43 protein-coding genes are annotated in these 45,241 nt (G+C 72.3%); 20 read left to right on the forward strand and 23 right to left on the reverse strand.

Annotated features, from left to right (window positions below):
* Positions 1–415: 415 nt before the first annotated feature.
* A complete protein-coding gene (locus tag AB0912_RS29820; protein ID WP_366705251.1) occupies positions 416–1,873 on the forward strand; it encodes an FG-GAP and VCBS repeat-containing protein in 1,458 nt (485 codons plus the stop codon).
* Between the two features lie 49 nt (positions 1,874–1,922).
* Here the strand turns inward: AB0912_RS29820 and AB0912_RS29825 are convergent, their stop codons facing one another.
* Together AB0912_RS29825 and AB0912_RS29830 are read right to left on the reverse strand one after the other, a co-directional pair.
* Positions 1,923–2,351 carry a pyridoxamine 5'-phosphate oxidase family protein gene (locus AB0912_RS29825; RefSeq protein ID WP_366705253.1) on the reverse strand — a complete coding sequence of 143 codons (429 nt, stop codon included), beginning with the start codon at positions 2,349–2,351 and terminating at the stop codon, positions 1,923–1,925.
* Between the two features lie 125 nt (positions 2,352–2,476).
* Positions 2,477–3,406, reverse strand: coding sequence for an aldo/keto reductase (locus tag AB0912_RS29830; RefSeq protein ID WP_366705333.1), 930 nt, complete (start codon positions 3,404–3,406; stop codon positions 2,477–2,479).
* A gap of 94 nt (positions 3,407–3,500) precedes the next feature.
* Between AB0912_RS29830 and AB0912_RS29835 the strand changes: the two genes are divergently transcribed.
* A complete protein-coding gene (locus tag AB0912_RS29835; protein WP_366705255.1) occupies positions 3,501–4,121 on the forward strand; it encodes a TetR/AcrR family transcriptional regulator in 621 nt (206 codons plus the stop codon).
* Positions 4,122–4,181: 60 nt separating this feature from the next.
* Here AB0912_RS29835 and AB0912_RS29840 read toward each other — a convergent pair whose 3' ends face one another.
* From AB0912_RS29840 to AB0912_RS29865, 6 genes are all read right to left on the reverse strand, one after another.
* Positions 4,182–4,826 carry a dihydrofolate reductase family protein gene (locus AB0912_RS29840; protein WP_366705257.1) on the reverse strand — a complete coding sequence of 215 codons (645 nt, stop codon included), beginning with the start codon at positions 4,824–4,826 and terminating at the stop codon, positions 4,182–4,184.
* Between the two features lie 200 nt (positions 4,827–5,026).
* Positions 5,027–5,230 (reverse strand): cold-shock protein, encoded by a 204-nt coding sequence (locus AB0912_RS29845; RefSeq protein WP_366705259.1) that lies wholly within the window; start codon positions 5,228–5,230, stop codon positions 5,027–5,029.
* 102 nt (positions 5,231–5,332) lie between these two features.
* The gene (gene thpR / locus AB0912_RS29850; protein WP_366705261.1) at positions 5,333–5,947 is read right to left on the reverse strand and encodes an RNA 2',3'-cyclic phosphodiesterase; all 615 of its coding nucleotides are present in this window, start codon (positions 5,945–5,947) and stop codon (positions 5,333–5,335) included.
* Positions 5,948–6,050: 103 nt separating this feature from the next.
* Positions 6,051–7,589: a cryptochrome/photolyase family protein gene (locus AB0912_RS29855; protein WP_366705264.1), complete on the reverse strand. Its 1,539-nt coding sequence runs from the start codon at positions 7,587–7,589 to the stop codon at positions 6,051–6,053.
* 462 nt (positions 7,590–8,051) lie between these two features.
* Complete coding sequence (locus tag AB0912_RS29860; RefSeq protein WP_366705266.1) at positions 8,052–8,948, reverse strand: NAD-dependent protein deacetylase; 897 nt, start codon at positions 8,946–8,948, stop codon at positions 8,052–8,054.
* A 25-nt stretch (positions 8,949–8,973) separates the two neighbouring features.
* Positions 8,974–9,585 (reverse strand): TetR/AcrR family transcriptional regulator C-terminal domain-containing protein, encoded by a 612-nt coding sequence (locus AB0912_RS29865; RefSeq protein ID WP_366705268.1) that lies wholly within the window; start codon positions 9,583–9,585, stop codon positions 8,974–8,976.
* A gap of 157 nt (positions 9,586–9,742) precedes the next feature.
* On the opposite strand from AB0912_RS29865, the gene AB0912_RS29870 reads away from it, so the two are divergent.
* On the forward strand, positions 9,743–11,257 hold the full coding sequence (locus AB0912_RS29870) for an APC family permease (RefSeq protein ID WP_366705270.1): 1,515 nt from the start codon (positions 9,743–9,745) through the stop codon (positions 11,255–11,257).
* 53 nt (positions 11,258–11,310) lie between these two features.
* Entirely contained in the window at positions 11,311–12,888 is a 1,578-nt protein-coding gene (locus AB0912_RS29875; RefSeq protein ID WP_366705272.1) for an amidohydrolase, read from the forward strand.
* A gap of 7 nt (positions 12,889–12,895) precedes the next feature.
* On the opposite strand, the gene AB0912_RS29880 is transcribed toward AB0912_RS29875, so the two are convergent.
* The 4 genes from AB0912_RS29880 to AB0912_RS29895 all read right to left on the reverse strand — a co-directional run bounded on the left by AB0912_RS29880 (position 12,896) and on the right by AB0912_RS29895 (position 18,942).
* Positions 12,896–14,326 carry a sulfatase-like hydrolase/transferase gene (locus AB0912_RS29880; RefSeq protein ID WP_366705274.1) on the reverse strand — a complete coding sequence of 477 codons (1,431 nt, stop codon included), beginning with the start codon at positions 14,324–14,326 and terminating at the stop codon, positions 12,896–12,898.
* A 574-nt stretch (positions 14,327–14,900) separates the two neighbouring features.
* Positions 14,901–16,109 (reverse strand): S8 family peptidase, encoded by a 1,209-nt coding sequence (locus tag AB0912_RS29885; protein WP_366705276.1) that lies wholly within the window; start codon positions 16,107–16,109, stop codon positions 14,901–14,903.
* Positions 16,110–16,444: 335 nt separating this feature from the next.
* The gene (locus AB0912_RS29890) at positions 16,445–17,845 is read right to left on the reverse strand and encodes an NtaA/DmoA family FMN-dependent monooxygenase (RefSeq protein WP_366705278.1); all 1,401 of its coding nucleotides are present in this window, start codon (positions 17,843–17,845) and stop codon (positions 16,445–16,447) included.
* Positions 17,842–18,942: an LLM class flavin-dependent oxidoreductase gene (locus AB0912_RS29895; protein ID WP_366705280.1), complete on the reverse strand. Its 1,101-nt coding sequence runs from the start codon at positions 18,940–18,942 to the stop codon at positions 17,842–17,844. The genes AB0912_RS29890 and AB0912_RS29895 overlap by 4 nt, the downstream gene beginning before the upstream one ends.
* A 429-nt stretch (positions 18,943–19,371) precedes the next feature.
* On the opposite strand from AB0912_RS29895, the gene AB0912_RS29900 reads away from it, so the two are divergent.
* The gene (locus tag AB0912_RS29900) at positions 19,372–19,848 is read left to right on the forward strand and encodes an AAA family ATPase (protein WP_366705282.1); all 477 of its coding nucleotides are present in this window, start codon (positions 19,372–19,374) and stop codon (positions 19,846–19,848) included.
* Positions 19,849–19,898: 50 nt separating this feature from the next.
* Here the strand turns inward: AB0912_RS29900 and AB0912_RS29905 are convergent, their stop codons facing one another.
* On the reverse strand, positions 19,899–20,807 hold the full coding sequence (locus tag AB0912_RS29905; protein WP_366705284.1) for an NmrA/HSCARG family protein: 909 nt from the start codon (positions 20,805–20,807) through the stop codon (positions 19,899–19,901).
* A 104-nt stretch (positions 20,808–20,911) separates the two neighbouring features.
* Between AB0912_RS29905 and AB0912_RS29910 the strand changes: the two genes are divergently transcribed.
* Positions 20,912–21,472 (forward strand): TetR/AcrR family transcriptional regulator, encoded by a 561-nt coding sequence (locus AB0912_RS29910; protein WP_366705286.1) that lies wholly within the window; start codon positions 20,912–20,914, stop codon positions 21,470–21,472.
* A 105-nt stretch (positions 21,473–21,577) separates the two neighbouring features.
* Here AB0912_RS29910 and AB0912_RS29915 read toward each other — a convergent pair whose 3' ends face one another.
* Positions 21,578–22,414, reverse strand: coding sequence for a helix-turn-helix transcriptional regulator (locus AB0912_RS29915; RefSeq protein ID WP_366705288.1), 837 nt, complete (start codon positions 22,412–22,414; stop codon positions 21,578–21,580).
* A 113-nt stretch (positions 22,415–22,527) separates the two neighbouring features.
* Between AB0912_RS29915 and AB0912_RS29920 the strand changes: the two genes are divergently transcribed.
* From AB0912_RS29920 to AB0912_RS29930, 3 genes are all read left to right on the forward strand, one after another.
* Positions 22,528–23,124 (forward strand): NAD(P)H-dependent oxidoreductase, encoded by a 597-nt coding sequence (locus tag AB0912_RS29920; RefSeq protein WP_366705290.1) that lies wholly within the window; start codon positions 22,528–22,530, stop codon positions 23,122–23,124.
* Between the two features lie 274 nt (positions 23,125–23,398).
* Positions 23,399–25,006: a hypothetical protein gene (locus AB0912_RS29925; RefSeq protein WP_366705292.1), complete on the forward strand. Its 1,608-nt coding sequence runs from the start codon at positions 23,399–23,401 to the stop codon at positions 25,004–25,006.
* Between the two features lie 61 nt (positions 25,007–25,067).
* Positions 25,068–25,793 (forward strand): SDR family oxidoreductase, encoded by a 726-nt coding sequence (locus AB0912_RS29930; protein WP_366705294.1) that lies wholly within the window; start codon positions 25,068–25,070, stop codon positions 25,791–25,793.
* Positions 25,794–25,926: 133 nt separating this feature from the next.
* Here AB0912_RS29930 and AB0912_RS29935 read toward each other — a convergent pair whose 3' ends face one another.
* On the reverse strand, positions 25,927–26,889 hold the full coding sequence (locus AB0912_RS29935; protein WP_366705296.1) for a zinc-binding dehydrogenase: 963 nt from the start codon (positions 26,887–26,889) through the stop codon (positions 25,927–25,929).
* A gap of 243 nt (positions 26,890–27,132) precedes the next feature.
* Here AB0912_RS29935 and AB0912_RS29940 point away from each other — a divergent pair, with 243 nt between their 5' ends.
* Together AB0912_RS29940 and AB0912_RS29945 are read left to right on the forward strand one after the other, a co-directional pair.
* Positions 27,133–27,777, forward strand: coding sequence for a TetR family transcriptional regulator (locus tag AB0912_RS29940; RefSeq protein ID WP_366705298.1), 645 nt, complete (start codon positions 27,133–27,135; stop codon positions 27,775–27,777).
* A 110-nt stretch (positions 27,778–27,887) separates the two neighbouring features.
* Positions 27,888–29,375, forward strand: coding sequence for an Hsp70 family protein (locus AB0912_RS29945; protein ID WP_366705300.1), 1,488 nt, complete (start codon positions 27,888–27,890; stop codon positions 29,373–29,375).
* Between the two features lie 145 nt (positions 29,376–29,520).
* Here the strand turns inward: AB0912_RS29945 and AB0912_RS29950 are convergent, their stop codons facing one another.
* Positions 29,521–30,192: a response regulator transcription factor gene (locus tag AB0912_RS29950; protein WP_366705335.1), complete on the reverse strand. Its 672-nt coding sequence runs from the start codon at positions 30,190–30,192 to the stop codon at positions 29,521–29,523.
* A gap of 4 nt (positions 30,193–30,196) precedes the next feature.
* On the reverse strand, positions 30,197–31,351 hold the full coding sequence (locus AB0912_RS29955; RefSeq protein WP_366705302.1) for a HAMP domain-containing sensor histidine kinase: 1,155 nt from the start codon (positions 31,349–31,351) through the stop codon (positions 30,197–30,199).
* Positions 31,352–31,462: 111 nt separating this feature from the next.
* Between AB0912_RS29955 and AB0912_RS29960 the strand changes: the two genes are divergently transcribed.
* The gene (locus tag AB0912_RS29960) at positions 31,463–32,983 is read left to right on the forward strand and encodes a hypothetical protein (RefSeq protein WP_366705304.1); all 1,521 of its coding nucleotides are present in this window, start codon (positions 31,463–31,465) and stop codon (positions 32,981–32,983) included.
* Positions 32,984–33,108: 125 nt separating this feature from the next.
* Complete coding sequence (locus AB0912_RS29965) at positions 33,109–33,453, forward strand: hypothetical protein (protein WP_366705305.1); 345 nt, start codon at positions 33,109–33,111, stop codon at positions 33,451–33,453.
* On the opposite strand, the gene AB0912_RS29970 is transcribed toward AB0912_RS29965, so the two are convergent.
* On the reverse strand, positions 33,428–34,522 hold the full coding sequence (locus AB0912_RS29970; protein ID WP_366705307.1) for an AI-2E family transporter: 1,095 nt from the start codon (positions 34,520–34,522) through the stop codon (positions 33,428–33,430). The genes AB0912_RS29965 and AB0912_RS29970 overlap by 26 nt on opposite strands.
* 192 nt (positions 34,523–34,714) lie before the next feature.
* On the opposite strand from AB0912_RS29970, the gene AB0912_RS29975 reads away from it, so the two are divergent.
* The gene (locus AB0912_RS29975; protein WP_366705309.1) at positions 34,715–35,110 is read left to right on the forward strand and encodes a hypothetical protein; all 396 of its coding nucleotides are present in this window, start codon (positions 34,715–34,717) and stop codon (positions 35,108–35,110) included.
* Positions 35,111–35,275: 165 nt separating this feature from the next.
* Here the strand turns inward: AB0912_RS29975 and AB0912_RS29980 are convergent, their stop codons facing one another.
* Together AB0912_RS29980 and AB0912_RS29985 are read right to left on the reverse strand one after the other, a co-directional pair.
* Positions 35,276–35,995, reverse strand: a complete 720-nt coding sequence (locus AB0912_RS29980; protein WP_366705311.1) for a DUF4142 domain-containing protein — start codon at positions 35,993–35,995, stop codon at positions 35,276–35,278.
* Between the two features lie 238 nt (positions 35,996–36,233).
* Positions 36,234–37,757, reverse strand: a complete 1,524-nt coding sequence (locus AB0912_RS29985) for an MFS transporter (RefSeq protein WP_366705313.1) — start codon at positions 37,755–37,757, stop codon at positions 36,234–36,236.
* Between the two features lie 125 nt (positions 37,758–37,882).
* On the opposite strand from AB0912_RS29985, the gene AB0912_RS29990 reads away from it, so the two are divergent.
* Entirely contained in the window at positions 37,883–38,371 is a 489-nt protein-coding gene (locus tag AB0912_RS29990) for a MarR family winged helix-turn-helix transcriptional regulator (RefSeq protein WP_366705315.1), read from the forward strand.
* A gap of 184 nt (positions 38,372–38,555) precedes the next feature.
* Here the strand turns inward: AB0912_RS29990 and AB0912_RS29995 are convergent, their stop codons facing one another.
* Positions 38,556–39,119: a GNAT family N-acetyltransferase gene (locus tag AB0912_RS29995; protein ID WP_366705317.1), complete on the reverse strand. Its 564-nt coding sequence runs from the start codon at positions 39,117–39,119 to the stop codon at positions 38,556–38,558.
* 273 nt (positions 39,120–39,392) lie between these two features.
* Here AB0912_RS29995 and AB0912_RS30000 point away from each other — a divergent pair, with 273 nt between their 5' ends.
* The gene (locus AB0912_RS30000) at positions 39,393–40,115 is read left to right on the forward strand and encodes an alpha/beta hydrolase (protein ID WP_366705319.1); all 723 of its coding nucleotides are present in this window, start codon (positions 39,393–39,395) and stop codon (positions 40,113–40,115) included.
* 222 nt (positions 40,116–40,337) lie between these two features.
* Entirely contained in the window at positions 40,338–41,492 is a 1,155-nt protein-coding gene (locus tag AB0912_RS30005) for an FAD-dependent oxidoreductase (RefSeq protein ID WP_366705321.1), read from the forward strand.
* A gap of 107 nt (positions 41,493–41,599) precedes the next feature.
* On the opposite strand, the gene AB0912_RS30010 is transcribed toward AB0912_RS30005, so the two are convergent.
* Positions 41,600–42,184, reverse strand: a complete 585-nt coding sequence (locus AB0912_RS30010; RefSeq protein WP_366705323.1) for a GNAT family N-acetyltransferase — start codon at positions 42,182–42,184, stop codon at positions 41,600–41,602.
* 229 nt (positions 42,185–42,413) lie between these two features.
* Positions 42,414–42,992: a TetR/AcrR family transcriptional regulator gene (locus tag AB0912_RS30015; protein WP_366705325.1), complete on the reverse strand. Its 579-nt coding sequence runs from the start codon at positions 42,990–42,992 to the stop codon at positions 42,414–42,416.
* Positions 42,993–43,082: 90 nt separating this feature from the next.
* Between AB0912_RS30015 and AB0912_RS30020 the strand changes: the two genes are divergently transcribed.
* The 3 genes from AB0912_RS30020 to AB0912_RS30030 form a co-directional block, all read left to right on the forward strand.
* A complete protein-coding gene (locus AB0912_RS30020) occupies positions 43,083–43,529 on the forward strand; it encodes a DUF1772 domain-containing protein (RefSeq protein ID WP_366705327.1) in 447 nt (148 codons plus the stop codon).
* Positions 43,530–43,961: 432 nt separating this feature from the next.
* On the forward strand, positions 43,962–44,699 hold the full coding sequence (locus tag AB0912_RS30025; RefSeq protein WP_366705329.1) for a helix-turn-helix domain-containing protein: 738 nt from the start codon (positions 43,962–43,964) through the stop codon (positions 44,697–44,699).
* 198 nt (positions 44,700–44,897) lie between these two features.
* On the forward strand, positions 44,898–45,241 hold a 344-nt coding region (locus AB0912_RS30030; protein WP_366705331.1), incomplete at its 3' end, for a hypothetical protein.

The following is a 45,241-nucleotide window of genomic DNA, read 5'->3' on the forward strand; positions in this document are numbered from 1 at the left end:
TCCGCCTTGCAGCTGCACGCACCCTGCCCCGCTCGGCCCAGCCGACAAGGCGCCGCACTCCGGCGCCACCTGATCCAAACGACACGCCCTAGCCGCCACGCCGGGAACGCCCAGGAAGCCCGCGAGGCCCGGAACGCCCGGCCGCGTGACCGCGAGACCGCGACACCCCGGGACCGCGACACCCCGGGACCGCGATGCCGCGAACCGGCGGCGACCGGCGGCGACCGGCGGCGAAGGCCAACGGACAGGCGCCGAAGCGACACCGACCGGAGGTGAAGGGGCATGGACCGGCGGAGACGAAAGCCCATGGACCGGAGGTGAACCCCGGCCCAACGCCCGCACAACCTCGGCCCCCGCTCGGCTGTCACACGAGTGCCCCTTGTATCCGCGTTACAGCAACCGAGTTGGAGCCCTCGTGCGCATACGGACGTACGCCATCGCCGTGACGGTCGCCGCCGCGGCCACCGCGGGCCTGCCCCTGGCCGTGCCCGCGACCGCGGCCACCCCGGCACCGTCCGTCAGCGACTTCAACGGGGACGGTTTCGCGGACCTCGCCGTGGGCGTGCCGGACGCCGCGGTCGGCGGCCAGGCCAAGGCCGGCTACCTGGACGTGGTCTGGGGCGGCCGCAAAGGGCTCGGCGCGAGCGGGAACACCCGGATCACCCAGGCGCGCCCCGGTGTCCCCGGCACCCCTGAGAAGGGCGACCGGTTCGGCGCGGCGGTGAGCGTGGCCGATGTGAACGGGGACGGTACGGCGGACCTGGTCATCGGCGCCCCGGGCGAGGACGTGAAGGGCTCGGGCGCCGACGCGGGCACCGTCGCCGTCGTGTACGGAGCCCGGGGCGGCCTGGGCACCGGCGCCACCGTCCTGAACGGTCCCTCGTCCTCGGCCGCGTACGGAAAATCCCTGGCCGCCGCCGACTTCACCGGCGACGGCCGCACGGACGTCGCGATCGGCGCCACGGACAAGGTCGTGCTGAAGCGGGCCGGCGGTCCGGCGGCCACCGTGTTCACCGGGGCGATGGGCGGACGCGCGCCCGGCCTGACGACCGGCGACCTCGACGGCAGCGACGACGGCGTCCCCGAACTCGCCGTGGGGTACTGGTCGACGGCCCCCTTCACCCAGTCGCACGTACGGCTGTGGACCTGGTCCCCCGAGGAGAAGTCGCTCCTCAACTTCTGGAACACCGACAACGCCGGCGTCTCCGCGCTGGCCACCGGTGACTTCGACGGCGACGGTCACGACGACCTGGCCCTCGGCGAGTGCCGGGAGATCGCCGACGAGAACATCGACGACCCCTGCGGCCCCGAGGAACTCGCCCGGGGCGGCGGCATCCACGTCCACTACGGCGCCGGGATCCCCTGGAACTTCGGCTACCGCCGGCAGACCCTCAACCAGGACACCCCCGGCGTCAGGGGCGTCGCCGAGACCGCCGACCACTTCGGCGCGGCCCTGGCCACGGCCGACGTCAACGGCGACGGCCGCGACGACCTGATCGCGGGCGCGCCCGGCGAGGCCATCGGCAGCCGCGCACGGGCGGGCGCCGCGACCGTCCTGCTGGGCGGGCCGACCGGCCTGGTGGACGCGGACGGTGCGGGCCGCTCGGTGGCCTTCCAGCAGAACACCCCGGGCGTTCCCGGCGTCGCGGAAGCGGGCGACGCGTTCGGCGCCGCCGTCGCGACAGGGGACTACGACCACGACGGAGCGCCGGACATCGAGGTCGGATCGCCCGGCGAGAACACCGGATCGGGCGGGGTCTGGTTCCTCCCCGCGGCCTCCGCCGCCGGCTCCTCCGCCCTCACCCCCGCCAGGCTCGGCCTGCCCGCACCGTCGAGCGCCCTGAAGTACGGCGGAACACTCGGCAGCCGCTGACCCGAGCGGGCCCGCGGCCCGGCCGGCCCGGCCCCGGAACCTGTGGCGGTCAGCCCAGGGAACCGAGGTCGGCGCCGGTCCAGTGCGCCGGACGCATACGGACCACCACATGGTCGTCGAGCTGGGTCTCGGCCCAGGCGGTGTACCGCTCCAGCGGTTCACCGGACAGATAGCGGGCGGCGAGAGCCCGGTGGACGCCCGCGGCCGGTTCGGTGATCTCCGCGACCGGCCCCTCGACCGACACGTACCGGGGGGTGGGTTCGGTGCGCTGCACGAGGAGGCTGAAGGAGCCGGCCTCCTTGATCAGCTTGATCTTGCGGGACTCCGCGCCGGTGAGGATCCAGGGCGAGCCGCCGGGCTCGTAGCCGTACCAGATCGGGACCAGCAGCGGTCCGCGGTCCTCGCCGGCGGCCACGCCGAGTGTGGCGACGTGCGGCTGGGCCAGAAAGGCTTCGCGTTCTTCACGTGGGAGTGCCATGCGTCCGACTGTAGGTCGGCACTACGGCCCTGTCTCCGCGACGTGCGGGACCCGCGGCGAGGGGTGGGACGACGGAACGCGCCCGACCCGTGTGACGGCGGAACGCGCCCGCCCCGGGTGACGGGTCAGCCTGCCGTGACGGCGTCGAGCGCCGCGAGGGCGTCGGCGTCGAGGACCACGGAGCCCGCGGCGACGTTCGCTTCGAGGTGCGAGGCGTCGGCCGTGCCGGGGATGAGGAGGGTGTTGGGGGTGTGGTGCAGCAGCCAGGCCAGCCCGACCTGGGCGGCTGTGGCGTCCAGCGACTCGGCGATCTCCTTGACCACGGGGTGTTCGGAGACCTTGGGAAGCCCGGGGAACGCGCTGCCCAGCGGGAAGTACGGCACCCAGGCGATGTCCCGCTCGGCACAGGCCCGCAGCAGTTCCTCGTCTTCACGGGCCAGCAGGCTGTACGCGTTCTGCACACAGGCGATCCCCGCCGGGAGCGCCCGGTTCAGGTCGTCCAGGCCCACGGTGCTCAGCCCGATGGCGCCGATCTTGCCCTGGTCGCGCAGCTCGGTCATGACCGCGAGCTGGTCGTCCAGGTCGACGATCTGATCGGGCGTGACGGGGAGACCGAAGCCGCTCATGGTCGGGCGGCGCAGGTTGACGAGGGGGATGCTGTCGAGCCCGAGGCTCTTGAGGTTGGCCTCGACGTCGGCGCGCAGCTCGTCGGGGTGCTGGGCGTACCGCAGCGGGAACTCGCCGCCCGAGTCGGGCGTGGCGCCGACCTTGCTGACGACCGTGACACCGTCCTCGGGCCGGATCGCCTCACGGATCAGTTCGTTGGAGTAGCCGTCCCCGTAGAACTGGGCGGTGTCGATGTGGTCGACGCCCAGCTCTACCACCCGGCGCAGCAGGGCGAGGGCGCCGGCGCGGTCGTCGCGCAGCCGGGGGAGCTGCATCGCTCCGAAGCCGACGCGGGAGACGGCACGGTTGCCGAGCCGGCCGGGGCCGCCGGCCCGCTGGGCGCCGGTGGCCGTGGTGGGGGACGAGGAGAGGGGGGCGGGAGAGGTCATGGGGTGTCCGTCCTCGGAGAGGCGTGAGAGCATGGTCTAAGTGGAGGAATCCTCCGCCATAACGACCGTAACACATGCGGAGGGTTCCTCCACTTTGCCTGCACGCGCTTCATCCGCCGACCAGAACCCCGCCACGTCCGGACCCGGGGCGCCGCGCGCACCCCGGGCCGACGCGCGCCGCAACCGCGAGAAGATCATCGAGGCGGCCCGGGCCGCGTTCGCGTCCGCCACGCGGCCGGTGGCGCTGGAGACCGTCGCCAAACAGGCGGGGGTGGGCATCGGCACGCTCTACCGCAACTTCCCCACCCGTGACGCGCTGCTGGAGGCGGTCTACGGGACCGAGCTGGACCAGGTCGCCGCCGAGGCGGTCCGGCTGCTGGAGGAACTGCCCCCGCCGGCCGCGCTACGCGCCTGGATGGACCGCTACATCGCCTTCTCCGCGACCAAGCACGCCATGTACCGGGACCCGCGCACCGGCCCCACGGCGGGAAGGATGCCCGTGATCCCCACCCGCGAGCGCATCGTCGAAGCGGTGGGGACCCTGCTGACGGCCGGCGCGGGCGACGGCTCGCTCCGCGCCGACGTCACGCCGGACGACGTCACCACCCTGCTGCTCGGCGTCGCGCTCGCCGCCGTCTCGGGCATCCCGCCCGAGCAGACCGCACGTCATCTCGACCTCGTCGCCGACGCCCTGCGCCCGTCGGCCCGCCCCTGACCGCCGGCCGGCGGTCCGCCCCTGACCGCCGGCCGCCGGCGCCCTCCCGGAGGCCTGCGCTCACCTCCGCCAGAACAGGTGGTGCGTCACGCCGCTCGGGCTGGGCACCACCTCCAGGTGGAACCGGTCGAGCAGGTCCTCGGGCGACTCCCACAGGCGCAGGCCCGACCCGAGCTTCACCGGCGTGACCGCCACGTGCAGGGTGTCGACGAGGCCGGCGTCGAGGAACTGCCGGATGGTGGTGACCCCGCCGCCGAGCCGGACGTCCTTGCCCTCGGCCGCCTCCCGCGCCCGTTCGAGGACGGTGACCGGGTCGCCGCCGACAAAGTGGAACGTGGTGTCGGAGAGCGTGATCGAGGGCCGCTCGTGGTGGGTCATGACGAACACCGGGGTGCGGAACGGGGGTTCGTCACCCCACCAGCCGCGCCACTCGTGGTCGTTCCAGGGCCCGCGCTGGGGGCCGAACTTGTTGCGGCCCATGATCTCGGCGCCGATGTTGTGGGCGAAGTCGCGGGTGAAGTAGTCGTCCAGCCCCCGGCTGCCGCCCGGCTCGGTGCGCATCGGCCAGCTCGCCGTGGCGCCCGCCCAGCCGAACAGCCGCTCCGGATGATCGAGGCCGAAGGGGCGTTCGAGGCTCTGCCGCTCCCCGGCGCCGATCCCGTCGCCGGAGACGTTGAAGTTCATGACTTTCAGTAGCTGGCCCATCGGTCGTCCTCGTCGTTTCCTGTCGCGTCCTCGTGCGGCGGAATGCCGCACACCTGGGCGTCGAACGGGCCACGCCGGAATCGACATGGCGCCGGGAAATCGACATCGCGCCGCCGAATGGGTGAGGGCCACTCGCCTCCGGCGGGCGGCGAGTGGCCCTCGGGGAGCGGGATCCGAAGCGCCCACTCGGTACCTCCGGGTCAGACGGGAACCACTTGTTCGGCCTGCGGCCCCTTGGCGCCCTGGGTGACGTCGTACTCGACCTTGGCGCCCTCGGCCAGCTCCTTGAAGCCGGTCGTCTGGATCGCGGAGAAGTGCACGAACACGTCGGGACCGCCGTCATCCTGCTGGATGAAGCCGAAGCCCTTCTCCGAGTTGAACCACTTCACAACACCTGTTGCCATCTGTGCATCCTCTGTGACTACGTGCAGACGGCCGCGCCTTGCACGCGGCCGGACCGATCTTCCCTCACGCGACCGCGAAAACAACTCAACGCATCGGCGGCGTCACCGAACGCGTCCCCGATCCGACCCGTTCGCACGGCTCCCGTCGAAGGGCCACGCCGCGATGTCGCGGTAGTGGATCGGCCCGCTGCCACGTCCCGCCTCGCCGCCCACCAGGTGCAGACGCTCGGCGGCCCACCGCCGCCCGGTGAAGCCGGCGATGCCCCGGGCGATCTCGTCCGCCGAGACATGGTCACCGCGCCGGGCGCGGGCCAGCGTCAGATGCGGGCGCAGCGGCCGCTCCTCGAAGGCGATCCCGCACTCCCGTACGGCGGCGCGCACCTCGGCGGCGAGCGCGTGCAGCTCGGCGAGGTCTCCGTCGACTCCGCTCCACAGCACCCGGTTGTCGAACGTGCCGCCGCCGCGCAGGGCCAGCGCCGGCGGCCGGCGGTTCGCCGCGATGCCCGCGAGGGGCGGCCCAAGGAGCGGGACCGTCCCGGCCGGCAGTTCGCCCAGGAACGCCAGCGTGATGTGCCAGTCCTCGACGCGGTTCCACCGCAGGTCCGGGTGCGTGGCGTAGGCGGGCGCGAGCGCCGCCGTCAGTTCCTCTTTCGCCGGGTCGGGCGGCGCGAGCGCGATGAACACACGGATGGTCGAGGGCCGGGTCTGATCGTTCACTGCGACTTCGTACCGCACCTCGGCGGCGGAAGCGAAACGGCGCCCGCGTCCCCGGCCGGCCGGCGGGGCGCGCCCGCGTGACCGACGCGCGCGGCGGGCCGGGTCACGGCGGGGCGTCGCCGGCGGCCCGGGCCTGACGCAGCAGTTCGTCCAGGTCGCCGAGCCGGTCGAGACCGCGGACCGCCTGGCTCATCCGGTTGTTGCCGGACAGCAGGCCCCGATGCCGGTGCAGGAAGGCCCAGTACCCGGTGGTGAAGGGACAGGCGCGGTCGCCCACCCGCTCCGTCGGCCGGTACGCGCAGCCCCCGCACAGGTCGCTCATGCGGTGCACGTACGCGCCGCCCGAGGTGTAGGGCTTGGTGGTCATACGGCCGCCGTCGGCGTACTGGGACATGCCGACGACGTTGGGCAGCATGACCCAGTCGTAGCCGTCGACGAAGCAGCGGTGGAACCAGTCGGTGACCGCCTCCGGGTCCCAGCCGCGCTGGAGGGCGTGACTCCCGAGCAGCATCAGCCGCGGGATGTGGTGGGTCCACCCGGTGTCGCGGACTTGGGCCAGGGTCGTGGCCAGACAACGGGCGGTCACCGCGTCCGCGTCGAGTTCGAGGAACCAGTCGGGGAGCGGTGCGTCGTGCCCCAGGGTGTTGCTGTGCCGGTAGTCCTCGCCGAAGTACCAGTAGAGCTGCCAGACGTACTCGCGCCAGCCCGCGATCTGCCGGACGAACCCCTCCACGCTGTTGACCGGCGCCCGCCCGGCCCGCCACGCGTCCTCCGCCGCCTCGACGCACTCGGCGGGATGCAGCAGACCGAGGTTCAGCGACGAGGACAGCAGGCTGTGGCTCATCACCGGGTCCGCCGCCAGCATCGCGTCCTCGTACGCGCCGAACCCCGTGAGCCGGTGCTCCACGAACCGCCGGAGCGCGGCCAGCGCCTCACGCCGGGAGGCGGGGAAGCGCCGGGGGCCGTCGCGGCCGACGAAGCGCACCTCGCCGTCGCGTTCCCACCGGTCCAGGTCGTGCCGGACCTCCTCGTCGATCGCGTCCTCGCGTGGCCGGTAGGGCGTCGGCGCGTCCAGGACGCGGGTGTCCTTGGGCGGCGGTTCGCGGTTGTCGTGGTCGTGGTTCCAGCGCCCGCCCGCCGGGGTGTCACCGTCCATCAGCAGGTCGTGGCCGCGCCGCACCCACCGGTAGAAGTCCTCCTGGCGCAGCCGTTTGCCGCCGAGGCCGTCGGCGAAGGCGCGGAAGTCCGCGTGCGGCACCAGGAAGCCACGGGCCGGCAGGACGCTGACACCGTCGAGCGACCGCACCAGCCGAAGGGCCGCGTGCGAGGTCGGATGATGCACCGTCACCGTCGCCTTGCCCGCGCTGTCCCGGCCGCCGCCTCCGATGTCGCCGAGGGCTTCGCGCAGGCCCTCGCGGTAGGTGTCGGCGCGGATGTAGCGGGCCCGGTCGCCGAGTTCGGCGGCGCGGTGCCGCATCGCCGACAGGACCAGATGCGCCTTCGCCCGGTGGAAGCGCCGGCGGCGGAACACGGAACGCGCCTCGATGATCACCACGGGCGCGTCGCGGTCCGGCCCGTCCTCGCCGGGGGAGAGGAAGTGGGGACCTAGCTGGTCACCGAAGAGCCAGTGGGCAGTGGTCATACGGGGGCTCGGCCTCCATCGCCTCGGCGGACGTGCGGCAGCCCGGCCGGCGGACGCGGTGACCGGCCCGTTCCCTTGCCGGGCCCGAGCCGTCACCGGTCCGACGCCGTCAGGGCTGGTGCACGGTCCTCTCTACACGGCCGCCTGCCGCCCGCCCCGCCTTCGGCGGGCGCGCCTCCCGGCTCCGACCCGGACGGGCGACGGCGGACGCGGGGCCGGAATTCCGAACGCCGCCCCCTGTCCCCGCGCCCCGGCGACCGAGATGCCGGGACCGCCCCTCACCCGGTGACCAGGCCTTCGGGCGTGCGCGCCGTGGCCTGGCCGTTGTCCGGGCGCACGCGCCGTGGCCTGGCCGTTGTCCGGGCGTCCGCGCCGTGGCCTCGCCGTTCTTCGGGCGTACGCGCCGAAGCCGCTGGTCGGCCCCGAAGGCAAGGGAGCGGCCACCGTCCCGTCGAGCGAGGTTCAGGCCACCGCCCCGTCGGGCGGGATCTCCAGTCGCTCCGCCACGGAGGTGAGCGCCGCTCCCAGCGGGAGTTCGACCCGGGTGACGGCGTGCTGGTCGCCCCGCGTGGGGTCACGGTTGATGATCAGCACCGGCTTCTGCGCCTCGGCGGCCTGACGGACGAACCGGAGACCGGACATCACCGTCAGCGAGGAGCCCAGGACCAGCAACGAGGCCGCCTCGCGGACCAGCCGGCGGCACTCCTCGACACGCGACGGCGGCACGGATTCGCCGAAGAACACCACGTCCGGCTTGAGGACACCGCCGCAGACCGTGCAGGGCACGACGTGGAAGTGACCGACCTGCTCGTCCGTGAGGTCGGCGTCGCCGTCCGGGTTGATCGCGGCGGCCGTCGGCTCGAAATCCGGGTTGGCCTCCTCCAGCCGCCGGGCGAGTTCACGGCGCGGGCTGCGGTCGTGGCAGGACAGGCACACGACTCGCTCCAGGCTGCCGTGCAGTTCCACCACGCCCTCACTGCCCGCGGCCTGGTGCAGACCGTCCACGTTCTGGGTGATCACCCCGGCGATCAGGCCGTGCCGTTCGAACGCGGCGAGGGCCCGGTGCCCGTGGTTGGGGCGGGCCCGGCCGAACGTCCGCCAGCCGAGATGACTGCGGCCCCAGTACCGTCGCCGCGCCCGGGCGCTCGCGGTGAACTCCTGGTAGGTCATCGGGGTGTGCCGGCTCAGGCTCCCGTGCTCGCCCCGGTAGTCGGGGATGCCGGACTCCGTGGAGATGCCCGCCCCGCTGAGCACCAGCACACCGCCCGCGCGCAGGGCCTCGGTCACCGGGCCGAGATCAACGGTGCCGGGCGGCAGATCGCCGGTGGGGGTCCAGCTCAGTGTGGGGCGCATGCGCATGCTGCCAGGATACGGACGCGGCATCTCACGGCAGCAGCATCGAACGGGCGTGCGCCAGGAAGCCGGTCAGGGCCAGTTCGAAGGCCGCGTCGGCGCGCCCCCGGCCCATCGCCGCCAGCGCCGCGGCCAGCCGGGGAGTCGCCGCCTCGTCGGTCAGCTCCCACATCGTCTCCGGCGCCGCCATGTCCAGGGCCGAACCCAGGACCACGTTCTCCAGGCCGATGATCACCGGCATCACGTCCGGCAGCGGGAAACCGGCGTCCAGCAGCAGACCGGCCGCCAGCTCGTACTGCTCCAGCACCCGGGGCGCCCGCACGGGTGACGTGGTGAGCAGCGGGATCGCCCTCGGGTGGGCGGCGAAGGCGGCACGGTAGGAACGGGCCCAGTCCGCCATCCGCCGGTCCCACGGCCGCTCTTCGGCCGTCAGCGGCGCCGCGTCGATCGCGACGGCCACCCGCTCGCGCAGCAGCTCCACGATGCCGTCCCGGCCGTCCACGTGGTGATACACCGACCCCGTCTGCACCCCGAGCCGCCTGGCGATCTTCGGAACGCTGAAGTCGCCCTCCGCGTCGACGAGTTCGAGCGCGGTCGTGGTGATGCGCTCCCTGTCCAGCAGCGGCTTGCTCGGCCGTCCCATCGCGCTCTCCCGGATCTGAGGTCTTCCCGAATGCCCAGACGGAGGCTACATTGCCGAAACCGAAAGCCTTTAGATTTAGCTTCCGGGGCCGCCACCCATGCCCCGCTCTCCTCGCCCCCGGACCCCGCTCCCCGCCGCCAGAAGGGCTCTTCTCCGCATGCCCGCAACCCCACCGCAGACACAGCCCCGTCCCGCCACCGGCGTCCGTACCGAACCCACCCTGCGCGCCGGAACCCTGGGTACCGCCGACATCGCCTTCTTCGTCGTCTCCGCCGCCGCCCCGCTCACCGTCATGGCGGGCGTCGCCCCGTTCGCCATCGCGCTGGGCGGCATCGGCGCACCGGTCGGCTACCTCCTCGCGGGCGTGACCCTCACCGTGTTCGCCGTCGGATTCACCACCATGAGCCGCCACGTCCGCAGCGCCGGAGCCTTCTACGCCTTCATCACCCGTGGACTCGGCCGCTCCGTCGGCATCGGCGCAGCGCTGCTCGCCATGGTCGGCTACAACGGCATGGAGATCGGCGTCTACGGCCTGCTCGGCACATCCACCCAGGACACCCTGCACGCCCTGTTCGGCATCGACATCCCCTGGCTCCCGGTCTCCCTCGCCGGGCTCGTCCTCATCTGGTACGGCGGCTTCCGCTCCATCGACTTCGGGGCCAGACTCCTCGGCGTCCTGCTCTGCGCCGAGACCGGCATCCTCGTCCTGCTGGCGGCCGGCGTGCTGCTCCGGCACGGCGCGCACGGCCTGTCCGCCGCCTCCTTCGCCCCGCACAACGTGTTCGTCCCCGGCACCGCGGCCGTCCTCGCCTTCGCGTTCGCCGCGTTCACCGGCTTCGAGTCGACCGTCATCTACCGCCGCGAGGCCCGCGACCCCGGCCGCACCGTCCGCCGCGCGACCTACATCGCGGTCGCCTTCCTCGGACTGTTCTACGCGTTCGTCGTCTGGACCGTGATCCAGGCGTTCGGCGACGCCGGAGTGGTGGCCGCCGCGGAAGACGACCCGGCCGGACTGTTCTTCTCGGCCATCCGCACCTTCGTCGGCGGGTGGGCGGCCGACCTGATGCACGTGCTCATCGTGACCAGCGTCCTCGCCTCGCTCCTCGCCTTCCACAACGCCATCAACCGTTACGGGCTCGCCCTCGCCGAGGAAGGCGTCGTGCCCCAGGCCTTCGGCCGCGTCCACGCCAGGCACCGCTCCCCGTACGTCGCAGGCCTCGCGCAGACCGTGCTCGGCGCGGCCGTCGTCCTCGCCTTCTGGGCCGCGGGCGCCGACCCGTACGCCCAGCTGCTGCTGTGGGTCAACACCCCCGGCATGGTGGGCCTGTTGCTGCTCCAGCTCCTCGCCGCCATCGCCGTGCCCTGCTATTTCCGCCGCGTCGCTCACCAGGAGGGTGTCCTGCGCACGCTCGTCGCGCCGGTTGTCGCCGCCGTGCTGCTCGGCTTGGCGATCGTGCTCGTCAGTACTCACCTCGACCTGTTCACCGGAGCGTCCTCGCTCGTCAACTCGGTGCTGCTGGCCGTCGCCCCGGCCGTCTTCGTCCTCGGCCTGGTGCTCGCCCGGCGGCTGCGGAGGCGCAGGCCCGACGTCTTCGAGCGGTTCGCCGCCGAGCCCGCCGACGCCGAAGCGGACCCCGCCGATGCCGGCCACACCGGCCCGGCGCGGGCCTGACCGGCCGCGCCCCCTTCCCCCATACCCGCCGCACCCGAACGGAGTTCACCCTCGTGTCCGTAGCCGACCTGCTGCTCACCGGCGCCCACGTCCGCACCCTCGACCCCGCCCTGCCCGAGGCGACGGCGGTGGCCGTCCGGGACGGGCTGATCGCGGCCGTCGGCACGGCCGAAGACCTCGTCCGCGACTGGAGCGGGCCGGGAACCGAGCGCGTCGACCTCACCGGCGCCACCCTCGTACCCGGACTGGTCGACGCGCACAGCCACCCGGTGTGGGGCCTTGAGATGGCGACCGGCACCGACCTGTCCGGCGTGCGCACCCTCGACGGACTCCGCGCCGCCCTGCGTGACGCCCCACGGTCCGACGGCTGGATCATCGCCTGGGGCCTGGACCACAACGTGTTCGCGGGCCGCCGGATCGACCGCGCCCTTATGGAAGACGAACTCGACGGGGCGCCCGCCTTCATCCGCTTCTACGACGGCCACTCCGCCCTCGCCACCGCCACCGCCCTCGAGGCGGCGGGAATCACCGGACCCCGCGCCTTCGCCCAGCGCGCGGAGATCGTCTGCGACGCGGACGGCCGCCCCACCGGACACCTGGTCGAACACGCCGCCATGGACCTGATGCTCGACGTCGTCCCCCGGCCCTCCTTCGCCGAACGCCGCACCGGGCTGCTCACGCTGCTGTCGCGGATGGCGGCCACCGGCCTCACCGGCGCCCACGTCATGGACCTCGGGCACGGCGACGTACCCGAACTCCTCGCCTCCGTCGAGGAGGAGGCGGTCCTGCCGCTGCGGCTGCGCCTCGCACCGTGGTGCATGCCGGGCACGGACAAGGACGGCCTCGACGCCCTGATCGCCCTCCAGCGCGAGGCCGGACGGTACTGGCGTGTCGGAGGCGTCAAGTTCTTCATGGACGGCACCGTGGAGGGCGGTACCGCCTGGCTGGAGCACGCCGACTGCCACGGCCAGGGCACCGACGCCTTCTGGCCCGACCCCCAGGCCTACTCCGACGCCGTCCGCCATCTGCACGCGGCGGGCGTCGGAACCGCCACCCACGCCATCGGCGACGCGGCCGTACGGCACGTCCTGGACACCGTCGAAGCCCTCGGCGCGAGCGGCGCGGGCCGGCACCGGATCGAGCACATCGAGACGGTCCCCGACGACACGATCCCCCGGTTCGCCGCCCTCGGCGTCGCCGCGTCGATGCAGCCGCCCCACACCGCCTACACACGCGGCGACCGGACGGACGAATGGTCCAGGCGGCTCGGTCCCGAACGGGCGTCCCGCGCCTGGCGCATCCGCGACCTGCGCGACGCCGGAGCCGTCCTCGCCCTCGGCTCGGACTGGCCGATCGCGCACTACGACGTCCGCCGCGTCCTGTCCATGGCGCAGGCACCGCGGGGCGCCGCCGGTTCCCGCCAGGGACTCACCGGCCTGATGGCCCTGGAAGGCTGCACCTCCCACGCGGCACGCGCCGCCGGGGAGAACGCCGGACGCATCGCCCCCGGCCTGCGGGCCGACCTCACGGCCCTCGGCGTGGACCCCGTCACCGCACCCGCTGACGAGACCGCCGAAGCACCCGTCCGCCTCACGGCCATGGGCGGACACATCACCCACCGCGCAGACTGAGGACGGATCACCCCGCCGGGCGGGACGAAGCCGCCCGGTGGCCGAACGGCAGCTCGTCCCAAGGGAGTTGGCGGACCTCCGGGTCGGCGTGGCGACCGCCGGGATCACGCACCGGGGCCGGCTCGACGACAGGCGGCTCCTCACCCACCCGCACCATCCAGCGGGCCAGCGCCTCGCGCAGGGTGCCGGCGACCTCCCGGTGCGAGGCCCGGCCCGCGAGGTTGTCGAGTTCGTGCGGATCGGCGTGCAGGTCGTACAACTCGGTCTCCACGTACCGTACGGCGCCGGAATCCTCCCACGGGTCGCCGTCCGGTGCGGCCACCGCGTACTTCCACCGGTCGGTGCGCACGGCCCGGCCCACGTGGGACTCGCTGATCTGGACGAAGACCTCCTCCGGCCGCCCGGGGTCGGCTCCGCCACCGACCAGCGGCAGGAAGGAACGGCCCTGGACACCCACCGGAACGGTCAGCCCGGCGGCCTCCACGAGCGCGGGCATCAGGTCCACCGTGCTCACCGGGTGGCGGACCTGCCCGCCGCCGGTGAATCCGGGTCCGGTCAGCGCGAGCGGGACGCGGACGGAGGCGTCGTGCGCGGAGCGCTTGTACTCGTCGTTGCGGGTGCGGAAGTGCGAGCCGTGGTCCGCCGTCCAGGCCAGGACGGTGGAGTCGGTCAGGCCGAGGCTGCGCAGCGTGTCCCGCAGTCTGCCGATCCCCTCGTCCACCCGCTTGATCTGCCCGAGATATCCGCCGATGTGGCGGTGCGCGCCTCCCTGGGGCGCGCCGCCGGAGAGCGCGGCGAGGTCCGCGGGCATCCAGCGGCCCTCGTAGCGCTCGCGGTAGCCCTCCGGCGCCGGATAGTCGTCGGTGGCGTTCTGGTGGTGGGGCTCCAGGAGGGACAGGAAGAGGAAGAACGGCCGGTCGTGGTGGTCGGCGACGAAGCGCACGGCCGCGTCGACCAGCGCGTCCGAGCGGAAGCCCACCAGACGCACCGCCTCGCCGTCCTCGTCGTACAGGACGGTCCGGTAGGCGTCGGAGGTGTACTCCAACAGGTCGCTCGCCAGCCAGCGTTGGTAGCCGCCCCGGCGCTCGGGTGCCACCGGTCCGGCCCCCGAGGCCCCGGCCGCCAGATGCCACTTGCCTATGTAGCCGGTGGTGTAGCCGGCCTCGGCGAAGACTCCGGCGATGGTCGGGATCCCGTCCGGCAGCGGAAGGCCGTTGCGGAACACGCCGGTCGCGGTCGGAAAGCGGCCGGTCTGCAACGCGGCCCGGGCCGGCGCGCACACCGGCTGCGGCGTGAGCGCCTGCTCGATGTGCGTCCCCGTACGGGCGATCCGGTCGAACTCCGGTGTGACATCGGCCGGATTGCCGTGCACGCCGGTGGTGTCCCAGCGCTGCTGGTCCGTCAGGACGACGATGACATTGGGCAGTTGACGGGACACGGCAGGGGTGGACCTTTCCTAGAAGGGATGAGCTTGGGCCCCGAGGGACTGTCGGGGGCCTGAAGTGGCGGCCGGAGAAGCGGCGTTGAAAGGGGGGAAGAGGAGCGGGCCGCCGATCCGCGCCGAGGCACCCTCCGCACCCTCCGCACCCGCGCCCCCGGGCGCCAGGACGCCCGCGCACGTGGTGCCGCGCCGGAGCAGAAGCCGGTCGCCGGGCCCGTACACGTCCTCGCTCGCCTTCGCGAGTGACGCCCACGCCGAAGCAGTCGACGTGGTACGAGGTTCCCGAGGACACCGCCGGGAGCAGGGCGGCGGCCACGGACACGGCGGGGGCGGCGGCGAGGACGGCCGGGCGGCTCGGACTCGTGGACACGGACGGCTCCCGACGGGCTGCTGGCCGGCTGAGGCGGACGCCGCCGAGCCTAGGGAGCAGGCCGGACCGGCTCCATGGACAAACACCGGCCGTCCTTGGACAGTTGCGGCCCCCGCTCGCCGGGCGCGGTCGCCGTCACACGTCGTGCGCCCGCCGGGAGCACGGGGCTCCTGGCGGGCGGACGACCGCGGCGGCGGGGTGTTACGGGACGAGGCGCAGGAGCTTGTTGGGCGAGCCGGAGCCGATGCCGGTCAGCACGTTGGACGTGGCGCCGTTGACCAGCGCCGTGGCGACCTGGGCCGGGGTGGCCGAGGGGTGGCTCGTCAGGTAGACGGCCGCGGCGCCCGAGACGTGCGGGGCGGCGAACGAGGTTCCCGAACCGGTGTAGGTGGCGGTGTCGGAGCTGTTCCACCCGGCGGTGATGTTCGAGCCCGGGGCGAACAGGTCGACGGTGGAACCGTAGTTGGAGTAGCTGGCCCTGGCGTCGGTGCTGGTGGTGGCGCCGACCGTGAGGGCGGTGCTCACCCGGGCGGGGGAGTAGTTCGCCGCGTTGGCACCGGAGTTGCCGGCCGCGATGGAGTACGTGACGCCCGAGGCGATCGAGTTGCGAACGGCGTTGTCCAGCGAGGTGCTGGCGCCGCCTCCCAGGGAGACGTTGGCCACGGACGGGCTGGTGTGGTGCGCGGTGATCCAGTCGACCCCGGCGATGACGCCCGCCGTGGTGCCGGAACCGTCGTTCCCGAGCACCCGCACCGCCACGATCTTCGCCTTCTTGGCGACGCCGTAGGTGCTGCCGGCGACGGTGGTCGCCACATGGGTTCCGTGGCCGTAGCCGTCCTGGGCGGTGGTGTCGTTGTCGACGAAGTCGTAGCCGTAGGAGGCCCGGCCGCCGAACTCCTGGTGGGTTATGCGCACTCCGGTGTCCAGGACGTAGACGGTGGCTCCGCCGCCGGCCGTGTCCGGGTAGGTGTAGGTGCCGCTGAGCGGAAGCGCCGGCTGGTCGATGCGGTCCAGGCCCCAGGGCGCGCTGGACTGGGTGGCGTCCACGTGGACCTTCTGGTCCTGCTCGACGGAGGCGACCGAGGGGTCCGCGGCGAGTCTGCGGGCCTCGGCGGCGGTGAGGGTGGCCGCGTAGCCGTTGAGCGCGGTACGGAAGGTGCGCTTCACCTTGCCGCCGTAGCCGGCTATCAGGTCCTTGCCGTCGGCGGAGGCGGCCTTGACGCCCGCCGAGTCCTTCAGGGTGACGATGTAGCTGCCCGGGACGGCCTCGGCCGCTCCTGCGTGCAGCACACGGCCCTCGGCCGGTGCCGCGCTCGCCGGAAGCTCGGCGGTCGCTCCCAGGGCCCCGACCGCGGCGATCGTGGCGATCGCCGCGGCGAGACGCCGCCGGGTGGTGTGGATGAGTGTCATCGCGAGGATTCCTTCTGCAGGGGGCGCGCCGTCGGCGCGCTCGATGGGACTCGCTCGGTGGGGGTTCGCTGCACGCACATCACCGGAGGCCGGAGTAAGCGCCTGCGGTTTGCCCACCGTTGACCATCGCGGAGCGCGGAGACAAGGGAAAACGGGGCTTGTCATATACCTGCCATGGCGCACTCACGGGGCGTTACATGGCGTCATGAACCCTTCACAGAGCGGCAGTTGTCGCAACAGAGCGCGGCCCCCGGGGTTCCTCCCGGCGAAGACGGCGACAGGGGTGGCTCGCCGGCGTCACATGCCGGCGAGCCACCCCTGTCCGCGCGGGACCGTCAGCCCGCCTGCCGCACCTCGCCCGCGGAACGCCGGGTGAGTGGTTCACGCAGACCGAGGTGCTCGCGGAGCGTCGTACCGGTGTACTCGGTGCGGTACACGCCGCGTTCCTGAAGCTCGGGGACGAGCAGGTCGACGATGTCGTCGAGGCCCTCCGGGATCAGATACGGGGTGACGTTGAAGCCGTCGAGAGCGCCGTGGCGCACGAACCGGGCGAACTTGTCGGCGAGGCCGGACGGTGTGCCGACATGGCCGCGCTGCGGACCGAGGTTGATGACGGCCTCGCGCAGGGACCACTTGTTCGCCTCCGCCCTGGCGCGCCACTCCGCCGCGACCGCGCGCGGGTCGGCCACACGCCGGGAGCCGAAGGAGCCGTCGTTCTCACCGACGACCGGGTCCTCCTTGGGCAGCGGCCCGTCGGCGTCCCGGTCGGACAGGTCGATGCCCCACAGCAGCCCGGCGATGCCCAACGCCGTCGCCGGAGTCACCTGTTGCAGCCGGATCCACTGCTTCTTCTCCAGCGCCTCCGCCTCGGTCGCACCGATGATGATCTCCGTGCCGGGCAGGATGCGCAGGTCGTCGTCGGGCCGGCCGACGGCCCGCAGCCGGCGCCGGATGTCCTCGGCGAACGTCAGCGCGTCCTCGAAGTCGGTGCCGTGCGCGGAGAAGATGACATCCGCGTTGCGCGCGGCGAAGTCCCGTCCCTCACCCGAGTCCCCCGCCTGGAAGACGACCGGATGCCCCTGGGCGCTGCGCGGCAGGGTCGGCGCGAGATCCACGTCGAACTGCGGCCCGCGATGGCGTACGGGCTGGACGGCGGAGGGCGCCGACCAGGCGGGGGCGCCCGCTGAACCGGCGACCGCGCCGTCCTGCCAGCCGTCCCAGATCGCGCGGGCCACGGTCAGGAACTCCTCGGCGCGCCGGTAGCGGTCGGCGTGGTCGAGATAGCCGCCGCGCCGGAAGTTCGCGCCGGTCCAGGCGTTGTCCGTGGTGACCACGTTCCAGCCGGCCCGCCCCTCGGAGAGCAGGTCGAGGCCGGACAGCCGGCGGGCGAGGTCGGCGGGCTCGTTGAAGGTGGAGTTGGAGGTGCTGACCAGGCCGATCCGCCGGGTGACGGCGGCCAGTGCGGCGAGCTGGGTGATGGCGTCGGGACGTCCGGCCACGTCGAGGTCGTGGATCCGGCCGTCGACCTCGCGCAGCCGCAGCCCCTCACCGAGGAAGAACGCGTCGAACAGGCCCCGTTCGGCGGTCTGGGCGACCCGGCGGAAGGAGGCGGGGTCGATCTGCGAGCCGCTGTCGGGCGCGGACCAGATGGTCCAGTGGTTGACGCCCTGGAAGAACACCCCGAAGTGGAGCCGGGCGTCGGGGCGGGGGACGTCGAGGGGATCGGTGCGGGTCATCGGGCTTCCTCCTGGACCGCCGCGGCGGCGAACCGGTTCGCGGGGCGCTCCAGCCCCAGGGTCGAGCGCAGGGACGTGCCCGGCAGCGGCCGGGTGACGAGACGCCGCTCGCCGAGCGCGGGCAGCACGAGACGCGAGAGGACGGGCAGATCCTCGTCGATCACCAGGGGATGCAGCCGTACCCCGTCCACGACCGTGCTCAACTCGGCCAGCAGCGCCACGAGTTGCGTGGCAGAGCCGGTGAGCCGCAGCCGTCCGCGGTCGGTCCAGGGCGCGTACCGCTCCAGGTCGGCGACGCGCTCGGCGCCGGTGGCCTCCGGGGTGTCCAGCGCGACCTCGACCTCGGCGAGGACCACCGGTGTGCCGGCGGCGACCGTGGCCGCGCCGACCGCCGCGAGGTCGCGGCCCGCCACGAGGGCGACGTCGAGCTGTGCGGCGGGAACCGCGTCCGGGTCGCCGATCACGACGAGCTGCCCCTGGGGCGGGCGCGGCACGATCGCCGGCCCCTTCACCGCGAACGTCTCCCCGGTGAAGTCGATGTAGTGCAGCCGGTCGCGATCGAGGTAGCGGCTCGTGGCCACCGACCGGATGACCGCGTCGTCCTCCCACGAGTCCCACAGGGCCCGCGCCACCTCCACCCCGTCGCGCGACTCCCGCGCCCGCGCGTCCGGCTCCGACACCTCGGGGCGGCCCCAGGCGCGGGCCGCCTCGGGCCGGTCCTCCTCCGTGACCACCCATCCGGCGCGGCCGGCGGAGATGTGGTCCAGCGACGCCAACTGGCCGGACACGTGGAAGGGTTCGGCGTACGTGAGCGGCACGGTGGGAGCGATGCCGATCGTGCTGGTGGACGCGGCGACGAAGGCGGCCCGTTCCACGGCGCCGATCCGGCCCACCGGATCGGGTGAGACGCCGGGCGGCAGCGCCCCGTCGTCGAGGGTGACCAGGGTGAATCCGGCGTTCTCGGCCACGGCGGCGACGTGGGCCACGCGGCGCGGGGTGAGGAGCTGGTCGGGGGAGTGGGCGGCGCGGCGCCAGGCCGCGGGATGGGCGCCGTCGCCGTCGAGTTCGACAGCGAGGTGCAGGGCGGGGCCGGACATGGGTGATCCTTCCGAGTACACGTGGGCAGGCGGCCGCCGGGGCAGGGCGAGGCGGCGGAGGCGATCAGACGTGTACGGAAGGACAGACCGCGGAGGAGGTGCGGCAGTAGTCGACGTGCCGCCGGGTGATCAGGCGCGTACCCGTGCAGGCACACCGAGGTGCCGCGCAAGGTACGTGCATCGAGGGCCTCCACCCGTCCGGTACGTGCGGGTTCACCGTACGTCGTGCGCTCGCATGGGTGTCAAGGGAGGCGGCCGGGGCCGCGCGGGGCCGCCGGTCGTGCCGTCGGGACCCGGCCGGTCCGTGCGCCGGGGCGCCCGCGGCCGGATGTGCGACAGTGCCGTCATGCTGATCGTGATGGCCGGTCTCCCCGCCGCGGGCAAAAGCTCGGTCGCCGTGCGGCTGGGCCGGGCGCTGCCCCCGCGCTGGTGTCGGTCGACCCGGTCGAGGCCGCGCTGTGGCGGGCCGGGGTGGACCGCGGCCAGCCGACCGGCCTGGCGGCGTATCTCGTCGCCGAGGCCGTCGCCGACGGGATACTGGCCCTCGGGCAGACCGTGATCGTCGACGCCGTCAACGCGGTGGAGGCGGCTCGCGGCCAATGGCGCCTGCTCGCCGAACGCCACGGTACGCGGGTCGCGTTCATCGAGATGGTCTGCCCGGACGAGCGGGTGCACCGGCGCCGGCTGGAGAGCCGGTCCCGGGGCATCGACGGTTTCCGGGAGCCGACCTGGGAAGCCGTCCAGCGGAGCCGGGCCGCGTACGAACCCTGGGCGGATCGCCGGCTGGTCCTCGACGCGACCGACGACCTGGCCGCGAACGTGACGAGGGCCCGGGAACACCTGGCCGAGGTATGTCCCGGGCCCGGCTCAGGCGCCGGGGGAGCCCGGGGTGCCGGGCCCGGTTGACCGCCCGGCGCGGGGGAGGGGCCGAACGCCCGGGCCGGCCGGTACCGGTGTCACCGGCCGTCGCGCAGGTGCTCCCGGGCCCAGTCCTCGAAACGGGTGACGGACAGACCGAGGTCCCGGGCGAACTCGGGGCGGGCCGGCTGGGAGTGCTCGTTGATGTGGGACTGCCCGAAGCCCATGGAGGGCATTCCGGCGGCGGTCGCTTCCGCCTCCGTCATGTCGGGCGCGGTCAGTTCGACGCCCAGAGCACGCGAGAGGACCTGCGCGATCTCCGTCATCGTCAGGAAGTCGCCCGCCAGTTCCAGTTCGACCCGGTGGAAGTCCTCCGGCGCGGCGACGGCCGCGGCTGCCGCCCCGCCGATGTCCTCGACGGCGACCAGGGACAGCCGGGTCGTGGGCTTCAGCAGGCTCACCAGACCGCCTTCGACCCCGCGCGGGAACATGATCTCCGCGGAGGGGCGGAAGTTCTCCATGAAGAAGCCCGGCTTGATGAGCGTCCAGTACGGGAAACCCGCCTCGCGGACCCGGTCCTGGATGCCGGCCTTCGCCGTGTAGTACGGCTCCATCCAGGCCCAGCGCCCCTTGACCCAGCCGACGTGCTGCCCGGCGCCGGACACGGAGGTGTGCACGAACTGCGGGACCCCGGCCTCCCGCGCGGCCCCGATCAGGTTGACGGCCTGCGCGACCTCGCCGTCGAACCCGCGGCCTTCCAGGTCGGGCATCTGCACGGAGAACACGGCGCGCGCGCCCGCCGCCGCCCGGTCCAGGGAGGCACGGTCGTCGAGGTCGCCGGTGACCAGTTCGGCGCCGAGCGCCCCGACGGCCTTCGCCCGCGCGCCGGCGGGGTCGCGGACCAGCGCCCGGACGGGAACCCCCGCCGCGAGCAGAGCGCGCGCGGTGGCGCCGCCCTGCTGACCGGTGGCGCCGACGACGAGTATGGGGGTGGACTCTGCGGTCACGGTGCTCCTCAAGTGAGGGGTGAACGTAAACGGCGGGGCCCGCCGTTTACGTTTCGCGTACGATACGGAGGGCCCCGCCACTTGGCAAGGCCGGAGAGGACGCCATGACGACCCAGCGCGCGGATGCCCGGCGCAACTACGCACGGATCCTCGCGGTGGCCGAGGCGGAGGTCGCCGCACACGGCGCCGACGCCTCCCTGGAACAGATCGCCCGTACCGCGGGCGTCGGATCGGCCACCGTGCGCCGCCACTTCCCCGGCCGCCGGGCCCTGCTGGAGGCGGTGTTCAGCGAGCGGATCGACGCCCTGTGCGCCCGCGCGGTCGGCCTCGCCGACGCCGACGACCCCCGGGCCGCCCTCCTGGACTGGCTGGGGGCGCTCACCGCGTACGCCACCTCCGCGCGCGGCATGGCCGACGCGCTGCTCCAGGACGGGGCGCGGGACGCGGACCACGTCAACGCCTGCGCGGCGCGGCTCGGCGGCGCCGTCGGCCCCCTGCTGCACCGCGCCGCGCAGGCAGGCGCGGTGGCCCCCGAGGTGACCACCGCCGACCTGATCTCACTCGTCACGGGCATCGCACTCGCCACCGAGCACCACCCCGACCCCGCCGCCGAGGCGGACCGGCTCCTCGCCCTGACGGTCCGGGGGATCAGCCCGCAGGACTGAGCGGCACCGGAGGGCGCGCTGCTGAGCGATCCCCGCCGAACCGGCCGAACCGGCCGGACGCGCCGCGAACCGCCGCGCCCGCCACGCGACCGTCCTCGCGGCTTGCTACGAGATCGCCTGGAGGCCGCCGTGGTGTCGGCGCCGCAGCTCGCCGAGCGCGCCCGCCGTCGCGTCGTCCGCGGGCAGGAAGACGACCAACTGCTGCGCGTCCGAGGACAGTTCGAGCGTCTCGCGCAGCAGCCGCAGTTCGTGGCCCGAGGGATGGGCGAGACGGAGCGGGCCGCGCGGCGGAACCAGGTGACGGTGCAGCCGCCGGGTGAAGTCGGGGCCCGCGACGGGCGCGAGTTCCGCCGCGAACCACTCCGAGTTCTCGACGGACGGCGCGAGCCACAGGTCGAAGGCCTGCTCGTCCGCGACCGCCTCCCAGTCCGCGAAGAACGTCCGCGCACGCGGGTCGGTGAACACATACCGGGTGACGTTCGGCGCCTCCGCGTCCAGCAGCCCGGTGCGGCTCGTCACCGCCGCGAAGCCGCTGGTGTGGGCGAGGACGTCACCCAGCCGGTTGGTCACCATCGCGACTCCCGGTTCCAGGAGGCGAAGGGTCTCAAGCACCGGGCCGCGCACCTGCCGACGCGGCGGGGCGGGCCGGGCGTGGGCGGAACACGCGCCGCCGGTGATCTTCGTGAGATACCGCAGGTGCTCGCGTTCCGGCGGGTCGAGGCCGAGCGCGTCGGCGAGCGCGTTCACCACCGGGATCGAGGGATTGCGGTCACGGCCCTGCTCGAGCCGGGTCAGGTACTCGACGCTGATCCCGGCCCGCGCGGCGAGGTCCGAACGGCGCAGCCCCGGCGACCGGCGGCGCCCGTGGTCCGGAAGTCCCAGCGAGGCGGGCTGGATGCTGTCCCGCCTGGCCCGGACGAAATCCCCCAGAGGCGAACCCATGACCCCGAGGATACGACGCGGGGCGCCGCCCACGGACTGCTCAGGGTGGCCCCGCCAGGGCCAGCCTGACCACGGTCTGGCTGGTGTCCGGCCCCGGCACGATCGTGAGGGGCATGGAGAACCCGTACCAGCTCGTGATCATCGTCGGCAGCGTCAGGGAAGGGCGGTTCGGCCCGGTCGTCGCGTCCTGGGCCGCCGAACAGGCGCGGCAGCACGGCGGATTCGACGTCCACCTCGTCGATCTCGCCGACGTGGACATCCCGTTGGAGCTGCCCGCGGCGTCGCCGAAGTACGCCGGTGACGACTACCCGCGCCCGGCCGGGATGCGGCCCCTGACATCCGCGCTGGCGAGCGCCGACGCCTTCCTGCTGGTCACACCCGAGTACAACCACAGCTACCCCGCCTCGCTGAAGGCCGCCGTCGACTGGCACTTCACCCAGTGGGTGGCCAAGCCCGTCGCCTTCGTGAGCTACGGTGGCGCCGCCGGCGGCCGGCACGCGGCCCTCCACCTGGAGAACGTCCTCACCGAACTGCACGCCGTGACGATCCGCGACGGCCTCGCCTTCCCCAACTACTACACGGCCTGGCAGGACGGCCGGCCGCTCGACCCGGCCGCCCCCGCGTACGCCAAGACTCTGCTGGACCAGCTCGCCTGGTGGGCGGCTGCCCTGCGAACGGCCCGTGACACGACGCCCTACCCGACGGGTTGAGCCGGCGGAAACGGCCTACCCGACAGGATGAGCCGGCGGAAACGCCCTGCCCGACAGGATGAGCCGACGGAAACGGCCTACCCGACGGGATGAGCCGGGGGAAAACGGACGCCGCGTGAACGCGGGCGAAATCGCGGCCGTCCGGAGCACAACCATCCCCTGCCGTGACGGGTCGAGTCATCCGGAACAACGCGTGTGTGCGTCGTTCCGGATGACGCGGGTGAGACAGGCGGGACGGGTGAGTGGCATGGCGCGAACAAGGCGATGGAGCCGGGTGACGGCGGTCCTGGCGGCGGTGGCCGGCCTCGGCCTGGCGGCACTGCCCGGCACGGCGCACGCGGCCGACGTGAAGCTGTCGATCGACGCCCAGGACACCTACTACGCCTACCAGTACGGCGAGGGACCACCCGGCGACGGCGACCTGTTCCTCCTCGAACTCAACCTCAGCGCCCCCGACGGCATCAAGCCGCTGGCCAAGAACGTCAAGCTGACCATCGACGCCACGGAACTCGACGGGAAGGCGATCGTCACCGGTGACGGCGGCGCCTGCACCCACAAGGCCTACGTCTACACCTGCGCGTACACCTCGATCGACGGCCAGACCAGCGTCCAGCCCTTCTACATCAAGGGCGCCAAGGGCACGAAGCCCGGCACCTCCGGCGACATCCACTACACCGCCACCTCCACCAACGCCGGAACGGCGACCGCCACGACGCACGCGATCATCGGCGGCCCCAAACTCCTCACCCAACGGGAGAAGGAGGTCACCGGCGTCACCCCCGGCGGCGCCTTCGACATCACGCCCGCCATCGCCAACGCCGGCCCGCTGGCCGCGCCCCAGGGCATCGGCGTGAAGCTGTTCGGCGAGGAAGGCCTGAAGGTCGCCGAGCAGTACAGCAACTGCCACTACCGGCCGATGCCGCAGCCCACCGCGTACTGCACCTTCGACACCCCCATCGAGCCCGGCACGGCCTACGCGTTCGACAAGCCGTGGCACTTCACCACGTCGGACGACCTGATGTACGCCACCGTCGACTACCTCACCTGGCCGCTCGGCAGCGGCAACCCGTGGGAGTACGACAACCCGGGCGACTACACCGTCACGGGCAGCGGACCGGCGCTCGGCCTCAAGCCCGTCCCGGCCTCCGGCTTCCCCGACTTCGGCGGATTCGTCGAGGTGTCCACCACCCAGCGCGCCGACTACCGGGCGATCGGCGGCGAGGTCACCGGCAAGGTGGGCCAGACGGTTCCGGTGACCCTCGGTGTGAAGAACGACGGTCCCGGCTCGATGAACCTCTACAGCCGCCCGGGCCAGGGCTCCGGAACCTACCGCGTCACCCCGCCCGAGGGCACCGTGATCACGAAGATCCCCTTCCCCGGCGAGGAGGACGACCACGCCTGCGGAGCCCCCCTCAAGGGCACCCGCACCTACGAGTGCGAGATCTCCGACATCTTCCCCGCCGGCGACACGAGCGAACTCACCTTCTACGTGCGGATCCAGCAGGCCGTCGCCCACCCGAAGCCCGGCTCCGTCGAGGCCGCCGGCCGCACCGACTTCCCCAACCGCGACGACCACCCGCAGAACGACTCCGCGCCCGTCACCCTGAAGATCACCGGCGGCACCTCGACCGCCTCACCGTCGCCCTCGCCCTCCGGCTCGACGTCTGCCTCCCCGTCCGCCTCGGCCTCCCCGAGCACGGGCGCCTCCACCGGCGGCTCCGCGAACGGCGGCGCCGGCACGTCCGGCGGGACGAACCCGCAGGGCGGCTCGATGGCCTCCACCGGAACGGGCTCTCTGCCGTGGATCGGGGCCGCGGCGGTCGCCGCCCTGGGAGCCGGCGCGGCCGGCGTCGCGGTGTCCCGCCGCCGCAGGCACGGCTGACGGCCGGGGCGGCGGGTCCGCCTCTTGGGGGTAAGTTCCTTGGCCGACACGAGGAGTGAGCATGCGTCAGATCGTGGTGACCGGTGGCGGCACCGGCATCGGCCGGGCCATCGCCGAGGCCTTCGCCGAGCGAGGCGACCAGGTGGTGATCACCGGACGCCGCAAGGAGGCCCTGGAGGAGACCGCCGAGCGACTCGGCGCGAGCGTGCGCCCCATCGCCTTCGACGCGAGCGATCCCGAGCAGGTCGAGGCCGCCCTCGACAGCCTGCCCGCGCGGGTGGACGTGCTGGTCAACAACGCCGGCGGCAACACCGACATCGGCGCCGGGACACCGTCCGGGCTGGCCGGAGTGGCGGCGGCCTGGCGCGCCAACCTCGACGCCAACGTGCTGTCCGCGGTCCTGGTCACCACCGCGCTGCGCCCCCGGCTGGCGGCGGGGGGAGCGGTGGTGAGCGTGAGTTCCATCGCGGCGCACCGCGGCGGCTCCGGCTCCTACGGATCGGCCAAAGCCGCCGTCGAGGCCTGGAACCTCACGATCGCCCAGGAACTCGGCAAGGACCGGATCACCGCCAACATCGTCGCCCCGGGCTACATCGAGTCCACCGAGTTCTTCCGGGACGGCATGACCCCCGAGCGCCGGGCCGCCCTGCTCGCCCAGACGGCCAACGGGCGGGCCGGCACTCCCCAGGACATCGCCGGCACCGTCCTGTTCCTCGCCTCACCCGCCGCCTCGCACATCACCGGACAGACCCTGCACGTCAACGGCGGCGCCCTGGCCGGCCGCTGAACGACCGGCCCGTGGACCCGCGGTGTGTGGCCCACGACGTCAGGCCCCACGGTGTCAGACCTTCGGCACCCGGGCCTTGACGTCAGGCCTTCGCCGTCAGGGTCTGCGGCATCCGGGCCTACGGCATCCGGGTCTACGGCGTCAGCACGATCCTGCCGAAGACCTCGCCCGCGTCCATCTTCCGGTGTGCCGACTCGGCTCGCTCCAGGGGCAGTACCTCGTGCACCACCGTCTCGATCTCGCCGCGAGCGGCCCCGGCGAACTGCTCGGCGCGCACGGCTCGCCGGTCGGCCGGGGGAACGGTGGCCGCGCTGAACGCTCCGAAGGACAGCGACCTTCGGAACGCCGCCATGATCTTCATGCCGAAGTCCGCGGGCGGCTGACCCGCCACAGCGCCCACGGCCACCATCCGCCCGTTCGGGTTGAGCCGGTCGAAGAACGACGGCATGTGCGCACCGGCCACCACGTCGATGATGACGTCATAACCGGCGGGAGCGTCCGCGCCGCCCTCGCCCGAGCGCTCCAGCACATGGGTCGCGCCGAGGCCGCGCAGCCGCTCGCCGCGCCCGGCCGACGAGGTCGTGACCGCCACCGCCGAGGCACCGGCACGAGCCGCCAACTGCACGGCCGTGATCCCGATGCTGCCGGCCGCCCCGCGCACCAACACCGTCTCCCCGGGCGTGAACCGGGCGCGGCGCAGCCCGAAGTGGGCCACCACGCCGGAACTCCCGAGCGTCACCGCGTCGATCGCGGACAGGCCGCTGGGCAGGGGGAGGATCTCCCCGACCGGCGCGACGGCCTGCTCGACATAGCCTCCGCCGGTCCCGGTGAACGCCCACACGTGCCGGCCGATCCACGACGCGTCGACGCCGTCACCGACCGCGGTCACGGTGCCCGCCACCTCACCACCCGGGATATGGCCCTCCGTGAAGCCGTAGGCGGCCAGTGCCCCGCTGCGGATCACGGCGTCGACGCCACCGACGCCCACCGCCTCGACAGCGATCAGCACCTGCCCGGCGGCGGGCGCCGGCACCGGCAGGTCGACGACGGCCAGACCGTCAGGGGCGCCGTACGTCTGGATCACGATTGCCTTCAACGTCGTCTCCACGTTCTGTTCTCGGACCGCACGAGGGCGGTCCTGCTCCGTACCGGCGGCGGGCGGCCGGGCGCCGCCGACGGCCGCGGTGATCGGCGGGGCCGGCGGTAGGCCGGGGGCCGGCGACCGGACGGGGGTCGGCGATGACCCCGGCGAACGGTCGGGTGCCGACGGGGTTCCCGGTGAGCGCCCACGTCCCGGACGCTAACGGACGCCCCCGTCCGTTTACGTAAAGTGAGAGCGGTGACCGATCATTTGCCTCGCACCCCGCGTTCCGACGCGCTGGACAACCGCGAACGCATCCTCGACGCCGCCCGGGCGCTGTTCTCCGCCGACGGACTGGACGTACCGATGCGCGAGATCGCCCGGCGCGCGGGCGTCGGACCCGCCACCCTGTACCGGCACTTCCCGACCAAGCAGACGCTCGTCGCCGACGCCTTCGCGGAGCAGTTGCGTGCCTGCCGTGCCATCGTCGACGAGGGCTGCGCGGACCCTGATCCGTGGCGCGGCCTGTGCCTGGTCATCGAGAAGATCTGCGAACTGCACGCCCGGGACCGGGGTTTCACCGAAGCCTTCCTGGCGGCCTTCCCCGGCGTCGCGGATGTCGCGGCGGGCCGCGAGTACACGGTGCGGGCGGTCGCCGGACTGGCCCGGCGAGCCAAGGAAACCGGGCGCCTGCGGGCCGACTTCGTCTTGGACGACCTGATCCTCGTCCTCATGGCCAACAAGGGGATTCACGGCGCCTCCCCCGCCACCCAGGTCAAGGCCTCCCGGCGCTTCGCGGGGCTGGTGATCCAGGCGTTCGAAGCCTGCCCGCACCACACCCCGCTCCCGCACGTCAAAGAGGGCATTATCCAGCCGAGCGGGGGAGGGCGTGCCCGGTACTGACGGAAACGCTCTCCACGGTCGGGGCTCGGCTAAGTTCGACACGGTCACCCCAAGTAGTTGATCGACTACGTGGGGTCGCTTCCGTCTGCCGGCCATGGAAGGACTTTCCCTTGACGCGTCCGATCGGTATCAGCCTCGGTACCTTCGCCTCGGCGGTCTGTGTGCTCGAAGGCGGTGAGCCTGTGGTGGTGGTGAACGCCGAGGGCTCCGTCAGCACCCCGTCGGCCGTCTGCTTCGCACCGGACGGCCGGGTGCTCGTCGGTGAGCCCGCCGTGGAACAGGCGGCCGAGCAGCCCCGGCGCACCGCGTTCTCCGCCGCACGCCACCTCGGCAACCCCCGGTGGCGCTTCCCCCGTTCCGGAGACGTCGACGGCAGGACCTACACCGCCCGGGAGGTCGCCGCGCGGATCCTGCGCAAGCTCAAGCGGGACACCGAGGCGCGTCTGGGCGGGACGATCACCGACGTGATCCTCAGTGTGCCGGGCATCGCTGGCGACGCCCACCGGCAGGCCCTCATCGAAGCCGCCCGGATCGCCGGTCTGAACGTCCTGCGGCTCGTCAACGCCCCCACCGCCGCCGGCCTGGTCGCCGCCAGGAAATCCGCGGCGGCGCGAACGGTGGTGGCCGTCAACCTGGACGGCGGCAGCCTCGACGTCAGCGTGCAGGAACTCACCACCGACGGCGTCGAGGTCCGGGCCACCACCGGCGACACCACCTTGGGCGGCGAGGACTGGGCCGAGCGGATCCTCGGCCACCTGGCCGCGGAGTTCAGGCGGGACCACGGCATCAACCTCACCCAGGACCCGGCGACCGAGGTGCCGTTGTTCCAAGCGGCGCGGTCGGCCATGGCCGACCTGTCGGTCAGCGAGACGACGACGATCGCTCTGCCGGGCATCGTCTCCGGCCCCGCGGGCCCTCTGGACCTGAAGCGGACGCTGACCCGCGCCGCCTTCGGGCGACTGACCGACGACCTTGCCGTCCGTTGCCGTCAACTCGTCCACCAAGCACTGAAGAACGCCGCTGTGAGCGCCGCGGACGTCAACGACGTACTGCTCGTCGGCGACGCGGTCCGAGTGCCGTTCCTCGGCGACCTCGTCTCCGAAGTCACCGGCAAACCAACGCGCGTGGACCCGCACCCCGAGACCATCGCCGCGGCGGGCGCGGCGCTGCTGGCGGGTCTCCTGTCCGAGGGGAACGACGGGACGGTGCTCGACGTGACCCCGTACTCCGTCGGCATCGAGACCCGTGGCGACATCATGACCAGGCTGTTCGAACGCGACACGACGATCCCGGCCCGCAGGGTCGAGAGCTTCACCACCGGCGACGACGACGAGCCCGAAATCAGCATCCACGTGCTCCAGGGCGAGGCCGGCGTCGCAAGCCACAACACGACGGTGTGCAGGGTGCGTCTGACCGACATCAAGCCCGCCCCCCGAGGCGTCCCGCAGATCGAAGTCACCTTCGCCCTCGACGCCAACGGTGTCGTCCAGCTCACCGCCAAGGACCTCGGCACCGGCAAGCCGCAGCCCTTCGAAGTGATCACCGGCTCGGCCCTGCCCCCGGCCGAACTCGACCGCCTGATCTGCGAGGCACACTGACCCGTGCGCGACGGCGACGGCCGGGGCGACCACCGCGGCCTCCGCCGGCCGGCCGCTACCTCGGTCCCCGTCGGTCAGCGGCTTCCCTCGGCCCCCCGTCGGTCGGCCGGCCCTCGATCCCTCGGTCAGCCTCTCCGTGGGCCCGTCAGCCGATCGGAGGATCGGCGATCCGGTAACCCACCCCGGATGTGGTCGTGATGGCCGGCGGGCCGCCCAGTTTGCGGCGCAGGCGGCTGATGGTGACCGTCACGGTGTTGGTGAAGGGATCGGCGTGCTCGTCCCACACCTGCTCCAACAGCTCCTCCGCGCTGAGGAATCCGGGGCTGGCGCGCAGCAGCGCCTCCAGGACACCGAACTCCTTGACGGACAGGTCGAGCGCACGTCCGTCACGGAGCGCGGTCCGCCGCACCGGGTCGAGTTCGAGACCGGCGGCGCGCAGCGCGCGCCCCCGGGCGGCCGGCCTGCGACGCGCCAGCGACCGGACGCGCAGGACCAACTCCGGGAAGTGGAACGGCTTCGCGAGGTAGTCGTCGGCACCGAGCGTGAGCCCGCTGACCCGGTCGCCTGCCTCCCCGGCCGCGGTCAGCATCAGCACCATCGCGCGCTCGTCCCGCTCGGTGATCATCTGGCAGAGCGTGTCGCCGTGGACGCCGGGCAGGTCGCGGTCGAGGACCACCACGTCGTACGCGTTCCGGTCGAGTTTGGCGGCGCCGTCGAGACCGTCGTACGCGATGTCGACGGCCATGCCCTGGTCCCGCAGCCCCTCGGCGACGACCTCGGCGAGAGCGCGCGCGTCCTCCACGACCAGAACCCGCACCATGTCACGCCTCCGGACCGGTCGCCGACAGCACCACCGCCACCCGCAAGCCACCCTCCGGCCGGGCCACCAGGCCGAGTCGACCGCCGTGTGCCGCCACGATCGCCGCGACGATCGACAGTCCGAGACCGGAACTCCCCTCCGGTCCCGTCCGGTCGGCGCCCAGCCGCTCGAACGGCCGGGTCAGCCGGTCCACTTGACCCTGGTCGAGAACGCGCCCACCGGTCTCGACGGCGAACCGCGCCTCGGTCTGGCTCTGTTCGGTGCGCATCCTGATCCAGCCGCCCACCTCGTTGTGCGTGATCGCGTTGTCGACCATGTTCTCCACCATCCGCGACAGCAGCGCCGGACTGCCCCGCGTCCAGGTGTCCGGACCGGTCTCGTCCACGACGACGGTCAGCGACTTCGCGGCGATGTCGTCGGCCCGGGCGGCCAGCGCAGCACGCGCCGACTCGCCCAGCGACACGGCAGTCTGATCGGCGAGAGGTCCGTGCTGTGCTCGCGCGAGCACGAGAAGACCTTCCAACAGGCTTTCCAAACGGTCGAGTTCGGCCCGTATGCGTCCGGCGAGCGCGAGGGTCTGGGGGGCGGGTTCCGGTTTGGCGACGGCGACGTCCAGCGAGGCCCGCATGGTCGCCAGCGGAGTGCGCAGCTCGTGCGAGGCGTTCCCGACGAACCGGCGCTGCGCGGCGAAGGAGGCTTCGAGGCGCTCCAGCAGACCGTCGACCGTGTCCGCCAGCTCCTTGACCTCGTCCACGGGTCCGTCCACGGCGAGCCGCTGATGCAGGTTCTCCGCCGTGATCCGCCGGGTCGCCGCCGTGATCAGCCGCAACGGGCGCAGCACCCGGCCGGCAAGGACCCTGCCGAGCACGAGAGAGACACCCGCCATCACCGCCAGCGCGACCAGCGAGCCGACCAGCAACCGGCGGCTCTGCAGCGCGTGCACGGCCGAGAGCCGGCTCTCCAGATCCCGGATGTGCCGCTGGGCCGTGGCGGCATCGAGCGGACCGGTCACGGGCTGCTGCGGGGCGGCGCGGGTCACCCTGCCACCGGACACCACATAGGTCAGCGCGAGCAGCAGGACTCCGCACCCGAGGAACCCGGCGGCGTACAGGATCGTGAACCGCCGTCCGACGGTTCCGTTCCACAGCTTGGCCATGTCCCTCCCCGCTCGGGCTCCTGGAGGACACAGCATGCACCGCCGCGCCTAACAGCGTCATAACAGGGACGGTTCGGACCACGTTAGGGGCCCGTCCGTAGAACCGGAGTCATGCCCACAACCACAGAACTGCTCCGTCGGGAGTGGACCGAATTCCGCCGCCCGGGCCGCTTGGCCGCCCTGACCGCCGCCGCCCTGGCCGTCATCGGCCTCGGCCTGCTCTTCGCCTTCGGCAACCACGCGTCCTGCGACGGCCCCTGCCCGGCCGAACCGACCGGCCCCGACGGCACCCTCGTCGACGACCACTTCACCTTCGCCCACCGCGACCTGGGCGAGCACGGCGGCATCACGGCCCGGCTGACATCCATGACCGGCACCATCACCTACCCACCGCCGCACCACGACCGGATCGTCCCGGGCCTCGTACCCTGGGCGAAGGCCGGCGTCATCATCAAGGACGGCCTTCACCAGGGCTCCTCCTACGCGGCGTTGCTGCTCTCCGGCAAGCACGGCGTGCGCATGCAGTACGACTACACCCACGACCTCGCGGGCCGGCCCGGCGGGGTCTTCGCCGGCTCACCACGCTGGCTGCGGCTGACGAGGTCGGGCGACACCGTCACCGGGTACGAGTCCGCCGACGGCCACCGTTGGGACACGGTCGGCACCGCGCACCTGCCCGGGCTGTCCAGGACCGTGCAGGTCGGCCTGTTCGCCACCTCGCCCGGCGATCTGACGCTGCGCCGTGTCGGCCTCGGCGGCGCCACGGAAGAGGTGCGCTTCACCCAGGTCTCCGGTGTCTTCGACCACATCACCGTCAAGGGAGGTGGCTTTGGCGGGAGTTGGCGCAAGGACGCGCTCGGCCCGGTGAACACCACCGACTGGGAGAAGTACCACACGCCGTCCGCCGTGGTGGAGAAGGGCGGCACGATCACGGTCACCGGCACCGGTGACATCGGACCCGGAAGCACCGAGGGCGGCGGCCGTCCCATGGAGCGCACCCTCGGCGGCCTGCCCCTCGCCCTCGTCATCGTGCTCGTGGTCGCCGTGCGGTTCGCCGCCTCCGGACAGCACGACGACCGACCGGTCGGCCGCCGGGCGCTCACGGCGAAGGCCGCCGTCGTCGGGACCGTCACCTTCGTGACCGGACTGCTCGCCACGGCCATCGTGATCCCGGTCGGCGTGGCCGTCCTGAAGGGCAACGGCGTCTCCGTCACCGGGGCGACGACGCTCACCGGAGTGCGGGTCGTCGTCGGGACGGCCGCCGTCCTCGCGCTCGCCGCCGTCCTCGCCTTCGCCCTCGCCACCCTCCTCCGGCGCACCCGGCTCGCGATCCTCGTCACCGTCCTGACCATCGCCCTCCCGTACGCCGTGACGTCCTTCCCGCTGCTCCCCGACACCCTCTCGCGCGGGCTGCTGCGGATCACCCCGGCCGCCGGCTTCGCCACCCAGCAGACACTCGTCGCCTACCAGCAGGTCACCGCCCACTACGCGCCCTCGGCCGGCTACTTCCCGCTCCCGTGGTGGGCCGGGATCGCCGTGCTCTGCGCGTATGCGGCCGCTTTTCTGGGACTCGCCCTGAGCCGACTGCCGCGCGGCGACAAGACGGCCGCACAACCGGTGGCCTGGCGGTGACCGCATCCGCCGCCGCGGACAGGCGTGTTGAGCATCCCGTACGGCCGTTCTGAGTACGGGTACTCAAGGCACCGCGGCTCTCCGGCGGCGAGGGTAGGGGCACACCGAGCGACTGGAGAAAAACCATGTATGCGTCCTGGACGAACCGACGCCCCGCATCCGCCCGCCGAACCGGACGGCTTCGCGTCGTCGCGGCGGCCCTCGTGAGCGTCGCCGCGGCCGGAGCGCTCACCGGATGCGCCGACTTCGGCTACCAGGAGGACATCTGCGGCCACGGCGAGTACCCCGCCCTCGCCGTCGGCGGTACGGGATCGGCCTGCTTCAAGAACAGCGAAAAGCCCTCGGCGGGATACACCCGCTACCCCGCCGGCAAGGTGCCGAAGCAGGTCGACGACAAGTGGGACGTCTACTGGCGCACCCACACCGTCGACAAGGACGGCACCATCATCCCTGCTCCGAAGGAGAACTGACCTCCGGCACCTCGGCGAGCTGCTCGCGCAGATAGTTCCAGACCACCGCGACGAGCGCCGCCGCCGGTACGGCGAGCAGGCTGCCGACCACACCCGCCAGGCTGCCGCCGAGGGTCACCGCCAGCAGCACCACCGCGGCGTGCAGCCCGAGGCCACGGCTCTGGATCATCGGCTGGAAGACATTGCCCTCCAGTTGCTGCACCACGAGGATGATCGCCAGCACGATCAGCGCGTCGGTCAGGCCGTTCGACACCAACGCGATGAGCACCGCGACGAATCCCGCGAAGACCGCGCCCACGATCGGCACGAACGCGGTCACGAAGGTGAGCACGGCCAGCGGGAGAACCAGCGGAACGCCCAGGATCCACAGGCCGGCGCCGATGAGCACGGCGTCGAGCAGACCGACGAGGGCCTGGGAACGGACGAAGGAGCCCAGGGTGTCCCAGCTGCGTTCCGCGACCGTCGGAACGTCCGTGGCCAGCCGCCCGGGGAGCTGGCGGGTCAGCCAGGGCAGGAAGCGCGGCCCGTCCTTGAGGAAGAAGAACATCAGGAACAGCGCCAGGACGGCGGTGACCAGACCGTTCAAGACCGTGCTCACCCCCGTGACCAGGGCGGTGACCACGCTGCCGACGCTGTTCTGGATCCGGGTGATCGTGGCGTCCGTGGCATCCGAGATCTGCTTGTCGCCGATGTTCAGGGGCGGACCCGAGGCCCATTCCCGCACCTTGTGAATGCCCTGCACCACCCCGTCGGTGAGGTCCCCGGTCTGGGACGCCACCGGCACCGCGATCAGCGCGACGACGCCCAGGGCCACGACGAGGAACACGACGGTCACGGCGGACGCGGCCAGCGCGGGAGGCCAGCCGCGCCGACGCAGAAAGCTCGCGAAAGGCCAGGTCAACGTGGTGAGGAACAGCGCCACGACCAACGGCCAGACCACGGACCACATCTGCCCCACGATCCAGAGGCCCACCCAGGCCATCAGGAGGACCAGCAGCATTTCGGCCGACAGACGCGCGGACGTCCGCAACGCGGCACGGGTTCTCGTGGAACTCAACGGGGCAGTCATGGCGTCACCCTATGGGGCCACGGCGCGTGCTCCGCCCGGCCTGCGGTCAGGGCGCCCGCGCCGCCGTCACCGGCGTCGACAGGCCGCCCGGGGCCGTCACATCGCAGCCGGGCGGCCACCGGCCGTTCCAGACACGGAAGTTCGGGTACTCGGCGGGAACGACAGAACCGACGGACAAGCTTGGAGAGCGCCATGGCGAAGACGAAGGCATCCGGCACCACGCACCCGAAGGCCGCCTCGGCGGCGGGCCGGGCCGCGAAGGGTGGCACGTCGAAGAGCAGCAGGACGGCCGCCGCGAGCGCACTGTCGCAGACCTCCGGCAAGGGGGGATCGGCCTCCGCCAAGAGCACCAAGTCCGGACCGGCCTCCGCAGCGGGCAAGACCGTGGGCGCCAAGAAGCGCTCGAAGTCCGAGAAGAGCGCGGCAGCCAGTGCCCTGGCCCAGTCGCCGGGCACGCCGTCGCGCCGGCCCGGCAAGAAGATCCTCACCGCCGCCGCCAAGGTCCTGGCCGACAAGAAGTCGACCAAGGCGCAGCGGTCCGACGCCGCGAGCACCCTCGCCCAGGCCGCGGCACACGCGCTGAAGTAACGCGGACGGACCTGTCCGCGGACGCAAGGCGTGCGGACGTGCCGATGGAAGTGCCCGCGGACGCGTCCGCGAAGCGGGCGACCGTGTTCCGGCGGCGGCGACGACATCGCCGCCGCCGGTCGTCCTTCCCGGGAACTACGGCGTCAGACAGGCCCTATGCGGCCCCTAACCGCCGTTCGCCGCAGGTCCGTTGACAGCGGCGTTCAGATCCAGCGGTGTGGACGTCGGGTTGGGCGGCGGATTGAGGACGACCTGAGGCTGACCCGGCTCCGGGTTCGGCGGAGTCATGTCGGCCTTCGGCAGTTTGGGCGGCGTCGTCTGGTTGAAGACCGTCGTGTCGAAGTCGATCAGGCCGGTCTTCTCCATCACGGTGATGTGATCGAGGACCGTGTTGTTCGCCTGATCGGCCAGCGCGCGGATCAAGGTGTTCTTGGTGGTCGAACGGACCTTGGCGATCGTGTTGAAGATCGAACCATGGGTCATCCGCAGGATGTTGGCGAAGTCGACGTCGAACTGCCGCCCCGACTCCCCCTGAAGCTGGGACACGAACCCGACCTGCTGAGGGCTCGCCACATTGGGCAGCGTGATGTTCAGCATCGGGGCGATCTTGCGGCAGCTGACGTCCAGCGCGGCGTGCCCGTCGACGAGATGCCGGCTCGCCGTCCTGACGGCCTTGCTCTGCCCCTTCTGCAGTCCGATCAGCCCGAGCGGATGCTCCCACAGCCCGGCCGCCCGCACCTTGACCACGAAGTCCCGTTCGCCCTCGGTCAGCGGCCCCCACTGCGTGTTGGCGATGACCCGGTCGGTCGAGGTCGACACGGTGTCCAGGCCGAGCATCGCCGGATACGCGAGAGCGGCGAGGGTCAAAGTGAGAGCACCGCCCACAAAAAGTGTCCCGATCACATTCCGCGAACGCTGCACCGTTCCTCCTGCCCGTTGGATGTCCGTCGACCTCGTGTCACCCCTGGTGGGGCGGACGACGAGGAGTACGCACGGGAGCGCGCCGGTACTCAGCGGACGGCGAGGCAATTCATGAACGGGCGGCAAAAACGGCGCCGGCGGGGGAGTGACCCCGCCGGCGCCGCGTGACGGGACCGGATGCGTCCGGGCCCGCGCTCCTCGTCTAGTGCGCGGCGTTGGGCGCGGCGGGGGCACCGTGGGCGACGGGCTTGGCGTTCACCAGGAAGGCCGCGGACAACGCCGCGAGCACCATGGCGCCGACCGCGTACCAGATGGCGTGGGTGTAGCCGTGCACCACACCGGCGGCCACGACCTGCGCCTTGCGGGACGGGTCGGTGAGGTGGCTGCCGATGTACGTGGTCGTCGCGGAGGTGGCGATGGTGTTGAGCAAAGCCGTGCCCAGCGAACCGCCCACCTGCTGCGAGGTGTTGACCATGGCCGAGGTGACACCGGCGTCCTGCGGGCGCACGCCCTGGGTCGCGGTGGAGAACACGGGCATGAACGTGAGACCCATGCCGAGACCCAGGATGAGTTCGGCGGGCAGCACGTGCGTCGTGTACGCCGAGTCGACGCCGAGCTGGGTCAGGATGAGCAGACCGCAGGCGGCCAGGATCATGCCGGGGACCATGAGGGCGCGGGCCGGGATACGGGACAGCAGCCGGGCGGAGATCTGCGTCGCGCCGATGATGATCGCGGCCGACATCGGCAGGAACGCCAGACCGGTCCTGACGGGGGAGTAGCCGAGGATGCCCTGCAGGTAGTAGGTCATGAACAGGAACAGACCGAACATGCCGATCGTGGCGAAGCCCATGGTCAGGAAGCAGCCGGCCCGGTTGCGGTCGCGCAGGATCCGCAGCGGCAGCAGCGGCGACTTGGCGCGGGACTGCCACAGCACGAACAGGGCCAGGAGCAGTACACCGCCCACCAGGAGCGAGACGACCATCGAGTCGCCCCAGCCGCGCGGCTCGGCCTCGGAGAAGCCGTAGACGATGGCGATGAGGCCGCCGCAGCCGAGGATCACGCCGGGCACGTCGAGCCGCACGTCCTTGTGGCCGGGGCGGTCGTGCAGCAGGACGACGGCACCGATGACGGCGATCACGGCGATGGGGATGTTGACGTACAGGCACCAGCGCCAGTTCAGGTACGAGGTGAGGATGCCGCCGAGCAGGAGGCCCACCGCGCCGCCCGCACCGGCCAGCGCGCCGTAGATGCCGAACGCCTTGCCGCGCTCGCGCGGGTCGGTGAAGGTCGTCGTCATCAGCGACAGGGCCGACGGGGCGAGCAGGGCGCCGAACACGCCCTGCGCGGCGCGGGCGGCGAAGAGCATGCCGGAGCCCGTCGCGGCACCGCCGACCGCGGAGGCGACGGCGAAGCCGATGAGGCCGACGATGAAGGAGCGCTTGCGGCCGACGAGGTCGGCGACCCGGCCGCCGAGCAGCAGCAGACCGCCGAAGGCGAGGGTGTAGGCCGTGATGACCCACTGGCGGTTGCCGTCGGACATGCCGAGGTCGTGCTGTGCCGAGGGCAGGGCGATGTTCACGATGGTCGCGTCCAGGACCACCATGAGCTGGGCCAGGGCGATGACGACCAGGCCCCACCAGCGGCGGGGGTCGGCCGCCTCGGCCGGGGCGGAGGCGTGCGGGCCCGGTGCCGTCCGGGTGGCGCCGGAGGATATGGAGTCACTCATGTCGAGGACGTCGCTTCCTTGCTGAGGTGTGCGCCGCGCGCGGCGGCGTGAGGGGCGGGTGCGGGTGTGCAGCACCACGAATAGTCAGTATCGCTGATTATCAGAAGCAGGATACGCTACCCGGCATGACGGACGACGCCGAACTGTCCGACCTCCTCACGCTGCGGCTGGGGTACCTGGTCAAGAACGCCTACCTCGACCTCGCGGCCCTGATGGCGAGGGCGCTGGAGCCGTACGGTGTCCATCCGAAGGAACTGGGCGTGCTCTCGGTGATCGCGGCGGACGGCGCGGAACGCTCGCAGAACGAGCTGGCCTCGGCGGTCGGCATGGACCGTACGACGATGGTGGCCGTCATCGACGACCTCGAGGGCCGCGGCCTGGTGGAACGCCACCGCAGCGCGCGGGACCGACGCCGGAACGTGGTGACCCTCACGGAGGCGGGCGCGGTCTGTCTGCGGGACGCGGAGCGGGCGAGGACGGAGGCGGAGGAGGCCTACCTCGCTCCGCTGGACGCGGAGGCCGCACAGGCCCTGAGCGAGACCCTGCGCATCCTCCACCGCGCCCACGGCGCGGCGCGGAGCGCCCCCGCGCACTGGCCGGCGCCCGCCGGCTAGTCGGCGGGCACCTGACGCGACCGGCCCGGGCCCGGCACTCGGGAACGCCGGGCGGGAAGCGGGTGACGCCGGACGGGAAGTCGCCGACGCACGCGGGGAAGCCGGGGACTGGGGCTGTCGGTCGGCGAGTGCCCGGCGGACGGCGGTGGGACAGCCCAACGCTCGGGGGCCCTCGCCGCGCGGCTCAATGTCCTTGCCACTGTCCCTTGGTGATCTCGTACCGCACGCCGCCGTGCTGGGAACCCTCGACCCTCTGCATGTCGGGGGGAGTGGGGATGGTTTCCACGAGGGTCATGCCGAGCTTCTCCATGACGCGGCGCGAACCCTTGTTCACGACCATCGTCTCGGCCCAGACCCTGCGCAGTCCGAGACCGGCGAACGCCTTGCCGAGCAAGGCCCGCGACCCTTCGGTGGCGTAGCCCTTGCCCCAGGCCGGCTGTCGCAGCCGGTAGCCGAGTTCGGCCTCGTCCAGGGGGCCGTCCGGTTCGGGTCGCAGGAAGAACCAGCCGATGAACGCGCCCCCGTCCTCCTCCTGCGCCGCGAACAGCCCCAGATCGCCGCCCCATCTGTCGTAGCCGGCGATGATGTTGGGCAGGTGTCGCTCGCGGATGGTCTCCGGCGCGGTGGGGCTGCCGCCGCTCAGATAGCGCATGACGGCGGGATCGCCGTCCAGTTCGACGAGCAGATCGGCGTCGTCGGCCGTGAAGCGGCGCAGGACCAGGCGCTCGGTCTCCAGGTAGGTGTCCATGCGGTGGATCATGTCGGTCGCCGGATGGACGGTTCAACGGGATTGTTCAACGGAATGGTCGGGGCGGGGGTACGGCATCCGGCCGCGCGAGCCCGCGGGAAAACCCGTTGGCGGCTGGTGACGGCCGCTGTTAGCCTCCCCGAGGCCGTGCAGGAGGACGAGGAGGTGGTACCCGTGAACTCGGTTTCGACATGGGTGCTCCCCTGCGGGGTCATGGTCGGGCGGTAGGTCGCCCGGGAGCGCCGTTCACGAGCACTCCCGGAAGGTACGACCATGCGCTTCACCTCCGAACGACGCCTCGATGACGGCGTCCTGGAACGCGAGTTCACTCTTGGAGAGATCCCGGGCACCCTGTGGGCGCCTGATTCCGCCGCACCCCTGCCGTTGATCCTGACGGCCCACAACAACGGCCTGCCGAGGAGGGAGCCGCGGCTGGTGGCACGGGCGCGGCAGTCCGCGGCGTGCGGCTACGCGGTGGCGAGCATCGATGCCGCCGGGTGCGGCGACCGTCCCCGGTCCGCCGCCGACGAGCGGGCCCGCGCCGAACTTCGCCGGGCGATGCGGGCGGGTGAGCCGGTCGATGAGATCTTCGAGTCGTTCATCGGCCCCCTGGTGGAGAAGGCGGCCCCGGAGTGGCGGACCGCTCTGGACGCCCTTCTCGCGCTGCCGGAGATCGGCGGGCCGGTCGGATACTCGGGCTGGACTGCCGTCGGTATCCGGTTGGCGGTGACCGAGCCGCGTATCGCTGCCGCCACTTTGTTCGCCGGGGGTTATGTGCCACGCGCCCAGCGCGAGGAGGCTCGCCGCGTCACTGCTCCGCTGCTGCTCCTCCTGCAGTGGGACGACGAAGGCAATCCGCGGGAGCGGGCGTTGGACCTGTTCGACGCTTTCGGCACGAGGGAGAAGACGCTGCACGCCAATCTGGGCGGGCATACCGGCACGCCGTGGTTCGAGGCGGAGGACGGGAACCGGTTCTTCGACCGGCATCTGAAGTGAGCCCCGGGGGCCGGTCCGCCGTCGCCGGTAGGCGGTAGGCGGCGGACGCGGAGGTCCGGCTGCCCCGGCCGACCGGTACCGCGATCCCGGCGGTTCCGGTCGGCCGGGCGGGGGCGGGCCGATCCGCAGGTGTTCGGCGGTTGTGTCGGTCGTATTGCGTGTTGTGCGATTGAGGGGGCCACAGGGTGGTGTGGCCCGGGATGATGGGCTTATGCGCGCTGGATGTGGCGTGTGTGTACCTGCCACGAAAGGCCGCCACCTGTGTCTGCACGTCGTGTTGTCGTCATCGGGGGTGGCGTCATGGGTTCTGCGGCGGCCTGGCGCCTGGCCGGGCGCGGTGACGAGGTCACCCTGCTGGAGCGTTTCTGGCCGGGCCACGACCGTGGGAGTTCCCACGGGACGTCACGTATTTTCCGCCTGGCGTACGCCGATCCCTTCTACGTCGATCTCGCTGTGCGGGCGCTGCCGTTGTGGCGGGAGGCGGAGGAGGTGACGGGCCGTCGGGTCCTGACGCTCACGGGTGCTGTCGATCATGGTCCGAGCGCCGTCATCGAAGCGCTGCGTGAGGCGCTGAGCCGTGCGGGACGTCCGGCCGAGCGTCTCGCGCCGGAGCAGGTCGCGGAGCGCTGGCCCGGCCTCCGCGCCGATACGAGTGCCTTGTTCCACCCGGAGGCGGGGCGGCTGCATGCGGATGAGGCGGTTGCCGCGTTCCAGCAGGCGGCGCGCGATCGCGGGGCCAGGGTCCGGCATGGTGCGCGCGTCACCGGGCTGTCGCTTCAGGGGGAGGGGGCGGCTGTGCGGGTCGAGGGCGAGGACGAACTGCGTGCGGACGCGGTGGTGGTGGCCGCCGGGAGCTGGACGGCGAGCCTGTTGACGGGCGACCGGGGGCCCCTGCGTCGCCTGCCGGCGTTGCGGGTCACGCAGGAGCAGCCGGTGCATTTCCCGGCTGGTGACGCGTTGTCGTGGCCGAGTTTCATCCACCATCCGGGTGCGGCTTTGCCGGCTGCCGGCCGCACGGTGGACGGGGTGTACGGGCTCGGAAGCGTCGACGGTGTGAAGGCGGGCTTCCACGGCATCGGCCCGGTGGCCGACCCCGATCACCGTGACCGTACTCCCGATCCTGGCACGGTCGCGGCCCTGGCGGCCTACGCGGAACGCTGGCTGCCGGGCGTGCGGCACACCGCACCCGACCCCCTCACCTGCCTCTACACGACCACGGTTCAGCGTGATTTCATCGCTGACCGGCAGGGTCCTGTCACGGTGCTGGGCGGTTGCTCCGGTCATGCGTTCAAGTTCGCCCCGGTGCTGGGTGAACTGGCCGCCGCTCTCGTCCACGGAAGCCCGGGCCCGGACCGTTTCACGCTCAACCGCCCCTGATTCAGGCCGCTTTGGGCCGACTCGCCCGCCTCCCTCCGCTCCCCGCCCCACGGTCCCCCTCATGCTCCGCGGGGAGGGTCGGAGGGAATGCGTCTCTGCTTCTGACGTCAGTCGGAGGCGGTGGTGGTGTTCTCTCGGCCGGGGGTGGTGGGGGTGTGTATGCCGAGCCATTGTTCGGTTCCCCATGCGTGGAAGCGTTCCACTTCGCGGAATCCGAGTTGTGCGGCGAGGCGCATGGAGGGGGCGTTGGCGGTCTGGGTGGTGAGGATGGCGGGTTCGCCGGGAAGGGTGTGGGCGAGCCAGCCGAGTGCGGCGGTGCAGGCCTCAAGGGCGTATCCGAACCCCCAGGACTGTGGCAGGAACAGGTAACCGAGATCGGCCTTCCCCGCGGCGGCCGGTCTGCGGTGTCCGTTTGCTCTCCTGAGGAGGATGTGCCCGATCATCGTTCCGTCGAGGTCGACGACGAGGCTTCCGGGCCACTGTTCCGGCGTAGCGGGCAGCTCGCGTTCGAGTTCACGGCGGGGCCGTGGGCCGCCGAGGTAGGTGTGCACCTGCGGTGAGGCGAGCAGGTCGATGAAGGCGGGGCGGTCGCGGGGTTGGGGTGGGCGTAGTACGAGCCGGTGGGTGGTGATGGGGGCGGGCGGCCACAGGATGGGGCCGAGTCCGGTCGGGGCGGGTCCGCGCGGGGTCATGCCGGCCAGCCAATCAGCGGGCGGGATGCACGATCAAGAGTCCGGGTCGGTCACACTCCGGCCGGACACCTTCAGTTGGCGGCCCTCGGGCCGGATGTGCCGGTCGGGGTCACCACCCGGCCGGTCGCCCTCTGGCCGCCCGCCCTCGGTCGGTCAGCCTCCTTCCGGTCCCGCCCTGCTGGGGTTTGTGGGTTGGTGGTGTGTTCGGTGGCCCGGTCCCGGCTGGTGGTCAGATGACGGTAAGCCGCGCCACGAGCAGGTCCACCCTGCGTTCGGCGTCCCCTGGCGGCAGTCGTCCGGCGCGGGTGAGGGTGGCGAGTCCGTGGAGGGCGGCCCAGAAGACTTCGGTGAACAGTGCGGGGTCGACTCCGTCGCCGGCGACCTCACCGAGGTTTTCCATCAGTGCGGTGAAGCCGTCTTTGAGGGGCTGGGGGGTGTCTTCCTCGGCGAAGGCCAGGCCGGCATCGAGGCGGAACATGGCGTCGTAGACGGCGGGGTTGTGCTCGGCGAAGTGGAGATAGGCGCGGGCGAGGGCGGTGACGCGGGCCCGGGAGCTGTCGATGCCGGAGGCGGCGGTTCGTAGTGCGTGGGCCATTTCCGTGGCGCCTTGCAGGGCGACGGCGCCGATGATCTCGCGTTTGCCGCGGAAGTGGCTGTAGAGGACGGGCTGGCTGTACTCGATGCGTTCGGCGAGCCGGCGGGTGGTGACGGCGTCCCACCCCTGGTGCTCGGCGAGTTCGCGGGCGGTGGCCACGATGAGGCGCTCTCGTTCGGCCCGCTCGCGCTCTTTGCGTTCCTGTACCGACATACTCCGACCCTAGCACCGCTAGACAAGCGAGCGACAGTAGGTCTAGCGTTGACTCATCAGCTAGCAATGCTAGATACCGGAGGGGTCGTCATGCTCAACGCACTTGAGGTCTTCACCACCGTGGCCGTCGGCGTGATGGTGGGGGTGGAGTTCTCCGTCGCGTTCGTCATCAACCCGATCTTGAACGGCCTGCCGGGCGACAACGGTCTGCGGGGCCGTGTTCACGGGGCCCGCATGCTGGGCGCGGTGATGCCGTTCTGGTACATAGGCTCGCTCGTCCTTGCCGCGGTGTGGTCGGTCGCCGGGTGGGATGAGGGGGGTGCGGGCCTGGTCGTCGCCGGGGCGGGGCTGCTGATCGTCAGCGTGGTCATGTCGATCCTGCTGCTCGTGCCGATCAACAACCGGGTCAAGACGTGGACGGCCGATGGGCTGCCGGAGGACTGGAAACAGCAGATGGGCCGCTGGGACCGTTTCCACTACGTGCGGGTCGCCGTCCTCATCGCCGCCTTCACCCTGCTGGTCGCGGCCCTCGTGTGAACCCGGGGTGTACGACCGGACAGGCGTCCCGGCCCGCTGCTGTCCTCACCTGGAGGACAGCGGCGGGTTGTTGGTGTCGCTGGGGGTTCGGCTGGCGTTTGGGGTGGGTGTCTGTAGCGTGTTCGGTTGCTGGGAAAGCAACGCTGAATACAGTCGGGGACACCGACGAGTGGCATCGGGTGCCTGGCGGGTGAGTGGCCCCGGCGCTCGGTGGGGGAGTGGGGGGCAGGTGGCGGTACCGGCGCGGCAGTGCCGGCGTGGGGGTGCCGGCGTGGGGTGTGGGCGTGGGGCGTGGGCGTGGCGGCACGGGACTCGCCCGCAATGCGACGCTTCTCCTCTACCCCTGTTGCAATGGGCTGGAGGTGGCGGCTAGGGTCCGGCGCGTCTCGCGTCGCAGCTCAGGGGGCGCATGTTGTGTTGGGGGTGGTTGGGGTGCCGGGTGGCAGGCTGAGTCAGGAGGAGCGGCGGCGGATTGCGTTGGGGTTGGCGGAGGGTGTTGCCTATGCGGAGATCGCGCGTCGTCTGGGCCGTCCGACGTCTACGGTGACGCGGGAGGTGATGCGGAACGGCGGACCGATCTCCTACCGTGCCGATGTAGCCCACCGGGCCGCCGAACACCGTGCTCGCCGCCGCAAGGGGGCCGCTGTCCGGAATGCGAAGTCACCCCAGCCGGTGCAGGGGGGTCGGGTGGAGGCGCTGCGGGAGTACGAGGAGGTGCTCACGACGGTGTTCATGGCGTCCGGGGCGCCGAGGATGATGTCCAGGGTGATGGCCTGCCTCACCCTGACCGACTCCGGTAGCCTCACCGCCGCAGAACTCGCGCGGCGCCTCCAGGTCAGTCCGGCCTCCGTTTCCAAGGCGGTCGCGTTTTTGGAAGGTCAGGGTCTGGTCCGCCGGGAGCGGGGTGAGGGCCGCCGGGAGCGTTACGTCGTCGATGACGATGTCTGGTACCAGTCGATGATGGCCAGTGCCCGTTCCACGGCCCGGATCGTGGAGACCGCCCGCCAGGGCGTGGACGTCGTCGGTCCAGGGACACCGGCCGCCGTCCGGCTGGAGAGCATCGCCCGTTTCCTCGACTACGTCTCCGAAAGCCTGGCCCGCGCCGCGGAACAGGCCCGCGAGGTCCTTTACACGAAGCCCGCCCCGGCCCCGGATGACCCGGCCGTTTGAGCCGCGGGGGTCCGGCGTGGAGTGCCTTGCCGCGGGGCTGTGGTGGTGGGGGGCTGGTCGAGGTGGCGCGGGTTTTTGTGCCGGTGGGTGGGGTTGTTGATTTGGTTGATTCGCTCCGGGGTGGCCGTTGTCCGGGGGGCCTGCTTGGGCCGAGTTCTGGGGTGGCTGGGTCCGCACCGGCCGACACTGATGCGGGCTATGACCGGTTCGAACTGGGTGCGGTTTGAAGTGGGTGCGGTCGTTGATGTTTGCGGCAGTGATCGTCTGGGCGGGTGGCCGGCCGTGCCGGTTGTAGGCGGGGTGGGTTTTCGTGGTCGGTCCGCTGCGGGGTTGGCCGGTCGTCTCGCCTGGTCGGTGCCCCTCTTTTTTCGGGGTCCGGTCGCGTGCGGGATCAACCGGCTCAAGCGCAACCGGGCGGTCGCCACCCGGTTCGACAAACTCGCCGTAGGCCGTGGCGAGGGCGGCCTCCGTGTCGGCGTCCGCGAACACCAGATGCGGCGTTTTCCCGCCCAGCTCCAGCCCCACCCTCTTGAACCGGGACG

The sequence above is a fragment of the Streptomyces sp. NPDC007084 genome, assembly GCF_040703595.1.
GTDB lineage: Bacteria > Actinomycetota > Actinomycetes > Streptomycetales > Streptomycetaceae > Streptomyces.

Bases quoted from the DNA above. Each gene is read 5' to 3' on its own strand.
- AB0912_RS29825 (WP_366705253.1), bottom strand. From the start codon at position 2,351: ATGGCACTCCCACGTGAAGAACGCGAAGCCTTTCTGGCCCAGCCGCAC.
- AB0912_RS29830 (WP_366705333.1), bottom strand. From the start codon at position 3,406: ATGACCTCTCCCGCCCCCCTCTCCTCGTCCCCCACCACGGCCACCGGC.
- AB0912_RS29840 (WP_366705257.1), bottom strand. From the start codon at position 4,826: ATGGGCCAGCTACTGAAAGTCATGAACTTCAACGTCTCCGGCGACGGG.
- AB0912_RS29845 (WP_366705259.1), bottom strand. From the start codon at position 5,230: ATGGCAACAGGTGTTGTGAAGTGGTTCAACTCGGAGAAGGGCTTCGGC.
- AB0912_RS29855 (WP_366705264.1), bottom strand. From the start codon at position 7,589: ATGACCACTGCCCACTGGCTCTTCGGTGACCAGCTAGGTCCCCACTTC.
- AB0912_RS29860 (WP_366705266.1), bottom strand. From the start codon at position 8,948: ATGCGCATGCGCCCCACACTGAGCTGGACCCCCACCGGCGATCTGCCG.
- AB0912_RS29865 (WP_366705268.1), bottom strand. From the start codon at position 9,585: ATGGGACGGCCGAGCAAGCCGCTGCTGGACAGGGAGCGCATCACCACG.
- AB0912_RS29870 (WP_366705270.1), top strand. From the start codon at position 9,743: ATGCCCGCAACCCCACCGCAGACACAGCCCCGTCCCGCCACCGGCGTC.
- AB0912_RS29885 (WP_366705276.1), bottom strand. From the start codon at position 16,109: ATGACACTCATCCACACCACCCGGCGGCGTCTCGCCGCGGCGATCGCC.
- AB0912_RS29890 (WP_366705278.1), bottom strand. From the start codon at position 17,845: ATGACCCGCACCGATCCCCTCGACGTCCCCCGCCCCGACGCCCGGCTC.
- AB0912_RS29895 (WP_366705280.1), bottom strand. From the start codon at position 18,942: ATGTCCGGCCCCGCCCTGCACCTCGCTGTCGAACTCGACGGCGACGGC.
- AB0912_RS29910 (WP_366705286.1), top strand. From the start codon at position 20,912: ATGACGACCCAGCGCGCGGATGCCCGGCGCAACTACGCACGGATCCTC.
- AB0912_RS29915 (WP_366705288.1), bottom strand. From the start codon at position 22,414: ATGGGTTCGCCTCTGGGGGATTTCGTCCGGGCCAGGCGGGACAGCATC.
- AB0912_RS29920 (WP_366705290.1), top strand. From the start codon at position 22,528: ATGGAGAACCCGTACCAGCTCGTGATCATCGTCGGCAGCGTCAGGGAA.
- AB0912_RS29930 (WP_366705294.1), top strand. From the start codon at position 25,068: ATGCGTCAGATCGTGGTGACCGGTGGCGGCACCGGCATCGGCCGGGCC.
- AB0912_RS29955 (WP_366705302.1), bottom strand. From the start codon at position 31,351: ATGGCCAAGCTGTGGAACGGAACCGTCGGACGGCGGTTCACGATCCTG.
- AB0912_RS29960 (WP_366705304.1), top strand. From the start codon at position 31,463: ATGCCCACAACCACAGAACTGCTCCGTCGGGAGTGGACCGAATTCCGC.
- AB0912_RS29965 (WP_366705305.1), top strand. From the start codon at position 33,109: ATGTATGCGTCCTGGACGAACCGACGCCCCGCATCCGCCCGCCGAACC.
- AB0912_RS29970 (WP_366705307.1), bottom strand. From the start codon at position 34,522: ATGACTGCCCCGTTGAGTTCCACGAGAACCCGTGCCGCGTTGCGGACG.
- AB0912_RS29975 (WP_366705309.1), top strand. From the start codon at position 34,715: ATGGCGAAGACGAAGGCATCCGGCACCACGCACCCGAAGGCCGCCTCG.
- AB0912_RS29985 (WP_366705313.1), bottom strand. From the start codon at position 37,757: ATGAGTGACTCCATATCCTCCGGCGCCACCCGGACGGCACCGGGCCCG.
- AB0912_RS29990 (WP_366705315.1), top strand. From the start codon at position 37,883: ATGACGGACGACGCCGAACTGTCCGACCTCCTCACGCTGCGGCTGGGG.
- AB0912_RS29995 (WP_366705317.1), bottom strand. From the start codon at position 39,119: ATGGACACCTACCTGGAGACCGAGCGCCTGGTCCTGCGCCGCTTCACG.
- AB0912_RS30000 (WP_366705319.1), top strand. From the start codon at position 39,393: ATGCGCTTCACCTCCGAACGACGCCTCGATGACGGCGTCCTGGAACGC.
- AB0912_RS30005 (WP_366705321.1), top strand. From the start codon at position 40,338: ATGTGGCGTGTGTGTACCTGCCACGAAAGGCCGCCACCTGTGTCTGCA.
- AB0912_RS30010 (WP_366705323.1), bottom strand. From the start codon at position 42,184: ATGACCCCGCGCGGACCCGCCCCGACCGGACTCGGCCCCATCCTGTGG.
- AB0912_RS30015 (WP_366705325.1), bottom strand. From the start codon at position 42,992: ATGTCGGTACAGGAACGCAAAGAGCGCGAGCGGGCCGAACGAGAGCGC.
- AB0912_RS30020 (WP_366705327.1), top strand. From the start codon at position 43,083: ATGCTCAACGCACTTGAGGTCTTCACCACCGTGGCCGTCGGCGTGATG.